Raw genomic sequence first — 42,814 nt, 5'->3', positions numbered from 1 at the left:
AAGTCTTGTTTTCAATGTGAATCGTGCCAGTCACCTGAACAGGCTTAGGAGTTTCTTCATTTGTTAAGGTTGCAATTGGGATATAACGACGTGTACCACTGTAGCTAACATAACTAATCCATTGATGATGATCTGCGTCTAATACCTTATCATAGCGAATCCGTTCTCCTTTTGCAAAGGTAAATTCAGTCTTAGCTGCCATTGCGGGACTATTTTTGACTTCAACCTCTTTTTTAAAAGTATAAACTCCTTGAGACGGAATGATTTCTCTCGCAGAACTTGGCTCAGCTACACTTGTCTTAGTGCCGCTAACACCTCTTACTTTACCGTTTGATTCAATGTAGTAAAGATGAATATTATAGGTGCCACGTTCACCCTTGTGCTTATCAACATTGACAGAAACTTTATAATTTCCATCACTTTGCTTAGTGGCATCATACCAAATAATATCGTCTTGACCACCCTTATCTGTCCAGATAGGAACTTTCACTCTAGAAATTCCATTGCTGTCTGACACATTTGTAATCAGGACATCAAAGCCTTGAGATGTCTTATTTTGAATGTTAATAGTACCTGTTACGCTGTATTTGGGCTCTTCCACCTTCGTCGTGGTACCCGTTACACCTTGCAAGCTACCATCTGACTGAACGTAATACATGTGAATGTTGTATTCGCCTCGATTATTTTTATGGCGACGTATATCCACACTCAACTTGTAGGTGCCGTCTATTTGCTTGGCTGCATCGTACCAGATGATGTCATCTTGACCGCCTTGACTGGACCAAACAGGCAGCTTCACCGTTTTAACACCTTTGGTTGAACTAACATCTGTCACCACCACATCAAAACCTTGCGAAGTCTTATTTTCAATGCGAATCGTGCCGGTCACACTATATTTAGGTTCTTCCACCTTAGTCGTGGTACCCGTCACACCTTGCAAGCTGCCGTCTGACTGAACGTAATACATGTGCACATTATAGTCACCGTAGTTATTCTTATGACGACGAATGTCCACACTCAATTTATAAGTGCCGTCATTTTGTTTAGTGGCATCGTACCAGATGATGTCATCTTGACCGCCTTGGCTAGACCAAATAGGCAACTTCACCGTCTTCACACCCTTGGTCGAGTTGACATTCGTCACCACCACATCAAAGCCTTGCGAGGTCTTATTTTCAATGTGAATCGTACCTGTCACTTGACTTTGAGCTGGTCTTTGAGGTGCTGGCTGAGCTAACTTTGTAACAGCTGCATAACGACGCATTCCACTATAAGAAATATAGCTAATCCATTGATAACCATCATTTTCCAGCACTTTATCATAGTTAACGCTATCGCCTCTATTAAAAGTAAATTGTGTCGGAGCTGACCATTTGGCTTCATTCTTAACCTCTGCCGTTTCAGAGAAAGTATATCTTCCTCTAGAAGGGAGTGTTCCTGTTGAAGAAGGTGTTGGCTTTGCAGGTTGAACTGGTTCTGTTACCAACTTATTAATAGCCGCATAACGACGGATACCGCTATAAGAGCGATAGCTAAGCCATTGGTAACCATCCGCAACCAAAACTCGGTCATAGTAAACGCGATCGCCTGCATTCACATAAAACTGCAATGCTGCACTCGCTTTCGGTTCATTTTTCACTTCCGTACGTTTCGTATAAGTGTAATAGCCCTGACTTGGTAAGGAAGGTACACTTTGCGCTACTTTGGATTCTGCAAGACGAGCTTGTTGTGCCGTTTGCGTTTTATCCATCAATTTCGCAACATCAATTTCTTCTTTCCTTGCTTCTTTTTCGACAGGACTCTTTTCAACTTTTGCAGTTGTTGAAGAATCAGCTGTGTCTGTTGTTGCATCAACAGATGAATTTGTTGTTTCGTCTTCTGTCTGTGTCGCTGCATCAACAGTCGTTGGTTGAGAAGGTGTCGTCTCTGTAGCTACAGAAACAGCTTTATCCGCTGAAGAACTAGTTGGCGCAGTTGTTGTTACAGCAGTTTCTTTTTGAGTTGTTGCTGTTTGAGGAGCCACAGCAGTTGATCCAGTTGTGTTTTGAATATTATTTTTTGCGGCAGTATTTACTTGAGACGTTTCAATACTTGTGTCTGTTGTAACTTGTTCATCAGCCGATACTGCTTGACCACCCATAAAGAGGATACACCCAATCAAAACAGAAGCTGCACCACACGAATATTTACGAATGGAAAAACGTTGTTCTTTGTGATCAAACATTCTTTTTTTCATCACTTGTCCTACTTTCTAATTTATGTTTATCATCTTAATTTCTATAAAAGGGATGTGCATTGGCATTTTCATCTTGCCCAATCAAAATATGATCTGTATTAGAGACATTTCCTGTAATAGGATCAGCTATACCTGCAGGAATCTTTAAATTCCAAGATCATTATACAGTTTTATTTTGTAAAAATAGACATATTATAGAAACACTTGTAGTTTATTTGTAATATTTCTATTACCTGAGGAGGAAAAGTCAACAATATCCTTAGTGTTTTACATCTGAATAGGCTATGTAGTAACGCTTAGACTCTGTTCCATTAGAAACTACAAAACTATACCAATTTTCACCGTTTTCAAAAACATACTGATCCCAATCAACATTTCCTTTAGGATAAGTATAGGCAACTTCGCTTGATTTATCTGGTGAAGCATAAACTGGCGTGTCTTGGTACAGTTCAAGAGTTCCAGAGGTCACTTGAGTACCTCCTCCTTGAGATTGAACAATTGAAGGAGTCGAAGATTGCTGGCTACTTGCACTATTTTGGCTATTTGAATTACTAATCTCTGATGATTGAGCATTTGTAACCGAATTGTCTTGCTCTTTATCAGTTGTTTTATTATCATTAGTAGACATTTTGTTATTTTGAGAAGCTTTTGTCTTTTTAGAGCTACTACTTTTTGTTGTTTTCGTTGTTTTTACTGAATGTCCATTTGTCCCACTTTTGACTTCATTTTTATGACAAGCACCAAGTAAAAGCAAGGAGCATAACATGGTTACACTTGCCAATTTATATGATTTTTTCATTGTATTTCCTTTCTTTTTCAGGAATCTTTAAATTCCAAAGTCATTATATAACTTTGTTTTGTAAAAATCAACACATTTTAGAAATATTTGTAATTTGTTTGTAACATTTTCTTTATTCTCATATTCCTGATAGAAACAAAAAATTTTTGATAACATTCTTCATATTTTTAACAGAATTAAATCTCCTTTCTAGGTACACATTATATACCTTTGAATAAACTATTTCAATAGATTTTTATAAAGATAGTCATTTTTTTTATAATTATAACTATAATTATCTTCTGCGCTTGGATATATTCCCTTAGTTTTAAGGTAGCAGTTTCAAAAATAAAACACGAATAAAATTATCCCCATAATTAACTGGACATAAGATTATTCGTGTTTTTCTACAATTTATCTTTAACTTACACTTTTTGAAAATTATCACGAAGATACTTTTCAAGCGTCAATGCCATTTTTTCATTGCCGCTTAGTTTATATAATACTTGCGAAAGCGTAAAATATTGTTTTACAATACTTTGGCTAGAAAAATCCTCGCTAATATTTGCTAATATACAGTATAAATCTGCTAATAAATAACTACAACTGTATTCATTACATTTTTCAATAACATCAAGCGTTTCCTCTATTCCCTTTTCAATCTGAGAGCTTTTCCAAAGATAGCGACAAAAATTATATCTAATTTTAATATAAATTTTCAACTCTATTATATGAGTAAAGTCAATACTTTGAAATTTAGGTAGTACTGCTTGATAACATTTTTCAAATTCATCATTATTTTTTTCTTCTAAAAAGAAATTAAGCAAGGTATTAGAGATACGAAGGTACATTAACTCATCTTTATTTAATCGCACAAGCATTTGTTCTAATTTTTTAATAGCCTCTTCTCTTTTATTATCACAATGAAATGAAACAATTGCCCCTATCCATTCAAGATAATTTTGGTCTGATAATGGCAATCTATGTTGTTTATCAACTTCTAAACTGTATAAATATTTTAATGAATCATACTCACGCTTTACTAGAAAGGATTCTACCAGCTCTTTGAATTGTACCAACTTAGATGTCTCACCAAGTACACTATCATCAAAAAAATAGTTCATTGTTACATTCATTTTTTTTGATAATGAATATAAAAGATCCGAACCAGGCATATACTTGCCTTTTTCCATTCTACTAATCTGACCTTGCTCACATACCCCTTCTGCTAATTCTTTTTGAGATAACCCTAATTCCAATCGCTTACTTTTTAATCTTGTAGCTAATAATGTACTCATACTATTCCTTCAACATTTTATAATTATTTTTCATTATATCATATGAGTTAAAGTATATAACATTAAATTTTTATGACAATAATAATTTTTGGGTATTATATCTATTGAAACGAGTTCAAAATTGCCAATCTATAGTTGACTCAAAGATTACAACTGTTCTGCTATTCGCCCTGCCAACACTTGGTATCCCGCAACGGTCAAATGCAGTCCATCAGTGGTAAATGCTTCTGCTAATTGTCCTGCTTCGTCTAACAGACTGTCGTAGACATTGACAAAAGTCACATTCATATAAGCAGAAGTCAACTCTTGATAGACATGGTTGAGACTTTGAATTTTTCGATTGCTTCTTAGATGAACGCGCTTTTTGTAAGTAGGGCTTTCATTGACTGGTAAAACAGACAGAAGGCAGATTTCTGCAAGAGGATAATTTCTAGCAATCGTTTGGATGATACTTTCCACATTTTTCACCGTTTCTTGCTGCGGAATTTCCTTTCCAATATCATTAGTGCCGATGAGAAGAAAAATCTTATCAACTGCCTGCCCAAATAAAAGAGATTCTAAATGCTCTAGCAACAAATCGGATCTATACCCTCGAATTCCACGGTTTATTAGTGTTTTTGACGTTTTTAATAACTCATGTAATGGAAAATACTCTACGATAGAATCTCCCAGAAAAAGTACATCGGGGTCTTTGACGGATATACGATTCAACTCTTGGTATTTTTTTCTGATCTGCTCTTGCTCATTCAAAAGCCATTCATCTAATAATTGGACAGCCATTGACTCTCTCCTTTCCTCAAATAGTTCTCTAATACTGTCAGGACGCCCGCCTCTGTATTGGCTGGTGCAAGGTGATTGGCAACTGCCTTGGTTTTAGGATCCGCATTCTCCATAGCATAGGAAATCCCTGCTAATTGCAGCATTTCAATGTCATTTTCACTATCTCCAAAGGCCATGATGTCCTGCTCTTGAATTTTCCATTTTTGCATCAGTTGTTTCAATCCCCAAGCTTTATGGATCCCTTTTTGTAAAATATCAATCGCTCCATAACCGCTTGTGACCGCATTTAAGGTACCTTCAAAATCCTGATTGAGCTGTCGAGTAGCTTGAACTGCTACTTGCTCGTTTACCGTCATACTCATTTTCAAGACTTGTGGAAAATCGTCCGGACGCAATGCTTCGACAAAGTTTATCTTTCGATAAAATTCTTGTGCCATTTCTGCTGTCATAACTTTTTCAATCATTGGAAAAGTTGTCCCCGTTTTGACAAAGGCACCATTTTCAGCTGTAACAACTAAGTGTACATCGCGTTCTCTCCCTTCAAAATAAGACAAAACCTGTGCCACCAAGTCCGGAGACCAACATGTGCCTAACAGTATCTCGTTTTTATCAAAAATCCGCGCACCGTTTGCGGCAATCAACGTCATGCGCTCCAACAAATCACCAAACAGCAGGCGCATTCGATGAATTTCATTACCAGTTGCCACCACAAACCGCATCTCCCGCTTGTCCAGCTCATCCAATATATTTTTCAACCGGTCGCGATCGAATTCTCCTTTTTCATCTAAGAGCGTGCCATCCATATCAGTCACAATCATCTTAATTGGCATGTTATCACCTCTAACAATTATTCATTTCAAATTTAAATCTCATCGTTCATTTATTTCATAATGTATAACTATCCTTTTGCCATTTCTGTAATTCCGCTTGGATAATGTAAAACATTATTGGCTACATTTACATCTTATTTCAAAAGGATTATATTACGTCTAAACATATCCCAGTAAACAAAGTTTTTCTTTTATTTTACCAAAAAGAGAGTTGAAGAGGAAACAATTGTATTCAAGCAAGGATTGGTCTTTTTAGTTATAGTTTAAAACTATATTCTTTTCTCTAAATTAACTATTTTTCAAACATGCTCAGCTTTTGTACAATAAAAAGCAAGAAATCTAGAAAGAGGCATGTATATGACACAATCAAAATTCCAACTAGTTGGATCTCTTCTTCGTCCAGCTGATCTGCTTAATTATAAAAATAAAATTGAACATCGTGATGACATTCAGTATCCTTTTTATGATAGTTTTCCGGGTTATCGTGAAACAGAAACAGCAGAGATTAAAAAGGTCATTGCTGATGAAAAGGCAAATGGTATTGATATTTTGACAGATGGTGAATATTCTAAGTCCATGTGGCATTTAGATTTTATTTGGGGACTTAAAGGTATTGAACGTTACATTGCAGACCACGGCTACACTTTTAAAGACCATGATGGCGGACAGTACGAAACACGTAAAGACATCGGTATTCGCATTAGACAGCCACTTTCAGGTAAAAATCATCATTTCTTAGATAGTTACAAACTGCTCAAGGAAGAAGCTGGTGATACGCAAACAAAATTAACGATTTGGGGACCTGCGCATGCTTATACTGAACTGGCTATCTTTGATAAACTTGCTGGTGAAGGGCAAGTTTACAAAACCAACGACGAATTAAAAGCTGGTCTTATCAAGGCCTACAAGGAATTCTTGACAGAATACAAGGAAGCTGGCGGGGCAATCATCCAGTTTGATGATTGCCTTTGGGAACTTTTTGATGAATCAAATCCTGCTTCGTTTTTTGCTGATGGCAATGCTGCGCTGGCTGATTTAGCTGATGAATTCATTGCGATCAATAACGAGGTAGCTGATTACGGTCATCAATTAAGACTCAAAGTTTGGACACATAACTGTCGCGGAAATTATGAAAGCCGTTCTGCCTCAGGCGGAACTTATGAAGCGATTGCGGAAAAATTCTTGCGTGAGCAACACTATGACCGCTTCTTCTTAGAATGGGACAGTGACGTCTCAGGTGATTTGAAAGCCCTCGCTTCTCTTAAAGATAAAGATGCTGAAGTTGTTCTTGGACTTCTTTCTAGTAAGACAACTGATCTAGATGATGAAGAACGTGTACTTCGTTTATTAGAACAAGCCAGCACTATCCTTCCTAAGGATCGTCTCCTGCTGTCACATCAATGCGGTTTTGCTTCCTGCGATTCAGGCAATGAACTAGCTATTCCACAACAATGGGCCAAAATCAAACAAGGTCAAGAAATCGCTAAAAAGTTTTGGGATTAAGTTGTACGTGACGACATCTTATGACTGTTTAGTGAATCCTTATAAAACGCGAGACAAACTTCTTTTTGAGGTTTGTCTTTTTTGACCTTTGGCAATAAATACGACTGAAAAAGAGTAAAGTCAAAATGATTTCTCTATTTGGCAAATTTTTAAGGTAAAAACAACAGAGAGTGGCACTTGGACATTTTCCTCCTGATATCTATGTTACAACTTTCAGTTCATTTGTTTAACACAAAAAAGGAGGTTGAAACAAAAATTCCCAGCCTCATGTATTTTATCGTTTAGCTTGCAAAACGCAGTGGTTAGTTGGATAACCCTATCCCTGACCGTACCGGCGATAGTGGCTATCCCAACCATCTGTGCGGAGGTGGGAGTAAAACAGTCCACTGGACTGTTTTAGGTCAGCAAGTAGAAACTAGGACTTGCTGAAAAATCACATTCTTCAAATGATTGATGTCTGTCCCACTCTCTATTTATAAGGAGCAAATTTATCAAATTACACTGTCAATTCAATCTGATTGCCTTCTAAACCCAGAATGCAGCTTTCATAGTAGCCATCACCCGTCAGACGTGGACCGCTTAAAAGTTGATAACCGTCTGCTTGGAGTCTAGCTGTCAATTCATCTACCTTTTCTCTGCTTCCTAGACTGAAAGCCAAATGATGGTAGCCCAAAAAGAGAAGTTCTTGGTTGTTCTCCACTAAACCTTCCTTTCGGGTCATGATTTCCAATCTTGCTCCTTCGTCAAAGCTGAGGAAGTAAGACTGAAAACCTGTTTTCTGATTATAGTAGAGCTGATTACTTTTTGCTTCAAAATATGTTTCAAAGAAGCATTTCGCCCCTTCTAAATCTCGAACATAAAGGGCTGCATGCTCAATCTTCATAGAGTTTTTCTCCGTTCGTTGCAATGACTTCTTTGTACCAGTCAAATGATTTCTTCTTGTAGCGAGCCAAAGTCCCTGTTCCATCGTCGCTTCGGTCAACATAGATAAATCCGTAACGCTTGCTCATCTGAGCTGTTGAAGCAGACACGAGGTCAATACAGCCCCAAGTGGTATAGCCCCAGAGCTCAACACCATCTTCAATCGCTTCGCCGACCTGTTGCAAATGTTGTTTAAGATAATCAATACGATAATCATCTTCAACAGTTGGACCATTAGGACCATCTACCAAGACATCTTTAGCACCGAGACCATTTTCTACGATAAAGAGTGGCAACTGGTAGCGGTCATAGAAAGCATTGAGAACTAGACGCAGACCAATTGGGTCAACTTGCCAACCCCATTCAGAACTTGCCAGATAAGGGTTTTGCAGACCACCTAGAACATTTCCACGACCAGAAGAATAACTTTCTGGGTCATGAGCTTGAACCACACTCATATAATAAGAGAAGGAGATGAAGTCCACGGTATGTTCTGCCATCAATTCCTTATCACCCGGCGCAAATTGAATCTCAATTCCATTTTCCTTGAAGAAACGGTTCATATATGCTGGGTATTTACCACGCGCATGAATATCTGAAAAGAGATAGTTTTGATTTTCAAACTCACGGGCAGCCAGTACATCCTCTGGTTTTGGCGTCATCGGATAAGCCGGCATGGCTAGTACCATACAACCAATCTTAAAGTCTGGATTGATTTCATGCCCAATCTTCGTTGCAAGAGCTGATGCCACTAGTTCGTGATGAACTGCTTGATAAAGGTCTTGCTTGGACAATTCTTCTACTGGTGTTGCAATCCCTCCACTCATAAATGGCGCATGAAGAACGGAGTTGATTTCATTAAAGGTCAACCAATAGTTCACCTTGTCTTTGTAGCGAGTAAAGACGGTACGAACATAGCGCTCATAAAAGCCAATCAAATCACGATTTGCCCAACCATTGTACTTGCGTGCCAAGTATAGCGGTGTTTCATAGTGCGACAAAGTCACTAAAGGCTCAATGCCATATTTTGCCAATTCATCAAAGAGGTCATCATAAAACTTTAGACCTGCTTCATTTGGCTCCGTTTCATCACCATTTGGGAAAATCCGTGACCAAGCAATGGAAGTACGATAGACCTTGAAGCCCATTTCTGCAAAAAGGGCAATGTCTTCTTTGTAACGATGATAAAAGTCAATCCCTTCTAATTTGAGATTGTCTGCTGTTGGCTCATCTGTAATCAAAGGATTGAGATCACCTGCTTTAGCTGGCATGCCGCCTTTTGGTGTTACATCTTGAACCGAAAGACCTTTCCCGTCCACATTGTAAGCTCCTTCGTATTGATTGGCAGCTGTTGCACCGCCCCAAAGAAAATCTGCTGGAAATTTACTCATGACTTTTACCTCTTTTATTTTTCACTTAATTATATTATAATCTTAGACAAGAGTATTTTCTAACACAATTCTCTTATAAATTGGTATTATTCTACGAAAGAGGCAACACTTATGGATCTGGGAACATTACACAAAGATATCGTTTACAAAAATCAAGGCACTCCTTATTCTCTCACACGAACTATTACAAAAAACGGTCAGCCGGACATTCTCTTTCATTGGCATACGGATGTTGAGCTAGTTTATGTTCATGAGGGAACTGCGCAGTTTCACATTGATTATGATTACTTTAATAGTGAAGCAGGTGATATTATCCTGATTCGTCCCAATGCTCTTCACTCCATTCACCCGATTGAAAATCAACGCCACTATATGGATGCGATTAACTTTCATTTGGACTTAATGGGCTATTCTGCGATGGATCAAGCTAGTATTGAATATTTGCAGCCACTTTATAATGGTCAGCTGGATTTTGTTCGTGTCATCAAGCCCAATCAGCCAGCCTATGCAGACATTCGGCAGTGTTTACTTGATGCCATGAAAACAGGCTATTATCGTACAGAGTATTTTGAATTTCAGCTCAAAGCCCAGCTCAACCAACTCTTTTTTCTCTTATTTGAAAATGGCTATGTGATTTCAAAAGAGCAATCCTTAGAAGGCTATCGCAAGGAAGAAAAAATCCGTACCATCATTGACTATATCGGTAGTCATTATCAAGAGGAACTCACGATTGATCAGCTTGCTCAAATTTGTGGTTACAGCGATACCCATTTCATGAATTTCTTTAAGAAACATCTTGGGGTATCTTGCATGGAATACGTGATTCAATTTCGCTTGCGAAAAGCGGCTGAACTCTTGCAACACTCTACCTTACCCGTCCTAGAAATTGCTACACAGTCTGGCTTTAACAATCTCTCTAACTTCAATCGTCAGTTTAAAAAGTATTACCAAATAACTCCTAGTCAATATCGGAAAAAATAACAAGGAGACATTCAATGAAAGATACTATCTGGTTGTTTCCGCTGCTATTCATTTTTCATGATTTGGAAGAAATCATTGGCTTCATGCCGTGGATAGAGCGAAATGAAAAACTGCTGGCAAAAAAAGCCGTCTTCATTCTAAATACCCACAAAGGCTTATCCACAGAAGGTTTCGCGCTAGCTGTGGCAGAGGAATTTGTCGTGGTGCTCCTCGTCTCGTTCTTTGCTCTTATTTGCCACACTCGCCTACTTTACCTCATCTGGCTGGGCGGATTTGTCGCTTTCGCTCTTCATCTGGTGGTTCATATCCTGCAAGCTATCTGGCTTAGACGCTATATCCCAGCTCTTGCGACCTCTATCCTGTGCTTACCAGTTAGCAGTATCATCATTTGGAAAGCAAGCACTTTACTTCGTGTCAACACATCTGAGCTGCTCTTTTTCAGTCTCATTGGTATTCTTATCGTTATCAGTAATCTCTTTTTTGCACTCTGGTTAGGTAAACAGTTTTCCAAGTGGGTAAATAAGATTTTTTACAACCCAGAAAAGATTGAAAAACTGTAACATAAATGGTACACTAAAAATGTAAACGGATTCATGGAATTAAAGTTAAAAATGCAGCATGATGATTTTGAGGAATAAGAGGAGATAGAATTATGAAAAAAGACATACATTCGTCAATCGTTTTCTTATTAGCCTTCATTGTGATTACTGCGTGTGTTCATGGAAACACAGCACCAGCAAAACCATCAGATACTGTTAAAGCCAAGCAAACACAACGTTCTCATTTTTCTGCCTCTCAACAAAATTCTTCTAGTTCAAGCCAGACAAGTTCTTCTCAAACCTCAACTGCTGGAGAAAACAATTCTTCAGCTACTAATAAAACAGTCCCCTCTGAATCTATAGATAGTACCGACCCAAAAAGTCATGTAGGAGGGGAAAAGGTTCAACTAAATATCTCTACAATTGTCCAACGACGGTGGAATTACTGCGCACCAGCAACCGTATCTATGATACTGGCAAGTCAAGGTCTTCAGGTTGACCAAGCCCAGCTAGCCAATGAAATGGGAACAGATGAAACTTTTGGAACTCATAATAGCAATGCTATAAAAGTTTTAAATCGCCATTTGTTTGGCTACGATGTACCATCAGGAAATCAAGCAGGATATCGTTTAGCAACTGTAACCAATCCTAATTCTGATTCAGAAGATATGAGATTATTCAAAAAACGCCTGATTCAAAATATCAATGGCGGCTATCCAATGTACTACACTTTCAATAATAGCAAAATATATCCCGGCAAAAGTGGAGAGCATAATGTTATCGGTGTAGGATATGTCTTAACAGAAGATGGTTCAGATGTTGCTTATGTCTATTATTTAGATCCATCTTATTTAGTCCAAGATTCTGTTTATGGAGGGTTAAAAATTGTGAGTCCAGAAGAATTGCTAAATGCAATGGTAAGTTGTACTGAACCAAATTATGCATGGTAAAAATCCTCTATACTATTGAATTTTACCAAAAACAAAAAGCCAGAAATTCTCAACGCAAGAATCTCTGGTCTTTTTTCTAAAGGAATAAACTTATTCGTTCCATTTCAAATTGACATGCTCATTCATTTCCTGATAAGCAGTGTCAATTCGTTCTTTGGTGGCTTGGTCTAATTGATTACGGTATTTTCCACCTTCAATGAAATCTTCTAAAATATAGGTCTGATAGGTGTAGAGAGGATAGCCTTCTGGTGAATACGTTCCTTTCGCCACACGACTAACCCAACTTGGATGCGCCTGTACTTTCTTGATAATCGTCCCTTTCTGTGATTTCTCAACTGTCACGTCCATGAGCACGCCGCGTTCTGTCCATTTCTTATTTTCCACACCGTCCATTGTCTCGATTCGCTGATTGGAGATAAAATTTCCCATAGAATAGATAATGAATTTCTTTTGCCCATTTTGTTTGACGACCTCTGATGGTTCAACGACATGCGGATGCCCGCCAAAGATAATATCCGCTCCCCACTCAATCATCTTATGATAAAGAGTTTTTTGCTCCTGTGTCGGTTCCAATTGATATTCAACCCCCATCTGAGGCATGACAACGGTTATATCAGCTTCTTTTTCGGCTCGCTCAATTTCTTTTTTCATCTTTTCTTCATTTAAATCCGACAAATGATGATTATAGTCTGCCTGAGAGAGATTTCCCTCTAAGCCATTAAATCCATAAGAATAAGCTAGGAGCGCAATTTTAATCCCATTTACTTTTTTAATGACAAGTGACGATTTATTCCGACTTTCATGAGTGTAAACTCCAATTGGTGTAATGCCTTGTTTTTCAAAAGCCTCTGCTGTTGTGGTAACACCTTCTAATTGGGAATCTAAAATGTGATTGTGTGCCAAATCCACGACTTGATAACCAGCGTCTTTGATAGCAGATACCACCGACTCTGGCGCATTGAACAGCGGGTAGCCCGCCAAAGGATAATTTGGTCGAATCGTCCCTTCAAAGTCTCCTAATACCAAGTCCGCTTTTTTCAACCAAGGTTTGACATATTGATAATTCTCTGTGAAATCATATGTCCCGTCTGACTGTAAGGCACTCATATATAGAAGGTCATGATACAGCAAATCTCCATTTGCCATGATACGAGCCATCTGTACACCATTTGAGGAAGAAGACATTTTTTTCTTTTGTACAATACTTGTTTTTGTAGGCCTTGTCTTCATCTTCATGCTATCGTTTATTTTCTCAGCTAATAAAATCACACTTGCTACTAAAAACACTACGCAAAGCAAGCCTAAAATAAACTGCCAATTAGTTGCTGACTGTATTTTCCGTTCTGATCTTTTCATCTCCTGTTCTCCTATACCTCTATTGTAGCACAAAGAAGCAGACATGACGCAGGAAATGATAAATAATAAAAAGGACGAAGCATGTTTGTAGTAGCTCTAGTTGATTTTTTCGACCAACTGTTTAGAACTCTACAAGTTTTGCTTGTCCTTTTCTTAGATTATTTACTTACTTTCAGCAAATCATCGCCTAGTTTCACATCGCCGCCAGCTAATGCTTCAACTGTCTTATAATCAGCTGTATTGGTTACAATGATTGGAGTTGTAACAGGATAACCTGCTTTCTTGATAGCATCTATATCAAAGCTTAGCAATAATTGACCCGCCTTGACCTTTGAGCCTTGAGTAACATGTGCCATAAAGCCTTCTCCTTCAAGAGCGACTGTATCCATGCCCACGTGAATCAAGATTTCAGCGCCATCATCAGTCGCTAAGCCAATCGCATGGTTGGTTGGGAAAAGCAGACGAATCACACCGTCAGCAGGAGCGACAACTTCGCCAACGCTAGGCTCAATTGCTACACCTTGACCCATTGCGCCACTTGCAAAAACAGCATCAGGCGTATCTTCGAGTGCGACCACTTTCCCGCTAAGCGGAGCTGTGATGACTTGCTCAGGAGCAATCTCTTCAACTGGCTGACTGATTTCTTCAGCAGCGACTTCTTGTGCCCCACCATAAAGAGTTGGAATCTTTGTAAATTGGGTCAATACAAATCCAAGAACAAAGCTGATTGCAATTGCTACAAGGAAGTGAATGAGTAATAGTGAGTCTTTTGGATCAATGAAAGACGGAATCGCAAAGAGTCCCATTCCACCCATTACTTGCATTTTGGCATTAAAGAAAGCGAGATAGGCCCCTTGAACTGCACCAGCAATACAAGTCATAATAAATGGTGTTCGCATTGGCAAGGTAATCCCGTAAATAGCTGGTTCTGTTACCCCAAACAAAGCCGAGATAAAAGCTGGAATAGCCAACTGTTTGACTTTTTCTTCTTTTGTACGCAAGAAGATATTGAGCAATGCTCCTGCTTGCGCAAAGCAAATAGCAATAGAAGCTACAAGAATGACACCTGGTCCTTTTTGTAATTCCAAAATTGCAAGCGGCACCAATCCCCAGTGGAGACCGAACATAACCAACACTTGCCACAAAGCACCCAGAATAATTCCATAAATAATTGGGCTGAAGCTATAAATACCTGTGAAAATAGCACCGACTATATCAGAAGCCCATGTCATGACTGGTCCAATAACAAGAAATGATAACGGTACCGTGATTAAGATAACAAAGAATGGAACAACAAAGACTTTGACAACATCTGGAATAATTCGTTTAAAGAATTTTTCAATTTTTGAGCCGACCCAAATTGCTAGAATGATTGGCAATACAGTTGATAGATAACTAGAAGCAGGGAAGATAATCGGCAAACCTAAGAAAGTTGCGTAGATTTTTGACTCAATAAAAGTTCCTGCAAATAGCGTGTAGAGTGGTTTAGCAGCTGTAAAGCTAGCTGCGATATTTGGATAGACCAAGGCAAAGCCAATTGCAAGCGCTGTGAATTTTTCCATTTTAAACCGCTTAGCAGCAGTCAAAGCCAGAATCAATGGTAAGAATTGGAAGAATCCGTCACCAGCGGCATTTAAGATGACATAAGCACCGTCTGTCGACTTAACACCACAAGCTGCCATAATGGCAACTACACCTTTGATCATACCAGCTGCAGAAAGAGCTCCCAGCATTGGTTGGAAAAGTCCTGAGATCAAGGCGATAAATCGGTCAAAGAGATTGCCTTGCGGAACATCTCCTTCATCCACATCAATACTATCCTCACCAGAAATATCTGCTTCCTTAATGACCGCCGCATACACATCTGGCACGTGGTTCCCAATCACCACTTGGTATTGTCCACCAGCTTTTACAACCGTTACAATACCGTCTCTATTTTTCAAGTATTCCGTATCTGCCTTGCTCTCATCTTTCAGAGAAAAACGCAAACGCGTCACACAGTGCACTAACTTGATGATATTTTCCTTACCACCAACGTGAGCAACAATATCCTGAGCCAAGTCGGTATAATCTTTTGCCATAATGGACCTCCTTTATTTTTTAGGTCAGCTGTGTTGTTGCACATATAAATATAGAACAACGGTAACAAAAAAACCTAAACACATACCAAATAGAAAGCAGTTCCCCTACCTTATATCTCGTATTTGTCTAGGTTTTGCCTGCATGACCAGTAACAATCCATGAATTAAGTATAACACAAGTTTCTAAAAATGCAAGCGGTTTCTAAAAGTTTTTTTATTTTTACACCAAAAACATCATAAAATCTCAATTATCCGCATAAATACTAGAAGCGATTTCCCCTGTCAAAGATACAACCAATCAAATGACTACTAGTTCACTATGCATGAATGTGCTTTGATACAACGATTTCCCTTAAAAAGTGAAGATGAAACAGGCACTTCCCATACAAACAGAAAAAGGCATCACCCGCTCCATGTCCCGTAAGGGAACACCAGCGGACAATGCCTGTATCGAATGGTTCCATTCTGTCCTAAAGTCTGAAACCTTCTATCTCCATAACTGGAGAAACTTAACCAAAGATAGTATAACAGATATTGTTAATCTTACATCATATTTTATAATGAAACTAGAATTCAACAGAGATTAAACGACCAGTCTCCTGTGGATTGCAGAAATCTGGTCGCCTAAAAAGGGGGGTCTTCTGTCCCATTATTGGGGTGCAGTACCAAGATAGAGATTCTTCTAGAAAAGAAATCGAAAGAACGGGTAATTTATCAATCACATCAAGAAATGAGTTTTTATCTAAAAATATCAATAAGAATTATTTACTTTATACGGATTATTTAGATATTAAAGAAACTGCCAATATCATAAAAACATCAAATAGGTTCTTTGTTTAAGAGGTATCATATAAATTTTCAAAAGACACATGTCTTTTGAAAATTTGATAACCCATTCATAACAGATTACACAAAGAAACGTGAAGTACTTTCCTAAAGAAAAAACGCCCGAAATCTTATATAGCAGGGCGTTACGAGCATTTAAGAATGTTCAAAATGATAATTGGAAATTTGTGATATGTTTATACAAAAAAGCGAGACAAAACCAAGGATATTTATCACTTTGGGCTGTCTCGTTTTTGATTCTAAAACTATCTAAAAAACTCGGCTTGAAGCAATCTATTATTTATCAAATTCTGATAAATTATTATATTTTTCATCTAAGCCATGACTAAACCAACGACCATTTAAAACTTGTGAAATCAAAACTTGTTTTCTATCTGTAGGAACACTAGTATCTTTTTCTATGGCATCCAAAACATCTGCATAGGTAAACTCTTTCTTTCCCATCTTAATATTAGCATCTTTTTTAGTTGCATCTAAATAAAGAGTCGTTTCATCGCCAGCTGCTGACCAAGTTTTCCATTCTGGCAAATTTTTGCCATTTGGATTGCCGTTAGAGATAAAATGATAGATATAATCTTGGAAAATAGTAGATAATTTTTTTGCGCCATTGCTCTTATAAGCATCACCAACTAATGCTTTATAATTTTGATTATCTTGATCAAAAAGCGGGACAAAAACTCCATGATACGAGCCAAAAGTTGACATTGGAGAGCCAACAACAGCTGGATCGTGACCGAATTGAACCTCACCTGCATAAATTGGCGACTTATAATTGGCAATCATTTTTTCTGCTGATTCTTGAACATTAAAGAGACTATAAAGTTGACCACCGTATTTATTGATAAAGGTGTAATCGCTTGCGGCAAGCTCTTGAGTCATGGTTTTATTTTCTTGAGCTTTAGCGAAATACTTATCAAAATATCCAAATAAGGAGAATTCATCTTGACCTGTTAACATCAATAATGGAACATTGTTGTAATTCTTAGTGTCAAATCCTTCTTTTGGCAACACAACCCCATCAGGATAGAGGTGTGGGAAAACACTCATGCGGATAGAGGCATTTCCCATCAAAGAAGCCAAGCGTTTCGCATCTAAATGATATAAATAATCCTTAACCTCATTGTCGCGCGTTAACAACCAAGCTTTCGCTTCTTCTACAGATTCTTTTTTACCATCTTCTACAACCAGTGGCGCTAAAGCCGTTGCGAATACATCTTGGCTCTTAGACTCATCAGCCAGTGTCATACCGCCACTGAAGGAAATAGCTTTATCAAATTTCCCTTTGAAAATTGGCGAAATCAACATCGCCATTACATCACGACCGCCTGCCGAAAAACCTGAAACAGTAACGTTTTTAGAGTCACCGCCAAAGTTTTCAATATTTTCTCGAATCCAATCTAACGATTTTGCAATATCCAGCAGAGTATAATTGCCAGAATTTTCTTCATCACTGCCTGTTTTCAGTGCAGAAAGAGGATTGAAACCTAAAACACCCAAACGATAGTTCACAGAAACAAAGATTGCATCATGGTTTTTGACAAACGAAGCCCCTGACAATTCTTCTGATTTCCCAGTTTGATTATTTCCTCCATGAATATAAACCAGAACTGGCAGCTTCTTTTTATTTGAATTTGGACGATAAATATCTAAATTCAAAGCATTTTCACTACCAATAACGCCATCTGTACTTGATTGAAGAGCTACTTGACCAGATTTACTAGCATCAAGTTCTCCTTTCCACTTTTTAGGATTGCTTGGTGCTTTCCAGCGATTAGCTCCAGAAGTGTCTCCGCCGTACGGAACACCTTTCCAGGTAAGGATACCGTTTGTAGTACTCCCTTTCACCAGACCGTACTCTGTCTGGCGAACAATCAAATGATTATTTTTTTGTTCTCCCTGCTTTGAAGTCTGACTACAAGCGACTAAAATTATAAGTGAAATAGCTAACCCTATCCATTTACAAAAGTTTCTAAAGTTCATGTATTGTCTCCTTTATATTGATATTGAAAAAGTTTTCTTTGTTTTCTATGCTACCCTCCTTCCTAAAACAAAGAAAAAACCTAAACACATACCAAATAGAAAGTAGCTTTCCTACCTTATATCTCGTATTTGTCTAGGTTTTGCCTGCATGACCAGTAACAATCCGTAAATTAAGTATAGCACAAATTTATTTTATTGCAAGCGGTTTCTAAAACTATTTTAAATAATTATCAGGTGATAAATAAAATAATCGTCTGTTAATTATTTAAAAGAACTTTGATAAGTCGTTCAACCTATCAAAGTTCTTAAAGAGAATGTTATTAGATTATTTAACCATTTGATTTAGTCGTTCATACACTGCAACAACTTCTTTTGCTAAATCAATAAACGTTAAGCTCGTCATCAAGTGATCTTGAGCATGCACCATCAAAAGACTGAGCTCAATTTTTTCACCTTGAGCTTCTTGTGTCAGCATCACTGTCTGTGACTTGTGTGCTAAAACTAATGCCTTATCTGCTGCTTTTAACTTTTCATGTGCTTCTTCAAAGAGACCGTTCTTAGCTTTTTGAATCGCTTCAAAAGCATTGCTCTTCGCCTCGCCACCATACATAATGAGGGACATGATACTTTCTAAATTTGAATTTTCCATATTAATCTTCTAGCCTCCGATCAGTTCCTCAGCTAACGCTAGCACCTTTGAACCGTTCATCATGCCATAATCCACCATTGGGATAACTCCAACTGGGATATTCTTTTGAGCTAACTTTTCTGTGAATTGATCTAAAAGATAGCGCACCTGTGGACCTAATAACAAAACATCTACTTTCTTCTCAGAAAGGATATCATCTACTTCTGGTGCTGGAACTGCAAAAATTTCTGCATCTAATCCTTTTTCATCGGCTGCAGCTTGCATTTTTGTAACAAGCAAGCTGGTACTCATACCCGCAGCACATGCCAACATAATGGTAACTTTACTCATAATTGTTCCTTTCTATTCATTAAAGTCAACGATCTTTTCTACCGATTAACGGATCTTGCTAAACGTGACACAGTATGTCGAACGCCACGAATCGTATTGCTCAGTGCATAAATATTATCCACTACTGCCAAACCACCATAGCCTGCATCTCCAATATGTTGAATATCCACACCACAAATTTTATTGCGAAGTGCGATTTGTTTAATCGTATCCACATCTGATGTCTCTTGGCTAGTGCCAATAGCGCTTAAGACTAAACCTCTTTTACTATGTACTAGATCTACGACAGCTCTCATTTCTTCATCGTTGAAAGCAGGAACTGTACCAACCGCTGGTACCAAAATCACATCTGCACCAGCTTCTAATAATTGTTCAGCTATCTGAATGTCTGCAACCGGCTCGGATACCCCTGCACCGTGCATTTTTCCAGCTATAATCAAACCTGAAAAATGCTGCTTAGCTAATTTTACTGCATCAATAATTTCTTTATTGCTAACTCCTGTACCGGGATTTCCTGTCAAACAGACAAAATCAAAACCTAATTTTTCGATTTGCTCAAAAGAAGCTTGACTGGCTTGTCGACCAGCAGCAATCACTTGCACTTCTTCCAACATATCTGCTTGCAAATCAACAGGTTCTAGATTGACCCCGATTGGTGCTCCGACTAAGCGATGGAGCTCTCGAACCACTTGACTGTCTTCACAGTCCAATCCAAAGATCTTTGGATTAAAAACATCTAAACAATTCAGTAAAATCATATCTGCGCCGAAAGCTCTTGCAATTTCAGCATTGGTGATATCTCCGATAAAGGTTTCACGAATGACCACATTTTCAGACAACACAACACGCCCTTCACTCGCTTGAATGCTTTGCTTGAGCTCTTGGGCTGTCATATTCAAAATTTCCGAAGGATTTGCACTAATTAATCGTTTCATATTCCCATCTCCCTACTGATTTTCTTCTGCTTTAAAGCGTTTTTCAATAGCAATCACAAATGGGATATAGATTAAAATATCCATCACAATAAGAACAGCTTGTAAAATAGACGCTTTAAAACTTCCCGTTGCCAGCAAGCCACTAATAATCGGAGGAGTTGTCCAACCTGGGTCAGTATATGTTAACGGTACAAGACCACTTGCCATGGATGACCATGCAACGATGAGATTCGCAATCGGTGCCAAAATAAATGGGAACAGAAGCAAAATGTTTAAGACAATTGGAACACCAAACATCGTTGGCTCATTGATATTGAACAAACCTGGAACCACTGTAATAGGTGCCAGTGTTTTGATCTGCTTACTTGATTTTTTCTTTTTCGCTAAATAACCAATCGCTAATACCAAGCCAATAGTTGCGCCACCACCGCCAATGAAGACGAAATTATCCATAAAGACACTGGTAAAGATATGCGGTAGTTTTTCCCCTGCTTGATAAGCAACTTTATTGGCATCGAGATTCGAAAGCCACAATGGTTTCATAACCGCATTGACAACATTTCCTCCATGAAGTCCAACAAACCAGAATGAACTATTTAAAGCAACTAGAATCATCAAACCAAATAAATTATTACCTAGTAGGCCTAGCGGTTTTCCTAAGATAGTCTGGGCGACAGCATGCAAATTTGGTAGTTTTAAACTTGCTAAAAGGGCATAAACCAACAACCAGCCTGTGATAATCACTGCACCTGGAATAATGGCGCTGAAACTTTTTGAAACTGCCGGTGGAACACCATCAGGCATTTTAATTTGGACATTATGATTGATGAACCATTGATAGATATAACCATTTACCAAACCAAGAATGATTGCTACAAAAAGGCCTTGTGAAGCTAAAAATGCTGTAGGAACACCGTTTCCTGTTTTAGTAGTAAGGAATGGTGTCACTGTGATAAAGGCAGCAAGCGAGATAATCCCAGAAGGAATCCCATCCACTTTGTATTGGCGACTCATATAGTAGGCAATCCCAAAACTGGCTACCAAACCAATCAGACCAAAACTACTATCCACGCCTTTCCATAGATAGGCAGAAACCCCAATTTTTGTCAAATACGCTTCCCATCCTGGAACAGGAAAACTAGCAATAACCATAAACAAAGAACCAATCAACAATAATGGTACTGCAAGCGTAATTCCATCCCGAATTGCCACTAAGCCTTTATTATTTCCCAGCTTAATGGCAATGGGCATTAACTTCTTTTGTAAAAATTTGTCCATCTTTACAATCTCCTTTGGTTATAATATATTATTAAATAGCAGACAAAACCAACTTTATCTCGCTTTTTAATTATATTTTAAAACGATTTTCCGTGAAAGTCAAGCGCTTTCACTTATATTTGATAATTTTTTATAATCAATATATAATAGATGCAGGGAAGGATGGTAGATAATGAATCAAACAAAAAAACAAGCTGAGTTACGAGCGATTATTTTAGATAAAATTTACGCCAAGGGGCCAATTTCTCGCATTGATATTTCAAAAGAGACTGGCATTACTCCTGCCACAGTTAGTGCGATTACAGGAAGTTTGATCCAAGAAAAACTGCTGTATGAGCTGGGGGAAGATGAAGAACACGCAAAAGTCGGACGCAAGAAAATCCTCTTGGGTATTAAAAAACAGCACTCTTATTTCATCGGCTGTGAACTGTCTGAAAAATACTTTTCTTTTGTGTTGAGTGATAATACAGGAAATGTGATTGATAAAGATAAAGCAACCGTCACCTCGGAAAAAATTCTAGCAGAAGGCGCTGATTTGTTTTGTCATTTACTTGAACAATTCATTTTTCGGAACAATTCCTATACAATTCAAGCCGTGGGAGTAGCTATCCCTGGACGCTATTTGCACAATGACTTGATTACAACAAACAATCAAACATGGAAACAATTTGATCTAGCAAAGATTAAAAACGAGTTTTCTTTTCCAATTTACTTTTCTAATAATGTCAATTGCATGGCACTAGCAAAGCGCCTTTTTTCTGCTTACCAGCTGGATGAGAATTTTATCTATTTTCATTTTGCACGGGGTATGCACTGCTCTTACATGTACAATGGCAAAATCTACGGCAAAAGCAATATTGTCATCGGTGAAATTGGTCATACCGTCGTTTGTCCTGACGGAGAAGTCTGTGGTTGCGGACGCAGAGGCTGTTTGCAGACTTATGCTAGTGAAAGTTGGCTGATAAAAAAAGCAAAAATCATCTTTGAAACTGCCGAGTTGACCTATTTAAAATCGCTTGTCACAGATAAAGAAGAGATCACGATTCAAACCATTCTCACAGCCTACAAGCTAGGAGACCAAGCTATTCTCAATCTCCTTCATTTGGCATTTAAGTATTTAGCACAATCCCTGCTAAACCTTAGCATGATGATTGATGCAAAGAAAATTTATCTGCACAGTCCCATCTTGACTGATGACAAAGTCATTGCAGCTTTCTATCAAGAAATCTCACTACAACCAAAACTACTCTTCAAAGACTTGCCTGAACTCATTATCGAGCCTTATAGTGATTTTACTGGCGCAGTCGCTGGCGTTGCTCTTTGTTTGCAAAAGGAGTTTTTATCCATTTAGCTTCATTATGGCTCATAAACTTGTTATACTTATTACAAAAATTAGAGGTCAGAACAATTGTCACGAACCTCTAATTTTTACTATACAATACAAGATGGACTTACTAACTTGTCTGAAATATTTATAAAGAAAGAACCTCTATTGTGTCAAAGAGGTTCTTCAAAGATTCCTTTAGAACTTTCATTTTTACATAACTACATCCATCGTCAGGACTTGTCCGTCTTTTACAACTTGCTCACCTGCTATATAGACATCTTTAACATCATTTCCCTTGACAGCATAGACAAGGTGGGAGAGCATATTTTCCTCTGGGTACAAGTGCACTTTTCCTTTTGGCTGAATGATTAAAAAATCTGCTTGTTTGCCAACTTCTAGGCTGCCGATTTGATCATCCATGCCGAGTGCTTTGGCACCTTCAATTGTCATTGTTTTCAAAGCCTGCTCAATGGTAAATTGAGTGGCGTCACCTGTGCGCATTTTTTGTAAAAGAGCAGCAGTACGACTTTCTTCAAACATATCCAAATTATTATTGGAAGCGACCGAGTCCGTTGCAAGTCCGACTGTCACGCCAGCTTGAATCAAGTCTGTTACGGGAGCGATGCCAGATGCTAATTTGAGATTGCTGATGGGATTGTGGGCGATATGAATCTTAGAGGCTGTTAGTTCTGCAATTTCTCGCTCATTTAATTCCACACCGTGGGCAAAAATCCCCTCATGCTCCAGATAACCTAATTCTTTCAAGAAAGCAAGTGGGCGTTTTCCATAACGCTCTAAAATTATGCCATTTTCTGCTTGTGTTTCTGCCACATGGATATGCAATTTCAGCTGTAATTCACGCGCCAGCTCCAAGCTTCCCTTTAGCAACTCCTTACTGCAACTATATGGCGCATGTGGTGCTACCATTACTTTAAAGCGGTCATCGTTGTAGGACAGAATTTCCTCAATAATAGTCCGAGTACGCGCCAAGGTTTCTTCCGTCGTCTCCATATCGGAGCTAAACAAAGTCGGTGAAAAATAACAACGCATTTTAGAGCGTGCCACCACTTCATGAATCTGCCCAATTTCAACACCGTTGGGATTGTACATATCATTAAAAGTCGTCGTCCCAGTCTGAAGCATTTCTGTAAGTGCCAGATTGACAGCTCTTGTTGTGACCTCTGGTGTAAACTCGCTTTCTGCCGGCCAGATATAATCTTCTAGCCATTCGTGGAGATTGCTGTCGTCTCGAATGCCACGAAGTGTGGTCATAGCAGAGTGGGTATGGCAATTGACTAGACCCGGCATAAGCCAAGCTCCCTCACAATCTACCGTCTCATCTGCCCGCGCTTCCCAAGTGGCATCCTCATTCCCACAATAAACAATCTTGTCCTCGTTTACCACCAACAGCCCATTCCGATAGACATGAAAATCTGCATCACATGTCACCAAATTCACCTGTTTAAATGCTTTCATCGCTTCTCCTTTAAACAAGAGCCATAAGATGATGTTCAATTACTGTGCATCGTTAGCAGCAATCGCAAAAACAAAAGCCGTATGGATACTCATTTCACATTCACCTTATGCTCTATTTGTATTTGACAACATAACTAAGGACAAAGCCACGCTTATTTACGGTAAGACGGTAGAAACTCTCCAACCCTATTATGGAGATTATATGTTTTCATTGAATTTTTTAGTTATTGTAGCAAAATCTATACCAAATAGCAAGCTTTAAAAAATGGGAAAAACATTAAAATTTACTCCGCAAATCCTATCTGCAATACTTTGAGCAATCAATCACTACAACATTTGTTTAGTCTGTAATTAGTTTTGAAACTGCTAGTCGCTCTATCCACACATTTATGAGTAGTTGCGAAATAAGCAGAGCCGTCTAGCTCAGTCACTGTTTACTCTACTGATCTTACTTCATATATGAAAGCAAGTAGCCATATCCTGCAGCTTCCATATCTTCTTTTTTAATAAAGCGTAGCGCTGCTGAATTGATACAGTAGCGAAGTCCGCCTTGTTCCTGTGGACCGTCTGTGAAAACATGACCTAAGTGTGCATTCCCTGAACGCGACCGCACCTCAATCCGCTCCATACCGTGACTTTTATCTTGATAATACTTGATCACATCTTTGGCAATCGGTCTTGTAAAACTCGGCCAGCCACAACCAGCATCAAACTTATCACTGGCAAAGAAAAGCGGTTCTCCCGTTGTCACATCCACATAAATGCCTTCTTCAAACGTTGCAAAATATTCGTTATGAAATGGTCGTTCGGTTGCGGCATGTTGAGTGACTTGGTAGGATTCTTCAGACAAATCTGCCTTTAAAGCTGCTTCGTTCGGTTTCTCATACTGTCCCGGATCAACTAAAGGCTGATAAGCATCATTGACATTGATATGGCAATAACCACTAGGATTCTTCTTGAGGTAATCTTGATGATAATCCTCTGCCAATACATAATGGCGCAGCGGTTCTACCTCCACCGCAATCTTCTTGCCAAATTGCCGTTCTTGCTCTTTTACGACTTCGCTAATGACTGACACATCCGTATCGTTTATGTAATAAATCCCTGTGCGGTACTGACGTCCGACATCATTTCCTTGCTTATTGATAGACAGCGGATCAATCACCCGAAAATAATAGAGCAAAATTTCTCGTAAGCTAACCAAATTTTCATTATAAGTCACATGAACTGTCTCAGCATGGTCGGTTTGATGAATCAGCTGATAATTAGTCGACTCTACTTGCCCATTAGCATAACCGACGGTCGTGTCAATCACGCCTGTGATACGGGAAAAATATTCTTCCAACCCCCAAAAGCAGCCACCTGCTAGATAAATTTCAGCCATAAAAACACCTCATTTCTTTGTTCTTATTTTCTCACAAATTCCTAAAATGTTATAAGAATTTGATTAGAACTTTCTTGAGAATGATATGGCAATGAACTGTTAAATACCACTCTGGTTTAATCCAGATAGTTCAACTTCCCACGAAAATCTTCTATGCTTTCATAGCCTTTTTCTAACATGATTGCTTTCAGCTCCTCAGTAATACGCTCAAAAGCTCCTACACCTTCTTTGTGCAGCGTTGTTCCTACTTGCACCATACTAGCTCCACAAAGAATATGCTCAAAAGCATCTCGACCCGTCAACACACCACCTGTACCGATGATTTGGATTGTAGGATTGAGCCGTTGATAAAAAGCATGAACATTAGCAAGGGCAGTCGGTTTGATGTATTCACCACCAATTCCGCCAAAGCCATTTTTCGGACGAATAACAACTGTTTCATCGTCAATATAAAGACCATTTCCGATTGAGTTAACACAGTTGACAAAAAAAAGAGGAAATTTGTTAAAAATTGCTGCCGCTTGATCAAAATGTGCCATATCAAAATATGGTGGCAATTTAATGCCCAGCGGCTTGGTGAAATAGTCAAACACTTCACTCAAAATCTTCTCTGTCGCCTCAAAATCATAAGCGATTTGTGGCTTTCCAGGAACATTTGGACAAGATAGATTGAGCTCAGTCAAGCCTTTAAAGTCACTGTCCTGCACCTTTTTCAAAAGGGTGTGGGTTTCTTCTAGCGACAGACCTACCAGCGACAAAAAGAAGGTTCGATTGGACTCTGCTTTTTGTAGGTCTAATAAATACTCCAAATAATAATCCAATCCATGATTGGGTAGTCCCATTGAATTGATTGAACCTAGTGGTACATCTTGGTAACGAGGTTCAGGATTTCCTGCTCGCGCTTGCAAGGTTGCTGTCTTAGTCACAAAAGTTCCCGCAGCTGAGTTTTTAACTTCTTCTAGTTCTTCAATCGTCATGCAGGCAACGCCAGCCGCATTCATCAGGCAGTTGTCAAAAGAAAAACCAGCAATTTGTGTTTGAGTTGATAGCATGAAATGCTCCTTTCATTTTTTCTATTGTACCACTAAAAGCAGAAATATGACTCTTTGAACGGAATAGAAAGAAGAAACGTTCGGGATAAACAACTGAATCTTTGTTGAGCAAGAGTTTGATGTAAAATTATATGTTTGAATTTTCAGAAAATTCAACTTTTTTCTTTACAGCTCTTTTGTTTTCTGTTATAATGGCACATGTAACAAAAGATAACACACACAGAACTAGGACGAAAGTCTCGTTCTGTGATTGGGCTAAGACCATTGATAGCTAGAACAGACAAGTCTAACAAATCTTGCAAAGCAACTTTTGTTGAGCTACCTCTTTTTCCCATGACCGTTCGAGCATAGGGAATTACGGACGTGGATATTAAGGAGCATAGCGATGTGATTGCTTTTATTTTTTACGGTCTTAGTATCTTATTGCAACTGAACTCGGATGGAAAGTCTAGCAAAAAAGATAGGTTCCCTTGTGTTCATCGAACACGGCGTCAGCCTCCTATTTTTGTACGACTTTTACTCGTCCTCGTATCTTATTTAAGGAGAAATCTATGACAACTGCTAAAGAATATATCCAAAGCACTTTTGAAGCTGTGAAAGCTCGCAATGCTCACGAAGCAGAATTTCTGCAAGCGGTAGAAGAATTTTTAAACACGCTTGAACCAGTTTTTGAAAAACATCCTGAATACATTGAAGAAAACATTTTGGCGCGCATTACCGAGCCAGAACGTGTGATTAGTTTCCGTGTTCCTTGGGTTGATCGCGACGGCAAGGTTCAAGTCAATCGCGGTTACCGCGTACAATTTAATTCCGCAGTTGGGCCATATAAGGGCGGTCTTCGTTTCCACCCAACGGTTAATCAAGGGATTTTGAAATTTCTTGGATTTGAACAAATCTTTAAAAATGTTTTGACTGGACTGCCAATCGGCGGTGGTAAAGGTGGATCTGACTTTGATCCGAAAGGCAAGACAGATGCTGAAGTGATGCGTTTCTGCCAAAGCTTCATGACAGAATTGCAAAAATATATCGGTCCTTCTCTTGACGTTCCTGCTGGTGACATTGGGGTTGGCGGACGCGAGATTGGCTATCTTTACGGTCAGTACAAACGCCTACGCCAATTTGATGCTGGTGTCTTGACTGGTAAACCACTTGGATTTGGAGGTTCTCTGATTCGCCCAGAAGCAACTGGTTACGGCCTTGTTTACTATACGCAAGAAATGCTTAAAGCAAACGGTGAAAGTTTTGACGGAAAGACCGTTGTCGTATCCGGTGCTGGAAATGTAGCTCAGTATGCTGTGCAAAAAGCAACTGCCCTCGGTGCTAAAGTCATTTCTGTGTCTGATTCAAATGGTTATGTCATTGACAAAGATGGTATTGATTTTGACCTTCTAGTTGATGTAAAAGAAAAACGACGTGCTCGTCTGACAGAATACGCTGCTGAAAGGGCAAGCGCTACTTATCACGAAGGCTCTGTCTGGACTTACGAAGGTGCATTTGACATTGCCCTGCCATGTGCCACTCAAAATGAAATCGATGGTGAAGCAGCAAAACGCTTGGTAGCGCAAGGCGTATTCTGTGTATCAGAAGGTGCTAATATGCCAAGTAATCTTGACGCCATTGCCGTTTACAAAGAAAATGGTCTCCTTTATGGTCCTGCCAAGGCTGCCAATGCCGGTGGGGTGGCTGTATCTGCTCTTGAAATGAGCCAAAATAGTCTCCGTCTCTCATGGACGCGTGAAGAAGTAGACACTCGTCTGAAAGACATCATGATCAACATCTTCAACACTGCTAAGACAACTGCTGAAAACTACAATCTTGGCAAAGATTATCTAGCAGGAGCAAACATTGCTGCTTTTGAAAATATCGCCAACGCTATGATTGCCCAAGGAATTGTTTAAACGAATATACAGGATAAAAGGCTGTGGACGAATTTGTCCACAGCCTTTTACTGTTCTTCTGCTGAAATAATCAATAGCTATTTCTAAAATTTCACGCTTTGGGTTTCTCCCCACTTGACATTGTCATAAGTGAGAGTGTAAGGCTGCTGCGCGCCGTCCTCACCGTCATACATCAGCTTCCATTCTACCTTTTCACCCGCTACGAGTTCCTCTTTGATTTTGTTGGCCTCAAAAATGGCATCATCCATTACATAGGATTCGCCCATTTCGTCTTGTAAATCAAAGTCATAAACATTGAGTGGGAGCTTTTCGCTAGAGGTATTTTCGATAATAACCTTAGCCGTAATCATCGCACCTGTTGCTTGGCCTTCCATTCGCTCTTTAGAATCCACGTGAATGTACTGGACAGTAACTTTCAGACCATTTTCAAAACGAACGCTATCTCCCAGGCGATGATGTTTGTAATTATCTTGATAAATTTCAGTTCGAGTGCCATGTCCTAAAAAAGCAAGGTTGACAATACTTAAACCAGCCACCATGAGGGTGATGCAAAAGAGCATGACACAGCTAATGATTGTCGTCCAAAACAAAGGCTGTTTATACAAAGGCTGTTTCAAGCGATAGACGTGACCGTCAGGGGTCGTTATTTCATGCGGTACTTGTTCTTCCATAGTAATCTCCTTTCTGCCTATGCTGGCGCATAAATCGTTGGCAAATCAATTCCTCCCTTTAATAGAGCGTCATGATACAGTCTGTAAAATTGATGATAAACGGTGCTTTGGCTACCGCTTTGGACGGTGATACTGACACGAAAATAAAATTGTCCATTGTCTGCGAGTTGAGGGCCTAGAATCACTGGTTCCTGCAAAATTTCTACTTGATCGCCCGCGTATTCCTCATTGACCTGCTGGATAATCTGAGTGACCTTCTCCAAATCCGTCTGAGCGTATAATGGAATATCAATGAGCGCTCGCATATTGCCGCGTGAGAGATTGCTGACGACGGTAATGTTGCGATTAGGAACGTAATGCAAAGTGCCATCTGCATCGCGCACTTGTGTCGTCCGAATCCCGACGCTCACAACCGTTCCTGCGATTTTAATCGAGCCATTAGTCAGACGAACGCTGTCTCCGACATCCAACTGCCGCTCCAACAAAATAAAGAAACCATTGACTAAATCGGACAAGAAACCTTGAGCGCCCATCCCGATTGCCACCCCAGCAATCCCAGCTCCTGCCAGTAAACTTGACACCGGCAAGCCTAAAATCGCCAATATCCAATAAATCAAAAAAAAGTAAAGGGTGTAATTCAGCAAATTTTCAATCAAACGAGTGAGGGTCTTTTGCCGCCCTTCGTCTTGACTGGAGAGTTTCAAAGAGGGGGAGATAATCTTTCTTACGAGTACATGTACCAGCTTTTTAGCGAGGTAAAAGAGAGCTAGCAAGAGCAAAAGTGAAACGAGCTTGCTAAAGACATCATCTACCAAATGAGACCAGTTGAGTTTTTCAAAGTAGCGAGAGAATACATTCTTGTTTACTGAGAGCATACTTCACCTCCTCGTATTTATCTCTATTATACCATATCTGAGCCTAATTGAATCAGGGGAATGCTAACTCCCCCTAGTGTATTCTATTCTAAAACAGATTGATTTTTCAGAATATTTATACTATAATGGGAGACATTATGATTATGAAGGGATTATATGATATGAAAAGAATAGTTTTAGCTTGGAAAAAATCTAGTTTGATTAAGCGTATTGCTATCGGGATTGCATTAGGAGCTGTCCTTGGCTTGACCTTTCCTAAGCTATCAGCAATTGGGTTATTAGGAGATATATTTGTTGGTGGCTTAAAAGGCATTGCTCCACTGTTGGTTTTTGCTTTGGTGACCAATGCTCTATCACAACATCGAAAAGGGCAAGAAACCAACATGAAAACTATCATTATCTTGTATCTTTTGGGAACATTCTCAGCAGCTTTAGTCGCAGTGCTAGCTAACTACCTTTTTCCTTTACACATCACACTCACAGCGTCAAAGACCAAGATTACACCACCAGATGGGATTGGGCAAGTCCTCAGTAATTTGTTGCTCAAAGTAGTGGACAATCCAGTCAATGCTCTCATCACCGCAAACTATATTGGAATATTATCTTGGGCTGTGGTATTTGGACTTGCCATGCGTGAAGCCAGCAAAAGCAGTAAAGAGCTTTTGCAAACTATGGCAAGTGTAACCTCTAAGGTCGTTGAATGGATTATCAATTTGGCTCCTTTTGGAATTCTTGGTTTAGTCTTTAAAACGATTTCTGACAAAGGGTTGGCAGTGTTGGCTAACTATGGCAGCTTGTTAGCAGTTTTAATCGCTATCATGCTTTTTGTAGCTCTGGTCGTCAACCCTTTCATTGCTTTTGTTCTGATGAGAAAAAATCCCTACCCACTTGTTTGGCGGTGTTTAAAAGTCAGTGGTGTAACAGCTTTCTTCACACGTAGTTCAGCTGCTAATATTCCTGTCAACATGAAACTTTGTGAAGAACTAGGACTCAACAAAGATACCTATTCCGTTTCTATCCCACTTGGTGCCACTATTAACATGGCTGGAGCAGCTATTACCATCAATGTGCTCACCCTTGCTGCAGTCAATACATTAGGCATTTCGATTGACTTTGCGACAGCATTAATCCTCAGCATTGTCGCCGCTATCTCTGCTTGTGGCGCTTCCGGAGTGGCAGGTGGCTCTCTTTTGCTCATTCCTGTTGCTTGTAGTCTCTTCGGGATTTCAAATGATGTTGCCATGCAAGTCGTTGGGGTAGGATTCATCATTGGAGTTATCCAAGATTCCTGTGAAACGGCGCTCAATTCCTCAACGGATGCCCTCTTTACCGCAGTTGCAGAAAAAAGTACTTGGAGAAAAAGGAAAAAAACGTAATACAATGAGATTGGAAATGTCCCAGCCTCATTTTTTAATTAACCCAATTCTGCCTTAGGCACTTTCCCCTTGCGGCGGGCAAAAATATCCGCATAGTGCTTGCGGCTGTTATTGAGCACGGAAAGGAAGATTACTAATCTTAAGTCCAATGAGCTTTTCTTGCTTCATAAATTTCTTCTTTCCTTTTTTACTTATCACTTAAAGCGACCGTTTCAATGACTTCTCCTTTTTCCGTCAGCGCGGCGGATGACCTCAACTACTTTTCGTTTGCTTCGTCCGCCCGGCGGAAAGTCTCCCTTACTTTTGGTTTGCTCCGTCCGCCCGGCGGACAGCATGAATCAAAAGAAGTTTATCTCGTCCGCCGAGCGGACGGAGTGAACGACAATCAGTTTGCCTTGTCAGCCGCGCGGACGAAATGAAATTGTCTTGTTTGCAATTATTTCCTGCTTAACTTCTAACTTTATTTTTTGAAGATAACTTTGAAAAGAAGGTAGATACAAATGAATAAAAGTACAACAATGACGAATACAGCTACTATTCCAAACGTTCCCATAATTTGACCGCCCCTTCTGATTGAAACAATCTTTCTTCATTTTCATTATAGCATCGATTTGTGCATTTTTCTATTGGCAAAAGGGTGTGGATGACGAAAGTGAATTTACGTCAAAAATACTCTTCTAATCTTAAAAAGAGAAAAGACTTGAAACTTTCGTTCAAGCCTTTTCTTTTTTAACTTAATTCGGCTACAATAGCTTTTAATTGTTCTTTGGTATGAACACCGACAACTTGCTTCACCACTTGCCCGTCTTTCTTGAAGATGAGGGTCGGGATTGACATGATTCCAAATTCACTTGGTGTATTTGGGTTGGCGTCCACGTCCATTTTGAAAATCTTCAATTCGTCTTCATGCACTTCTTCGGCTAATTTTTCCAAAATCGGTGCCTGCATGCGGCAAGGACCACACCATGCTGCCCAAAAGTCAATGAGGACAAGTCCGTCTTTTGTTTTTTCTGCAAAGTTTGCATCTGTAACTGCTGCTACCATATTATTCTCCTCTGACGATGACCGATGTCATCGCTCTATTTCATTTCTTGACATCATTCTACACTAAAAGGAAGCATTTGCAAAATATTTGCTACGGAGCGAAAAGCTCCTCCGCAGATTAGCGTTCAATCATTCCAAAAATAAACTTCTATCCGTTGGAAATTGCTTGAGACGAATCTTTTGTAGGAGCAGAATTCACTACGAAGCAAAAGTTCTTCTGCGGAGTTAGTCGCTCAAAGAAAAATGATTGGTCATCAGATTGCTGGCGTCTAGCAAGATTTTATTCAGAAGTTGGTCCGTTGCTTCTTGAATCTTATCGCTTAGGGCTTGATTTTCTGCTTCAAAATCAACTATTTCTCCCTTTTCCAAGGCACAATCCACGCGCCCTAACATTTCATGTCCCAAAGCCATAGTTGTTTCTTGATAATCATCCAAATCTCCCAGATGACTAGAAAAATGCGCGTCAGCCAAAGCAGCGATTAAGCGATTTGTCCAATAGAACGAATCCGTAGAGACTTTCTCACCTGTATTCGCAAAATAAGTCGGCGTCGTAGAAATTTGAGTAAAGAAAGGCACGGCTGTATTGTAAGGCATAGAGCCATAGGACAACCATTGAATGCCCGTCGTTTCCTGCGGTTTATTGGGTCTCAACTGCAAGATAGATGTTTGACTTGTGCGGTTAATCCCAATCGTGCGGAAGGTCCGCTGGCTGTGAGTTGTGCCTTCTAAGCCATAAGGGTCATAAGGAGAGTCTTGGTAATGGCTGCTAAGGACATACTTGACATCTTCAATCGTGATTTTTCGGTAGGGTTTTTGACACCAAGAAAGGAAAAAGGAGCGCGGATCTTGCTCGATTTCTGGATTGAGAAAACGCTGAATATCCCAAGCACGCGGTGTATTGTAATGACGATCTTTGTCACGCTGACTGCCAAAAGCATAGCGCGGATTGAAAGATTCCCCGTCATAGTTGAGATTCAAATGATTGCGACGAATAAAGTCTTTCAAATCAGAATCACAGAGGAAATATTCTGGATTATTAAACTCAAAATAATCCATTCCCAGCTGGTTTGGATTGGTCACATAGGCGTCATCTGGCACACGGCGAGCTATCCAATGATGTCCGCCGATTGTCTCCAACCACCAAATTTCATCCACGTCAGAAAAGGCAATCCCGTTTGACTCATAAGTGCCGTATTCTTCAAGAATCTTCCCTAAGCGCAACACGCCCTCACGCGCCGTTTTGATATAAGGCAGCACCAAGGTCAGCATATCTTCTTCTCCGATACCAGTCGCCACCAAAGGATCTGCTCCCAGCACTCGGCTATTGGTGGTAATCGTCTCGGTCTCGCTCATGGCTACATTGTAGACATTGATACCAGCTTCACCCCAAATCCCGTCTTTTGCAAGAGCGTCCGGTACACTGGTGTAGCGAACTGGATTGTCCGGCAAATCTATCTCAAAACTTGACAGCACTGATTTATAATGCCGCGGCTGATCTTCTGGGTTAACAACAATAAATTTCTTGGGCGTAAACACACCATTTTGCGAATCCTCTGTACGTGCAATCATAGTTGAACCATCATAACTCGCTTTTTTCCCAACCAGAATCGTTGTACAAGAATCTTGTATTCCTTTTTGTCTCATAAATGTTTCCTCTTTTCAATCTTTCTTCTTTACCATGAACAGTTTTGTTCACCAACTCTGCATTACTTAAACACCACAATCGTCGCTCCGCTACCACCAGCATTTTGCGGTGCATAGCCAAAACTCTTGACATGCTTATTGCGGCGGAGATATTTGGTGACGCCTTCGCGAATGACGCCAGTCCCAATCCCGTGAATAATGTCCACCTGCACCATATTGTTGAGCAAGGCTTGGTCAATAAAAGCGTCCAACTCTTGCATAGCTTCTTCGTAGCGCTTGCCTCGCAAATCCAGTCTAGCTCTTGGTCCACTTGTTGTTCGTTTCACCACATTGACCTGCTTTTTCTTAGGCTGTTCTTTTTCAGCTTTGAGCAGGTTAAATTCTGCTTCCTCTAAGGTCATCTTGATGAGACCAACTTGTGCTTCCCAGCGACCGTCTTTGAGCTGATTGACAAGCGTGCCTCTCTGGCCATAGCTAATCACCAGAATATCGTCTCCCACTTTTGGTTTTCGCGCTTTTTTAGCTTGTTTCAATACTTTATTCTGTGACAAATCCACCGTTTCAGGAGCCAATTTTTTCAGCTGGCTTTTGGCTTCAATAATTTCGTGCGGTTTGAGACTGGATTTAGCATGTAGATTTTTGAGAATCGTATCACTCTCCGTCAACGCCACATCAATGATTTCCTGCGCTTCTAGCCTTGCCTTATTCAGCTCGGCTTCTTTTTCCCGATTAAACTCATTGTAGAGCTTTTTAAGAGCGCGGTTAAATTTGAGATTTTCTTGCTCCACTTCTCGGATATTATCCAACCGCTTGCGGCTTTCCAATGTCTGTTCTTCCAAGCGCTCAATAACGCGATTGACATCGCTGCCCGTGTCAGTCAATTCTTGAGCATCCTTGACCACTCTATCAGACAGACCTAAACGCCTTGCGATCTCAAAAGCATTGGAACGCCCCGGTACTCCCTGCATAAAACGATAAGTCGGTCTTAGGCTCTCTGTATCAAATTCCATGCTGGCATTTTGCACTCCCTCAGTCTCAATCCCATAGACTTTGAGTTCTGGATAGTGGGTCGTTGCCATTGTCTTGACTTGTCGTAGCCGCAAGTCCTCAAGAATTGCCATAGCAAGAGCTGCTCCTTCCTGAGGGTCAGTTCCTGCTCCCAGCTCGTCCAAAAGCACCAAAGCATTCTCATCAGCCTGCTCTAAAATAGAGACAATGTTCGTCATGTGGCTGGAGAAAGTCGACAAACTTTGCTCAATAGACTGCTCATCTCCAATGTCCGCAAAGATTTGGTCAAAAATCCCCACTCGACTCCCTACATCTGCCAAAATAGGCAGACCAGACTGTGCCATAAGCTGAGCCAAACCTAGGGTTTTGAGCATAATAGTCTTTCCGCCTGTATTCGGACCCGTAATGACAATCTCAGTCAAATCCGCCGCAAAGTACAAGTCATTGGCTACTGCATTTTCTATCAGAGGATGAGCAACATGGAGCAGTCGAATATCCTGACGGTCAGACAGCTCGGGCACTACCGCTCCTTTCTCCTGCATAAAGCGCACCTTAGCTTGAACAAAGTCCAGATGTCCGATAATCCAAGCATTATTGGCAATTTCAGCAGCATGCGGACGAATGCGTTCTGATAACTCTTGCAGAATCCGCAAAATCTCATAGCGCTCGTCTGCACGTGCATTGGTGATTTCTTCATTGAGATTGACCACCGCCCGCGGCTCAATATACACCGTGTTTCCACTGGCAGAAATATCGTGCACTACGCCTGAGATACGATTGCGGAATGTATTTTTGACCGGCAAAACATTGCGACCGTTTCGACTGGCTACTACTTGATCTACTAACATATCGCCCTTGTTCTTGAGAATATCCTGCAAAACATCTCTCACCTGAACTTCATTTTCTTGAATTTTCCGGCGAATGTGAGCCAAATTATCACTAGCAAAACTTTCAACAAATCCGCCTTCATTGATAGCTTGCAGCGCTCCTTGCAAGCTCGGAAAAGGAACCAGATTTTCAAAAAGCCGGTTCAATCTTTGTAACTCAACATTTTCCAAATCCTCATAAAAATCAGTCAATTCTTGCGTGACAGCCAGAACCCGCTTCAGAGCGAGAAATTCTTCAATGTTTAAGTCGCCTTCCAGCTCCAAGCGCTTGGTCAAGCCCGTAATGTCTTGGGTCGCAGCCAGACTAAAATGCGGACGCTGTACAAAAATCTGCTGCATGTCCGTCATTTCTAAGAATGCTGTCTCCAGCCTTTCCTGTTTATTGGATGGGAACAGCTGCTGCAATTCCAAGCACCCTTGTTCTGTCAGAAGATAGGGTTCAAAGAGCGCCTTGATTTTCCCAAATTCTAATGTTTCTAAAATTTTTCTATTCATATTCTTATCTTCCCTGATGAAAAAGAAACTCAGCTAGCACCACCAACTGAGTCTTTGTATTTATCCGATGATTTTGGTCACCCAGAGTTGTTTCAACATTCCTGAAGTAATTGGTGTGTGACTGATGATAAAACGAGCTAAACCACTGGCATTGAGATGATTTTGAACAAGTGGTAAAGGAATCGTTGCTAAAACGGTCAGCAACATTTGAATCCCAAACAAAGTGACGCAAACAGCCAAAGCACCGCTAGCAACATTGTACCAACGCTCATTGGCTTTCTTGTTTGGCACCAAGTGAATAAAAATCCCAATAAAACGGGCTATGCTATAAACAATCGTATAAACTGCTAGATAAGCCAGACCGGCATAAAAAACCTTGTCCAACTGGAACAATTGACTGCTGGGAAAGAAATAGGTAAATGTCCCTTCCTGTGCACTCGCATAGGGTACTAAAAGATTAATTTTTTCACCTAGAGATTGGTACAATTGCCCCGCAATAATAGCTGAAACAACCGCCGAAACAGTATAATAAGCTTGCAAAATAATTCCGCGCGAATAGCCAATGTAAAAACTCCAAGCTAAAATCAGCAAAATTACTAATGAAATCATAGGGCGCCCTCTTGCTCACTTACCTTTTGCTTGTTGGCTTCTAGCACTTTTTTACGAAGTTCTTCCAGCTCTTGCTCCTTGTCATCGAACTCAATCTCACGTGACAATTGCGTCGCTAAACTATTAACCGCCAGCAAAATAGCTAATGTTTCATCATCTGCCGCAGGCATCTTCTCTTTAATTGCGTGATATTTTTCTGTCGCAACCTTTTCAACTTCTTCCATGAATAAATTATCGTGTTCTGTTGTTAAGGTTACACTCTTCTTTCCGAAAGTAAATTTGTATCGATTTAAGTTTGCCATAAAATCACCTCAAAATATTATACCAAAAGGAAGCGATTTTGTCAGTTTTTAAAGAAATTTATCACTTTTATGGTACAATAACAATATGGAAAGTATTACCTTACAACCCAGTGAGAAACAAATTCAAGATTTTGTTGCCCAATACCAGGCACAGCTTGTTTCTAGTAAAAATCCTTATATTCGTTACCTTTTTAAGCTTGATAAGGCAACTGCCTCCATCTACACTTCAGGAAAAGTCCTCTTCCAAGGAGAAAACGCAGAGCAGGCAGCACAATTTTTTGGCTATCAAGCGTCCAAAGAAAAAACGACACCTCATTGGCAGAATTGTCCTCTGATTGGAACAGATGAGGTGGGAAATGGCTCTTATTTTGGCGGACTCGCTGTTGTGGCTTCTTTTGTCACACCAGAGCAGCATTATTTTTTACGAAAGCTAGGAGTTGGCGATTCTAAAACTCTGACAGACCAAAAAATCAGGCAAATCGTTCCTCTGTTGAAAGAAAAAATTCAACACCAAGCTCTGCTATTGTCTCCGAAAAAATACAACCAAGTTATTGATTCTGGCTACAATGCGGTGTCTGTCAAAGTTGCTCTTCACAATCAAGCCATTTATCTGCTCTTGCAAACGGGAGTGCAGCCAGAAAAAATTGTTATTGATGCCTTCACAAGTGACAAAAATTATCAGAAATACCTCCAGCAGGAAAGCAATCGCTTTTCAAATCCTATTACATTAGAGGAAAAAGCAGAAGGGAAATACTTAGCCGTAGCAGTCAGTTCCATGATTGCACGCGACCTCTTTTTAGAAAATCTTGAAAATTTAAGCCAAGAGCTCGGCTACGAATTGCCTAGCGGAGCAGGAGCAAAGTCCGATAAAGTCGCAAGTCAGCTTCTTCAAGCCTATGGTATGAAGAGTTTAGAAGCTAGTGCGAAACTACATTTTAAAAATACTGAAAAAGCAAAAAAACTTCTAGAAAGGTAAGTTATGCAAGCAAAATCAACTACTTTTTCAAAATTTATGAAAGAATGGGGATTGTTTATCCTTTTTATGGCCGTTCTTTTCTTATCACGCGCCTTTTTCTGGGTTCCTGTCAAGGTAGACGGGCATTCAATGGATCCAACCTTAGCTAATGGAGAGTATTTATTTGTCGTCAAACACCTGCCTGTCAATCGCTTTGATATTGTCGTTGCCAGTGAAAAAGACGAAGACGGAAAAACCAAGCAAATTGTCAAGCGGGTGATCGGTCTTCCTGGAGACACTATCCGCTACGAAAACGACCAATTGTATGTAAATGGCAAAAAGACCAACGAATCTTATCTTAAAAATTACCTCGCGAAGTTTAAAGATGATAAATTGCAGAAAACCTATTCCTACAATAGTTTCTTCCAATCTTTAGCAGACAAAGCTCAAGCCTTTACGCAGGACGCAAACGGCAACACTAGTTTCACTATTGAAGTTCCAAAAGGCGAATACCTGCTCTTAGGAGACGACCGTCTTGTTTCAAAAGACAGCCGTCAGGTAGGAACCTTTAAAGCCAGTCAATTGCAGGGCGAAGCAAAATTCCGCTTCTGGCCTTTGAATAGAATTGGCACTTTTTAATCCCAAACAAGTCTATTTTGATTCGTTGGAGGTGGGCAAAAAGTGTTCCAACTTCTATCAGATTTAGGAATAAACGAATAACGCAGCTTCAACAATCTAGTGAATTGTTGAAGGTTGGAAATCAGACTTGCGAAGCAAGTATCAAAGTTGTTCGCTTTTCAAGCTTGGAAGAGCACCTTTGACGAAAACTTCGTTTTCTTCATCTGCAACCTTAAACAGCTTGATAACTGTTTAAGCACCCTTGCGGGGGTGGGACTACGAACTAAAAATTTTCGATTTTTAGTTCTGTTCCACTCCCATTCTTTTAACATTGATACAGGAAGATGATGGAATTTTACTTTTCAGGCACTATTGAACGCATTATTTTTGAAAATCCCAGCAGTTTCTTTCGGATTCTGCTGATAGATATTGACGACACCGATGCAGATTTTGATGATTTTGAGATTATTGTCACGGGCACCATGGCGGATATTATGGAGGGCGAAGACTATACTTTTTGGGGAAACCTCGTGCAACACCCTAAATATGGGGAACAGCTCAAAATAACACGCTATGAGCGGGCAAAGCCAACCAGCAAAGGCTTAGTCAAATATTTTTCAAGCGATCATTTTAAAGGGATTGGTGTAAAAACAGCGCAAAAAATCGTGGATCTCTATGGCGATAACACGATTGACAAAGTTTTAGCAGAGCCAGAAAAATTAAAGGATATTGCAGGTCTTTCTGCCAAAAATCGCGAAGCCTTTCTCACGAAACTAAGACAAAATTACGGTACCGAGAGAATCCTTGCCAAGCTATCTGAATACAGTATCCCCAACAAACTAGCTTTTCAAGTGCAAGATTTCTACAAGGAAGAAACCTTAGAAATCGTGGAACACTATCCTTACCAATTGGTAGAAGACATTCAAGGAATTGGTTTTAAAATTGCCGACCAACTGGCACAAAGCTTAGGGATTGAAGGTACCGCTCCAGAGCGTTTTCGTGCTGGGTTGCTTCACACGCTCCTCACTCAATCTATGGAAAAAGGCGACACCTATCTTGAAGCAAAAGAACTTCTGGAACATACGATTGAACTCCTCGAAAGTTCCCGTCAGATTGAGTTAGACCCAAGTTCTGTTGCGGATGAGCTGGCACATTTGATTGAAGAAGATAAAGTTCAAAATATTGATACAAAGATTTTTGAAAACAGTCTCTTTTTTGCCGAAGAAGGGATTCGTAGCAATCTCTTGCGCATTTTAGAAAAAGGGAAGCAAAACAAGTTTGAACCGAAAAAGATCGAAGCTGCTATTGCTCAAATCGAAAATGAGTTTGCCATTTCCTATGATGTGACTCAAAAACAAGCAATTTGTGACGCTATCAATCACAAAATTTTTATCCTAACGGGTGGCCCCGGAACAGGAAAAACGACCGTCATCAATGGAATCATTGCTGTTTATGCTCTGCTGCATGGGTTGGATTTGCGCAAATCTCAGGATTTGCCTATCCTGCTAGCAGCTCCTACTGGGCGTGCTGCCAGACGCATGAATGAATTAACAGGGCTTCCAAGCGCTACAATTCATCGGCATTTAGGCATGACAGGAGACGACGACACCAGCCATTTAGACGATTATTTGGACGCAGACTTTATTATTGTGGACGAATTTTCAATGGTAGATACTTGGTTAGCCAATCAACTCCTCAGCAACATTTCATCAAACACCAAACTCCTAATCGTCGGAGATGCCGACCAGCTGCCTTCTGTCAGCCCCGGACAAGTGCTGGCAGATTTGCTGAAAATCCCTCTTCTTCCGCAGACCAAATTAGAAAAAATTTATCGACAAAGCAAAGACTCCACTATCGTCACCTTAGCCAGTCAGATTCAAAAAGGCATCCTCCCAACTGATTTCACTGAGAAAAAAGCTGACCGTTCTTATTTTGAAGCGCATAGTGAGCATATCCCGAAGATGATTGAGCGCATCGTAGAGGCTGCTCTCCGCAGCGGCATTCCAGCTCAAGATGTGCAGGTGCTTGCGCCTATGTACCGCGGACAGGCTGGGATTGACCACATCAATCAACTCATGCAAAATCTAATCAATCCTGTCGAAACAGAACAAATCATTTTTGAAGCAACTGATTGTCAATATCGACAAGGCGACAAGGTGATTCATCTGGTCAATGATGCGGAAAGCAATGTCTTTAACGGCGATTTGGGTTATATCACTGATTTGCTGCCAGCAAAATATACGGACTCTAAACAGGACGAGCTGACTATCAACTTTGATGGCAATGAAGTCATTTACCCACGCAGCGAATGGTATAAAATTCGTCTGGCATACGCTATGAGTATCCACAAATCTCAGGGTAGTGAATTTCCTGTAGTCATTTTACCGATTACATCCAGCAGCCACCGTATGCTGCAACGCAATCTTATCTATACTGCTATCACCCGTGCCAAGAGCAAATTGATTCTTCTTGGGGAAAAGTCTGCCTTTGACTTTGCTGTCAAAAACACTGGCACAGCTCGCAATACCTATCTAATCCAACGCTTTTCAGACCTCCTAACTGATGAAAAAGTTATACACACTTCTGTGAATAATTTGGAAACAACTGTGGAAAAATATATCTTGACTGAGGAAAATTTCTTGAAAATCAACCCTATGATTGGAATAACGGATGAGGATATTCAAAATGTTTTTGGAGAATGATAGAAAAAAGTAGCTCTTTGTCAACTGTAGTGGGTTGATGTCAGCTAAGCTTTAGAGAGGACGAGATTCGTTCTCTCTCTTTTGATGTTCAAAGCGATGAGAATGCGTTTCTTAAAGTTGTCAAAGTTCCTGAATCCAAAAGCGTTGCGCTTAATGACCTTGATGAGATTGTTAGTGCTTCCAGCTTAGCGTTGGAGTAGGGTAGTTCCAAGGCGTTGGTAATCTTGTCTCTGTCCTTCAGGAAAGTCCGACAGACGGTTTGAAAAATTGGGTGAACAGCTGAAAGATTCTCCTCAATTAGGTCAAAGAAATGATTAGTTTGCTTTTCCTGAAAGTGAAAGAGCAGAAGCTGATAAAGCTCATAGTGCTGTCGAAGTTGGTCCGAATAGCTGAGCAGCTGATGGAGAATCTCCTGATTGGTTAAATGCGCCCGAAAAGCTGGCCTGTAAAAACGCTTATGGCTGAGCTTGCGGCTGTCCTGCTGGAGGAGTTTCCAATAGCGTTTGAGGGCTCGGTATTCCTGAGATTTTCGGTCGAATGGGTTCATGATTTGGATGCGGACACGGTTCATAGCTCGGCTGAGGTGCTGGATAATGTGGAAACGATCGAGAACAATTTGGGCATGCGGGAAAAGCTGCTTGGCCAGCTGATAGTAAGGACTGAACATGTCCATGGTCATCACTTTGACCCTCATACGAACCTGTCTAGGATAGCGTAGAAAATGGTTTCAAATGACCGCTTGGGTTCTGCCGTCCAGGATGGTTAGGACCTCATTGGTATTAAAATCCTGAGCGATAAAGCTCATCTTCCCTTTCTTGAAGCTATACTC

Annotated in this window: 34 protein-coding genes, 3 pseudogenes and 1 riboswitch; of the genes and pseudogenes, 12 read left to right on the top strand and 25 right to left on the bottom strand. The window is 40.0% G+C overall.

Annotated features, from left to right (window positions below; translation table 11 throughout):
• The 5 genes from HMPREF3249_RS06800 to HMPREF3249_RS06780 all read right to left on the bottom strand — a co-directional run.
• Positions 1-2,236 (bottom strand): GBS Bsp-like repeat-containing protein (locus tag HMPREF3249_RS06800; RefSeq protein WP_070867552.1); only part of this gene is annotated, 2,236 nt, incomplete at its 3' end.
• Positions 2,237-2,495: 259 nt separating this feature from the next.
• Complete coding sequence (locus HMPREF3249_RS06795; RefSeq protein ID WP_037613391.1) at positions 2,496-3,035, bottom strand: SH3 domain-containing protein; 540 nt, start codon at positions 3,033-3,035, stop codon at positions 2,496-2,498.
• A gap of 404 nt (positions 3,036-3,439) precedes the next feature.
• The gene (locus tag HMPREF3249_RS06790; RefSeq protein ID WP_070670159.1) at positions 3,440-4,312 is read right to left on the bottom strand and encodes a helix-turn-helix domain-containing protein; all 873 of its coding nucleotides are present in this window, start codon (positions 4,310-4,312) and stop codon (positions 3,440-3,442) included.
• A 147-nt stretch (positions 4,313-4,459) separates the two neighbouring features.
• A complete protein-coding gene (locus tag HMPREF3249_RS06785) occupies positions 4,460-5,092 on the bottom strand; it encodes an SGNH/GDSL hydrolase family protein (RefSeq protein ID WP_059221536.1) in 633 nt (210 codons plus the stop codon).
• Complete coding sequence (locus HMPREF3249_RS06780) at positions 5,074-5,922, bottom strand: Cof-type HAD-IIB family hydrolase (protein WP_059221539.1); 849 nt, start codon at positions 5,920-5,922, stop codon at positions 5,074-5,076. Before HMPREF3249_RS06780 ends, HMPREF3249_RS06785 begins: the two co-directional genes overlap by 19 nt.
• A 357-nt stretch (positions 5,923-6,279) precedes the next feature.
• Between HMPREF3249_RS06780 and HMPREF3249_RS06775 the strand changes: the two genes are divergently transcribed.
• Positions 6,280-7,425: a cobalamin-independent methionine synthase II family protein gene (locus tag HMPREF3249_RS06775; protein ID WP_059221541.1), complete on the top strand. Its 1,146-nt coding sequence runs from the start codon at positions 6,280-6,282 to the stop codon at positions 7,423-7,425.
• A 496-nt stretch (positions 7,426-7,921) separates the two neighbouring features.
• Here the strand turns inward: HMPREF3249_RS06775 and HMPREF3249_RS06770 are convergent, their stop codons facing one another.
• Positions 7,922-8,308, bottom strand: a complete 387-nt coding sequence (locus HMPREF3249_RS06770; RefSeq protein WP_049534139.1) for a VOC family protein — start codon at positions 8,306-8,308, stop codon at positions 7,922-7,924.
• Positions 8,298-9,737, bottom strand: a complete 1,440-nt coding sequence (locus HMPREF3249_RS06765) for a glycoside hydrolase family 1 protein (RefSeq protein ID WP_049534137.1) — start codon at positions 9,735-9,737, stop codon at positions 8,298-8,300. Before HMPREF3249_RS06765 ends, HMPREF3249_RS06770 begins: the two co-directional genes overlap by 11 nt.
• 111 nt (positions 9,738-9,848) lie before the next feature.
• Between HMPREF3249_RS06765 and HMPREF3249_RS06760 the strand changes: the two genes are divergently transcribed.
• From HMPREF3249_RS06760 to HMPREF3249_RS06750, 3 genes are all read left to right on the top strand, one after another.
• Complete coding sequence (locus HMPREF3249_RS06760) at positions 9,849-10,718, top strand: AraC family transcriptional regulator (RefSeq protein WP_003039856.1); 870 nt, start codon at positions 9,849-9,851, stop codon at positions 10,716-10,718.
• Positions 10,719-10,732: 14 nt separating this feature from the next.
• Positions 10,733-11,278, top strand: coding sequence for an HXXEE domain-containing protein (locus tag HMPREF3249_RS06755; protein ID WP_070497102.1), 546 nt, complete (start codon positions 10,733-10,735; stop codon positions 11,276-11,278).
• Positions 11,279-11,370: 92 nt separating this feature from the next.
• A complete protein-coding gene (locus HMPREF3249_RS06750; protein ID WP_070867551.1) occupies positions 11,371-12,207 on the top strand; it encodes a C39 family peptidase in 837 nt (278 codons plus the stop codon).
• A gap of 90 nt (positions 12,208-12,297) precedes the next feature.
• Here the strand turns inward: HMPREF3249_RS06750 and HMPREF3249_RS06745 are convergent, their stop codons facing one another.
• Together HMPREF3249_RS06745 and HMPREF3249_RS06740 are read right to left on the bottom strand one after the other, a co-directional pair.
• Positions 12,298-13,563 carry a CapA family protein gene (locus HMPREF3249_RS06745; RefSeq protein ID WP_059221545.1) on the bottom strand — a complete coding sequence of 422 codons (1,266 nt, stop codon included), beginning with the start codon at positions 13,561-13,563 and terminating at the stop codon, positions 12,298-12,300.
• Between the two features lie 158 nt (positions 13,564-13,721).
• The gene (locus HMPREF3249_RS06740; protein WP_070867550.1) at positions 13,722-15,644 is read right to left on the bottom strand and encodes a beta-glucoside-specific PTS transporter subunit IIABC; all 1,923 of its coding nucleotides are present in this window, start codon (positions 15,642-15,644) and stop codon (positions 13,722-13,724) included.
• Positions 15,645-16,039: 395 nt separating this feature from the next.
• Between HMPREF3249_RS06740 and HMPREF3249_RS09705 the strand changes: the two are divergent.
• Together HMPREF3249_RS09705 and HMPREF3249_RS09770 are read left to right on the top strand one after the other, a co-directional pair.
• A pseudogene (locus tag HMPREF3249_RS09705) lies at positions 16,040-16,272 on the top strand (IS3 family transposase); the annotation flags it as partial.
• 38 nt (positions 16,273-16,310) lie between these two features.
• Positions 16,311-16,484 (top strand): annotated as a pseudogene (locus tag HMPREF3249_RS09770) (AAA family ATPase); the annotation flags it as partial.
• Between the two features lie 282 nt (positions 16,485-16,766).
• Here HMPREF3249_RS09770 and HMPREF3249_RS06735 read toward each other — a convergent pair.
• From HMPREF3249_RS06735 to HMPREF3249_RS06715, 5 genes are all read right to left on the bottom strand, one after another.
• Positions 16,767-18,470 (bottom strand): carboxylesterase family protein, encoded by a 1,704-nt coding sequence (locus tag HMPREF3249_RS06735; RefSeq protein ID WP_022526486.1) that lies wholly within the window; start codon positions 18,468-18,470, stop codon positions 16,767-16,769.
• Between the two features lie 325 nt (positions 18,471-18,795).
• On the bottom strand, positions 18,796-19,119 hold the full coding sequence (locus HMPREF3249_RS06730; RefSeq protein ID WP_049476153.1) for a PTS sugar transporter subunit IIA: 324 nt from the start codon (positions 19,117-19,119) through the stop codon (positions 18,796-18,798).
• 9 nt (positions 19,120-19,128) lie between these two features.
• On the bottom strand, positions 19,129-19,449 hold the full coding sequence (locus tag HMPREF3249_RS06725; protein WP_059221549.1) for a PTS sugar transporter subunit IIB: 321 nt from the start codon (positions 19,447-19,449) through the stop codon (positions 19,129-19,131).
• A 38-nt stretch (positions 19,450-19,487) separates the two neighbouring features.
• Positions 19,488-20,384: a DUF7916 family protein gene (locus HMPREF3249_RS06720; protein WP_059221551.1), complete on the bottom strand. Its 897-nt coding sequence runs from the start codon at positions 20,382-20,384 to the stop codon at positions 19,488-19,490.
• 12 nt (positions 20,385-20,396) lie between these two features.
• The gene (locus HMPREF3249_RS06715) at positions 20,397-21,662 is read right to left on the bottom strand and encodes a PTS sugar transporter subunit IIC (RefSeq protein ID WP_003039556.1); all 1,266 of its coding nucleotides are present in this window, start codon (positions 21,660-21,662) and stop codon (positions 20,397-20,399) included.
• Between the two features lie 172 nt (positions 21,663-21,834).
• On the opposite strand from HMPREF3249_RS06715, the gene HMPREF3249_RS06710 reads away from it, so the two are divergent.
• Entirely contained in the window at positions 21,835-23,013 is a 1,179-nt protein-coding gene (locus HMPREF3249_RS06710; RefSeq protein ID WP_059221552.1) for an ROK family transcriptional regulator, read from the top strand.
• A gap of 186 nt (positions 23,014-23,199) precedes the next feature.
• Here HMPREF3249_RS06710 and HMPREF3249_RS06705 read toward each other — a convergent pair whose 3' ends face one another.
• The 3 genes from HMPREF3249_RS06705 to HMPREF3249_RS06695 all read right to left on the bottom strand — a co-directional run bounded on the left by HMPREF3249_RS06705 (position 23,200) and on the right by HMPREF3249_RS06695 (position 26,901).
• Positions 23,200-24,465: a TRZ/ATZ family protein gene (locus HMPREF3249_RS06705; protein WP_059221554.1), complete on the bottom strand. Its 1,266-nt coding sequence runs from the start codon at positions 24,463-24,465 to the stop codon at positions 23,200-23,202.
• A 123-nt stretch (positions 24,466-24,588) separates the two neighbouring features.
• Positions 24,589-24,691, bottom strand: a riboswitch (purine riboswitch).
• Positions 24,692-24,913: 222 nt separating this feature from the next.
• On the bottom strand, positions 24,914-25,849 hold the full coding sequence (gene msrB, locus HMPREF3249_RS06700; RefSeq protein ID WP_059221556.1) for a peptide-methionine (R)-S-oxide reductase MsrB: 936 nt from the start codon (positions 25,847-25,849) through the stop codon (positions 24,914-24,916).
• 116 nt (positions 25,850-25,965) lie between these two features.
• Positions 25,966-26,901, bottom strand: a complete 936-nt coding sequence (locus HMPREF3249_RS06695) for a dihydroorotate oxidase (RefSeq protein ID WP_059221557.1) — start codon at positions 26,899-26,901, stop codon at positions 25,966-25,968.
• Between the two features lie 551 nt (positions 26,902-27,452).
• On the opposite strand from HMPREF3249_RS06695, the gene gdhA reads away from it, so the two are divergent.
• A complete protein-coding gene (gene gdhA, locus HMPREF3249_RS06690; RefSeq protein ID WP_059221560.1) occupies positions 27,453-28,799 on the top strand; it encodes an NADP-specific glutamate dehydrogenase in 1,347 nt (448 codons plus the stop codon).
• An 83-nt stretch (positions 28,800-28,882) separates the two neighbouring features.
• Here gdhA and HMPREF3249_RS06685 read toward each other — a convergent pair whose 3' ends face one another.
• Both HMPREF3249_RS06685 and HMPREF3249_RS06680 read right to left on the bottom strand, forming a co-directional pair.
• On the bottom strand, positions 28,883-29,470 hold the full coding sequence (locus HMPREF3249_RS06685) for a DUF4352 domain-containing protein (protein ID WP_059221562.1): 588 nt from the start codon (positions 29,468-29,470) through the stop codon (positions 28,883-28,885).
• 17 nt (positions 29,471-29,487) lie between these two features.
• Complete coding sequence (locus HMPREF3249_RS06680) at positions 29,488-30,345, bottom strand: mechanosensitive ion channel family protein (RefSeq protein WP_059221564.1); 858 nt, start codon at positions 30,343-30,345, stop codon at positions 29,488-29,490.
• A 161-nt stretch (positions 30,346-30,506) separates the two neighbouring features.
• On the opposite strand from HMPREF3249_RS06680, the gene sstT reads away from it, so the two are divergent.
• Positions 30,507-31,721, top strand: coding sequence for a serine/threonine transporter SstT (gene sstT / locus HMPREF3249_RS06675; RefSeq protein ID WP_100069427.1), 1,215 nt, complete (start codon positions 30,507-30,509; stop codon positions 31,719-31,721).
• Positions 31,722-32,450: 729 nt separating this feature from the next.
• Here the strand turns inward: sstT and trxA are convergent.
• From trxA to HMPREF3249_RS06650, 5 genes are all read right to left on the bottom strand, one after another.
• On the bottom strand, positions 32,451-32,765 hold the full coding sequence (trxA, locus tag HMPREF3249_RS06670; protein ID WP_003032965.1) for a thioredoxin: 315 nt from the start codon (positions 32,763-32,765) through the stop codon (positions 32,451-32,453).
• A 225-nt stretch (positions 32,766-32,990) separates the two neighbouring features.
• On the bottom strand, positions 32,991-34,409 hold the full coding sequence (locus HMPREF3249_RS06665) for a C69 family dipeptidase (protein ID WP_049534104.1): 1,419 nt from the start codon (positions 34,407-34,409) through the stop codon (positions 32,991-32,993).
• A gap of 62 nt (positions 34,410-34,471) precedes the next feature.
• Entirely contained in the window at positions 34,472-36,799 is a 2,328-nt protein-coding gene (locus tag HMPREF3249_RS06660; protein ID WP_049534101.1) for an endonuclease MutS2, read from the bottom strand.
• Between the two features lie 60 nt (positions 36,800-36,859).
• On the bottom strand, positions 36,860-37,408 hold the full coding sequence (locus HMPREF3249_RS06655) for a CvpA family protein (RefSeq protein WP_049534097.1): 549 nt from the start codon (positions 37,406-37,408) through the stop codon (positions 36,860-36,862).
• Positions 37,405-37,710 carry a hypothetical protein gene (locus tag HMPREF3249_RS06650; protein ID WP_004224416.1) on the bottom strand — a complete coding sequence of 102 codons (306 nt, stop codon included), beginning with the start codon at positions 37,708-37,710 and terminating at the stop codon, positions 37,405-37,407. Before HMPREF3249_RS06650 ends, HMPREF3249_RS06655 begins: the two co-directional genes overlap by 4 nt.
• Positions 37,711-37,795: 85 nt before the next feature.
• Here HMPREF3249_RS06650 and rnhC point away from each other — a divergent pair, with 85 nt between their 5' ends.
• The 3 genes from rnhC (at position 37,796) to HMPREF3249_RS06635 (ending at position 41,985) form a co-directional block, all read left to right on the top strand.
• On the top strand, positions 37,796-38,686 hold the full coding sequence (rnhC, locus tag HMPREF3249_RS06645; protein WP_049534096.1) for a ribonuclease HIII: 891 nt from the start codon (positions 37,796-37,798) through the stop codon (positions 38,684-38,686).
• A gap of 3 nt (positions 38,687-38,689) precedes the next feature.
• On the top strand, positions 38,690-39,304 hold the full coding sequence (lepB, locus tag HMPREF3249_RS06640) for a signal peptidase I (protein WP_049534095.1): 615 nt from the start codon (positions 38,690-38,692) through the stop codon (positions 39,302-39,304).
• Between the two features lie 326 nt (positions 39,305-39,630).
• Entirely contained in the window at positions 39,631-41,985 is a 2,355-nt protein-coding gene (locus tag HMPREF3249_RS06635; protein WP_059221566.1) for an SF1B family DNA helicase RecD2, read from the top strand.
• Between the two features lie 44 nt (positions 41,986-42,029).
• Here HMPREF3249_RS06635 and HMPREF3249_RS06630 read toward each other — a convergent pair.
• Positions 42,030-42,814, bottom strand: a pseudogene (locus HMPREF3249_RS06630) (ISL3 family transposase); the annotation flags it as partial.

Origin of the sequence: Streptococcus sp. HMSC36C04, from assembly GCF_001839535.1 — a bacterium.
Classification (GTDB): domain Bacteria; phylum Bacillota; class Bacilli; order Lactobacillales; family Streptococcaceae; genus Streptococcus; species Streptococcus hominis.
The sequence above is the reverse complement of the archived record's forward strand: the minus strand, read 5'-3'. Positions and strand labels throughout refer to the sequence as shown.

What these genes read in the sequence shown, in the direction of transcription:
- HMPREF3249_RS06635 (WP_059221566.1), top strand. Translation starts at nt 39,631, where the DNA reads ATGGAATTTTACTTTTCAGGCACTATTGAACGCATTATTTTTGAAAAT.
- rnhC (WP_049534096.1), top strand. Translation starts at nt 37,796, where the DNA reads ATGGAAAGTATTACCTTACAACCCAGTGAGAAACAAATTCAAGATTTT.
- lepB (WP_049534095.1), top strand. Translation starts at nt 38,690, where the DNA reads ATGCAAGCAAAATCAACTACTTTTTCAAAATTTATGAAAGAATGGGGA.
- HMPREF3249_RS06725 (WP_059221549.1), bottom strand. Translation starts at nt 19,449, where the DNA reads ATGAGTAAAGTTACCATTATGTTGGCATGTGCTGCGGGTATGAGTACC.
- gdhA (WP_059221560.1), top strand. Translation starts at nt 27,453, where the DNA reads ATGACAACTGCTAAAGAATATATCCAAAGCACTTTTGAAGCTGTGAAA.
- HMPREF3249_RS06775 (WP_059221541.1), top strand. Translation starts at nt 6,280, where the DNA reads ATGACACAATCAAAATTCCAACTAGTTGGATCTCTTCTTCGTCCAGCT.
- sstT (WP_100069427.1), top strand. Translation starts at nt 30,507, where the DNA reads ATGAAAAGAATAGTTTTAGCTTGGAAAAAATCTAGTTTGATTAAGCGT.
- HMPREF3249_RS06665 (WP_049534104.1), bottom strand. Translation starts at nt 34,409, where the DNA reads ATGAGACAAAAAGGAATACAAGATTCTTGTACAACGATTCTGGTTGGG.
- trxA (WP_003032965.1), bottom strand. Translation starts at nt 32,765, where the DNA reads ATGGTAGCAGCAGTTACAGATGCAAACTTTGCAGAAAAAACAAAAGAC.
- HMPREF3249_RS06735 (WP_022526486.1), bottom strand. Translation starts at nt 18,470, where the DNA reads ATGAACTTTAGAAACTTTTGTAAATGGATAGGGTTAGCTATTTCACTT.
- HMPREF3249_RS06685 (WP_059221562.1), bottom strand. Translation starts at nt 29,470, where the DNA reads ATGGAAGAACAAGTACCGCATGAAATAACGACCCCTGACGGTCACGTC.
- HMPREF3249_RS06660 (WP_049534101.1), bottom strand. Translation starts at nt 36,799, where the DNA reads ATGAATAGAAAAATTTTAGAAACATTAGAATTTGGGAAAATCAAGGCG.
- msrB (WP_059221556.1), bottom strand. Translation starts at nt 25,849, where the DNA reads ATGGCTGAAATTTATCTAGCAGGTGGCTGCTTTTGGGGGTTGGAAGAA.
- HMPREF3249_RS06720 (WP_059221551.1), bottom strand. Translation starts at nt 20,384, where the DNA reads ATGAAACGATTAATTAGTGCAAATCCTTCGGAAATTTTGAATATGACA.
- HMPREF3249_RS06745 (WP_059221545.1), bottom strand. Translation starts at nt 13,563, where the DNA reads ATGAAAAGATCAGAACGGAAAATACAGTCAGCAACTAATTGGCAGTTT.
- HMPREF3249_RS06795 (WP_037613391.1), bottom strand. Translation starts at nt 3,035, where the DNA reads ATGAAAAAATCATATAAATTGGCAAGTGTAACCATGTTATGCTCCTTG.
- HMPREF3249_RS06715 (WP_003039556.1), bottom strand. Translation starts at nt 21,662, where the DNA reads ATGGACAAATTTTTACAAAAGAAGTTAATGCCCATTGCCATTAAGCTG.
- HMPREF3249_RS06785 (WP_059221536.1), bottom strand. Translation starts at nt 5,092, where the DNA reads ATGGCTGTCCAATTATTAGATGAATGGCTTTTGAATGAGCAAGAGCAG.
- HMPREF3249_RS06770 (WP_049534139.1), bottom strand. Translation starts at nt 8,308, where the DNA reads ATGAAGATTGAGCATGCAGCCCTTTATGTTCGAGATTTAGAAGGGGCG.
- HMPREF3249_RS06790 (WP_070670159.1), bottom strand. Translation starts at nt 4,312, where the DNA reads ATGAGTACATTATTAGCTACAAGATTAAAAAGTAAGCGATTGGAATTA.
- HMPREF3249_RS06760 (WP_003039856.1), top strand. Translation starts at nt 9,849, where the DNA reads ATGGATCTGGGAACATTACACAAAGATATCGTTTACAAAAATCAAGGC.
- HMPREF3249_RS06740 (WP_070867550.1), bottom strand. Translation starts at nt 15,644, where the DNA reads ATGGCAAAAGATTATACCGACTTGGCTCAGGATATTGTTGCTCACGTT.
- HMPREF3249_RS06765 (WP_049534137.1), bottom strand. Translation starts at nt 9,737, where the DNA reads ATGAGTAAATTTCCAGCAGATTTTCTTTGGGGCGGTGCAACAGCTGCC.
- HMPREF3249_RS06755 (WP_070497102.1), top strand. Translation starts at nt 10,733, where the DNA reads ATGAAAGATACTATCTGGTTGTTTCCGCTGCTATTCATTTTTCATGAT.
- HMPREF3249_RS06750 (WP_070867551.1), top strand. Translation starts at nt 11,371, where the DNA reads ATGAAAAAAGACATACATTCGTCAATCGTTTTCTTATTAGCCTTCATT.
- HMPREF3249_RS06695 (WP_059221557.1), bottom strand. Translation starts at nt 26,901, where the DNA reads ATGCTATCAACTCAAACACAAATTGCTGGTTTTTCTTTTGACAACTGC.
- HMPREF3249_RS06730 (WP_049476153.1), bottom strand. Translation starts at nt 19,119, where the DNA reads ATGGAAAATTCAAATTTAGAAAGTATCATGTCCCTCATTATGTATGGT.
- HMPREF3249_RS06705 (WP_059221554.1), bottom strand. Translation starts at nt 24,465, where the DNA reads ATGAAAGCATTTAAACAGGTGAATTTGGTGACATGTGATGCAGATTTT.
- HMPREF3249_RS06780 (WP_059221539.1), bottom strand. Translation starts at nt 5,922, where the DNA reads ATGCCAATTAAGATGATTGTGACTGATATGGATGGCACGCTCTTAGAT.
- HMPREF3249_RS06680 (WP_059221564.1), bottom strand. Translation starts at nt 30,345, where the DNA reads ATGCTCTCAGTAAACAAGAATGTATTCTCTCGCTACTTTGAAAAACTC.
- HMPREF3249_RS06710 (WP_059221552.1), top strand. Translation starts at nt 21,835, where the DNA reads ATGAATCAAACAAAAAAACAAGCTGAGTTACGAGCGATTATTTTAGAT.
- HMPREF3249_RS06655 (WP_049534097.1), bottom strand. Translation starts at nt 37,408, where the DNA reads ATGATTTCATTAGTAATTTTGCTGATTTTAGCTTGGAGTTTTTACATT.
- HMPREF3249_RS06650 (WP_004224416.1), bottom strand. Translation starts at nt 37,710, where the DNA reads ATGGCAAACTTAAATCGATACAAATTTACTTTCGGAAAGAAGAGTGTA.